This is a genomic window from Lacinutrix chionoecetis (assembly GCF_053604665.1).
Genome location: NZ_JBSHNQ010000086.1, coordinates 1 through 57,671, shown reverse-complemented (window position 1 = coordinate 57,671; position 57,671 = coordinate 1). Strand labels below are relative to the sequence as shown.

Sequence of the window (57,671 nt, the reverse complement as noted above, 5' to 3'; positions counted from 1 at the left end):
CATTTCTGGTAAGGCGCACGATCAAGCAACACGAGAAAAAGCAATTTTAGTGGTTGGAAACAGCAATGGTATTGCTACTGTGGATGACCAAATGACGGTTGAAAACAAAGAACCAGAAGCACAGTTCCATACGGTTGTTAGTGGCGATACTTTAGGCAAAATAGCTAAGAAATTTTATGGTAACGCCATGAAGTATCCTGTAATTTTTGAAGCTAACAAACCAATGCTAGAGCATCCAGATAAAATTTATCCAGGACAAGTGTTACGTATTCCTGCGTTAGACTAAGAAAATAAAGTTTATTGAATAAAAAAGCCAACTCAATTGAGTTGGCTTTTTTCGCTATTAATCAAAACTAACAAATAATACCTACAATCATTTGCTAGAGGGCACTTTAGGTAAATCTACTTTAGTTAAGTGATTTACAAAGTATATTGTAGAACCTATAAAAGGCATTAATAAAATAATAAAAGTCCAAATTCTCTTAGAATTATTGTTGTGCTCATTAATAAAAACAACCCACAGACTTAAGTATACATAGCCAACTAATGTGACTAAAATTAGTAATAATGATAAGGGATTCACTAATTGCATTTGTTTTTCTTTTCACCAAAATTATACTAAACAGAACATGCCCACAAAACTATTTTTATTGATTTTGTGCATTTCGTCGAAAAAGTGATGTTTTAATGATTTTGCTGTACGGTAAAAACCGTACTTTTTTGCGTTTGTAAGAAATTATAACAAAATTAGGGCTGTTTTAAACCTAAAATAAGGAACAATTAATATGAATTTTATCTATAAAAATTCATCTCATCTAAATAATTCCAGACATGTTCTGGTAATAAAGGCTTAACATTTTTGCCTTCTTTAATTCCATTTCTAATTAATGTTGAGGAAATTTCAATTATAGGCGCCTCTACTCTATGTATTTTTTTATGCTCAGTAAATTGCGATGCTACTTGACCTTCAGAAATTCTTGGGTAAACATATATATTATGGTTTTCTAAAATGAGCTCATAATTCTTCCACTTGTGAAAACTTTTTAAATTATCTTCTCCCATAATAAGAGAGAACTGGTATGCTGGATATTTTTCTTGTAAATAGGTAAGTGTATTAATAGTATAGTTTGGTTGTGGTAAATTAAACTCTATATTACTTTCTTTTAATTTAGAGTAATCTTTAGTAGCCAAGTGCACCATTTCTAAGCGCTGATAATTATCAAGAAGGGAACTCTTTTTCTTAAAAGGATTGTGTGGTGTAACTACAAACCAAACTTGGTCCAAGTCGCTGTTTTCTACTAATTGATTGGCAATAATTAAATGCCCAACATGTATAGGGTTAAAAGAACCAAAATAGAGACCAATATTCATAATTATATTATATCACTTCTAAAATGCTTAATATCGTGCTTATTTTCAATAAAGTGTTTTATTCTTTAGTTTCGGTAATTAAAAAGTGCCCGACTACTCCTTCTGCTTCTTGCAGCGCCTTTTCTAAATTATCATTTTCTATAACAATATCAAAAAGTGGTGCGGTTGCTAACTCTGCACTGGCTTTTGCCACACGCATATTTATTTTGTCGTCACTTTCGGTTTTTCTGTTTTTTAATCTAATTTTAAGCTCATCTATACTTGGCGGCTTTACAAAAACAGCTAATGTTTGATCTGGAAATTTTCGTTTAATACGCAATCCGCCAGACACATCAATATCGAAAATAACGTTTTTACCCAAAGCCCAAAGTCGCTCGACTTCACTTTTTAAAGTGCCATAAAAATTATCTCTGTATACTTCTTCCCACTCTAAAAAATCGTCGTCTTTAATGTGTTGTTTAAATTCGCTTGCAGACATAAAGTAGTAATCTTCTGCATGCATTTCAGTGCCTCGTTTTTCGCGAGAAGTTGCCGAAATCGAGAATGCTAAGTTTAATGCTTCCTGCTTTAATAAATGCCTTACAATAGTTGTTTTACCAGAACCAGATGGTGCCGAGAATACTATTAGTTTACCTTGTTTGTTGGTTTGATTAATCAATGATTGTAATTTAAAACGCTTTGAAATTATAAGCGTGCCTATTTTTAATTTATTTTATTCTTTTAAAGTACGTTTAATAATTGCTCTTTTATTTTTTCTAATTCATCTTTCATTTGTACTACCAGCTGCTGCATTGGGGCGTAATTACTTTTAGAACCAATGGTGTTTATTTCTCGTCCCATTTCTTGGCCTATAAAGCCCAATTTTTTTCCGTTGGAATCTTTAGAGTTTAATGTTTCGATAAAATAGTCCAAGTGGTTTTTTAAGCGGACTTTCTCCTCTGTAATATCAAATTTTTCAATGTAATAAACCAATTCCTGCTCAAAACGATTTTCGTCGTGTTTTTCTCGAAGTTCCTCTACACCTTTCTTTAATCGTTCGCGAACGGCATCTACACGTTCGGGATCTATTGCAATAACTTGTTCTAATAACGTTTCAATAGTGGCAACCCGGTTTTTAAAATCTTCTTCTAATACCTTTCCTTCATTTAAACGGTAATCGTTAATAGCTGCAATTGCCTTTTTAATTTCTGCTTCTATCTGCTTCCACTCTGTTTCATCTATTTCTTCGCGCTCAGTATTTAATGCATCTGGAAACCGTACTGCCATTTTTAGCAAATCGATCTCATTACCATCAACAACATTTTTTAGTTGCTGAATGTATTGCTTAACCACAGGTGTATTGATTTTGGTGGAAGTATCTTCTGCTGTAGCTTCTACATAAATAGAAAAATCTATTTTTCCGCGATCTAATTGTTTTGCCATTAATTTTCTAAGATAGAGCTCTTTCTCTCTATAAATTGAAGGCATTCTTGCATTTAAATCTAGGTTTTTGCTATTAAGCGATTTCAGCTCTATTGTTATTTTCTTAGTTGGCAGTTGTAATACAGATTTACCGTAACCTGTCATAGAATGTATCATAAACTAATGTGTAAAGTTGAGCAAAGGTAATGAAAACAGAATCCTTAAAAAATAGTATTTTTGCATTTCAAAATATACAAAAATGTACAAAAAACAATTCGAAATACGTTGGAGTGATGTTGATGCTAATAGACATTTAGCCAATTCTGCCTACACTAATTTTATGAGTCATACCAGAATGGCCTTTTTAATAGAACATGGATTTACAATGAAAGAATTAGCATTGCATAATATTGGGCCTGTTGTATTTTACGAGCACATGCACTATTTTAAAGAAGCTTTCATGGGCCAGCCTATTACAGTGTCTTTAGAGGTTTCTGGTTTGAGTGAAGATGGTACGTTTTTTAAATTCGATCATAACTTTTACAATCATAAAGGAGAAAATATAGCTTTTTGCGAAATGCTTGGCGCCTGGATTGATCTAAAAGCCAGAAAAATGACAGGCTTACCAGATGTCCTCATGAATTTAGCAGAGAGTTTTCCAAAATCGAGCAATTATAAACTACTTACCAAAGAAGACACAAGAGCTAACGGTCGCACGCCTAAAAACTTAGACAGTTAAATTATTTTGGTTTTTTAGTTACCAGATAGACACCAGTAAATATTAAAGCAGAAGCCACTAATTTAACTGTAGTTATACTATCGCTACCCATAATTATAGCAAAAATACCTGCAATTACAGGTTGTATATATATAAATGTAGTAACTGTTGAGGCCCTTAAATGCTTAAGAGCTAATGGATTTAACAAATAGGTGCCAAAAGTAGCGCCAACAACAACAAATAACACCGAAAAGGTAATGTATGGAGTAAATGCCGAAAACTGAGTTGTCATTAAATCGTTATACCCAAAAGGTATTACCATAATTAAACCAAACAAAAACAACCAGCGTATAAAAGTAAACGGATGGTATTTATAAGTTAATTTCTTAACTATTATAATATAAATACTGTAAGAAACTGCATTTATAAAAACAAATAAATTACCAAGTAGCACGTTGTCGCCTTCTAAGTTCGATTTTCCATAAAGACTTAAAACCAAAGCACCAGAAAATCCTAAAATAACACCCAACACTTTTAAATTGGTAATACGTTCTTTTAGATAAATTGCAGATAATACCAATACAATAATTGGTGTGGTTATCATTATTACAGAGGCATGAATGGGTGTTGTATATTCTAAACCTTTAAAAAAGGTGAGCATGTTTGTAGCGACACCAAAAACGGCCGCCAAGAAAAAAGTAAAATAATCTTTACCATTAATTTTTTCCTTGGGTCCCATAAAACTAAAAACCCAAAACAAAAGAGTTGCGCCTGCAATACGGAGTAAAATAAAACCAAAAGGTTTCATATAACCACCTGCCATAACATCCTTTGCAAAAGTAAAATTTAAGCCATATAATAGCTGAACCATAAAGGCAGCTATAAGTGCCCAATATCTAATTTTCATTTAACGCATGTTTTACGGCTTCGACGTTGGCTTTAGAATTACCAATAAAAATGGCATTATTCAAAATAAAAACAGGTCGGCTTAAAAAAGTATAATGCTCTAAGATTAGATTTTTGTAATCGTCTTCGGTTAGGTTTTTGTTTTTTAAATCGCGTTGCTTGTAAAGCGTCGCTCTTTTGCTGAAAAGCGCCTCGTAACTACCTGCTAATCGTTTCATTTCATCAATTTGAGATGCTGTTATTGCCTCAGTTTTTATGTTTTGAAGCACAACATTCTCAGGTAGATTCAGTTCCTTTAAAATACGAATACAGGTACTACAAGATTTTAAATAATATACTTTATTGGCCATTGAATAATTTAAACGCGTTTCATATATGTCTATAGATATTAGAATTATATGAAACCTAATTTTAGGTTACAAAGTAAATTTATTTGAGATAGATTCTGCTTATATTTATAAAAAAAATTAAATTATGAATTTCACTTTCGACGTTTTTGCCAAGACAAGAGGTTTTTTTAAAGCCTATTTAGAAGAGCTGTCTTTAGCACAGCTAAATGCAATACCTAAAGGTTTCAACAATAATATTATATGGAATATTGGCCATAGTATAGTAACAGAACAAATATTAGTTTACAAACTTTCTGGTTTAAAGCCAAATGTAAGTGATGATTTAATTGCTAAATATAAAAAAGGAACAAAGCCAGATGGCAAAGCCACACAAAAAGATGTAGATGAATTAAAAATTTTAGCATTTACTACTATAGAACATACCAAGGCAGATTTTGGTTCTAAGGTATTTAATACGTTTCATGAATATACGCTATCCACAACAGGAAATACATTAACCAACGTTAACCAAGCCATACAGTTTGCCCTTATTCACGAAGGCATGCATGCTGGTTATATATTAGCGCTACTAAGAGCTTTAAAAGTTTAAATAATTATTTGCAGCAGTATAAGGTATTGTAAACTCTATAATATTATTTAATGCAGAATTAAAAGTGTCGTAAAAAACAATTACACCATCTTCGCTAAAGCCAAGATGCTCAGGTAGCTTAAACGTATTAGTTTCAAAAGCTTTAATACGGTTATCTTCTGCAGATAATAATTCTTTATCGAAATATTTTTTAGCAAGCGTTGTAAATGCAGGTATATCGTTTATTAAGTCGTTAGTTTGTAATTCGCGACCTGTTTTAGTATCGAAATTATAAAATCTGAAAATTAAATTACTGTGTGCTCCTCCAGTATTAATGCTGGAACTCATAGCAACACATGCAAGCGATTGGTTTTTGTAAATTATTTCACCATCTATAACAACCTCCCAAGGTGGTAGCTCTGTGTAAAGGGTTTTTCCGATTTGTGTTTTAAAATCATTATACGATGTTTTAAAATCGGCAATACTCTCTTCAGTACTCGACTTAGGCTCTTTATAACCTTCAATATTTAAGGCTGTATTTACAAAATGATTCAACGTAGTATTAATTTGCTTTGCAGCTTCGCTTGAGCCTTTAGCTTTTGGGATGTTTATTTCTATTATTGTTTCTCCCTCATCTACAATGTTTGTTTCTGCAAAATCGAGAATAACCTCATCTTTACAAGAAAAAAAGCAGCCTAAAAATAAAGTTAGGCAACATAATGTAATGAATTTTAAAATCGCACTGTTAAACATGGGCTAAAGGTTTTAATTCAATTTGAATACAACGAATTAAAGGCTATTTTTGTTGTAATCAAAAAAAACTGAAAAGTTATTTTTAGTTAATAATTGATATAACCTCTATGAAATTTAACACCAAAACCATCCACGGCAAACAGCATCCCGACCCAGCTTATGGCGCTGTAATGCCTCCAATTTATCAAACCTCAACCTATGCACAGTCCACTCCTGGAGGACATAAAGGTTTCGAATATTCAAGAACACATAACCCAACACGACAAGCCTTAGAAAACGCATTTGCGAGTATAGAAAACGGAGAGTTTGGGTTAGCCTTTGGCTCTGGTTTGGCAGCAATAGATGCTGTTTTAAAGCTTTTAAAACCTGGTGATGAAGTGATTTCCACTAACGACTTATATGGAGGAACCTACCGTTTATTTACCTCCATTTTTGAAAAATTTGGCATCAAGTTTCATTTTGTTGGCATGCAAAACGCTTCAAAAATTGAAAATTATATAAATAAAAATACGAAACTAATTTGGGTGGAAACACCAACTAATCCCATGCTAAATATTATCGATATTAAAGCAACTGCAGCTATTGCCAAAAGGTATAGTATTTTACTTGCTGTCGATAATACCTTTGCAACACCTTATTTACAACAACCGTTAGATTTAGGAGCAGATATTGTTATGCATTCGGCTACAAAATACATTGGTGGTCATAGTGATTTGGTTATGGGCGCACTTATTGTAAAAGACAAGGAGCTGGCAGATAAACTATATTTTATTCAAAATGCAAGTGGAGCAGTTTGTGGACCACAAGATGCGTTTTTGGCACTTCGTGGCATTAAAACATTACATGTTAGAATGCAACGCCATTGCGAAAATGGTAAAGCAATTGCGCATTATCTGGCATCCCACTCTAAAGTGGAGCGTGTGTATTGGCCTGGCTTTGAAAACCACCCAAGCCACACTATTGCTAAATCTCAAATGAAAGATTTTGGTGGCATGGTTTCGTTTACCACTAAAGGTAACAATTACGAAGAAGCTATTAAATTAGTTGAAAATTTCAAGTTATTTACATTAGCCGAATCTCTTGGTGGTGTAGAGTCTTTGGCTGGACATCCTGCGAGTATGACGCATGCCAGTATACCAAAGAAGGAACGTGAAAAGACTGGTGTTGTAGACTCTTTAATTAGGTTAAGTGTTGGTATTGAAGATGAAGAAGATTTGATTAACGATTTAAAGCAAGCTTTAGGATAGGCTATATTTATTTAAGAAACAAAAAAGCTCAAGTTTAAAACTTGAGCTTTTTTGTTATGTTTTATGATGCGATTAATCTAAATAATAGATATAGCCAAAATTTAACCAAACCAACCAATCGTTATATTTGTTATATTCTAAATCATGATTTAAACCATCTACCCAATCACTAAAGTAATATTGCCCTCGTAAATCTAACATTAAATCTGCAAGTGGCGATATTTTATAACGTACTCCAATACTTGAAACCACAGACCAGGTTCCTCCACCACTAACATCTATAGGTTGTGCATTTACAGGATCTGGAACATTAGTATACCAAGGCTGATAAAAATTATTGGAATTTCTAATATCTCCACTACCAAACGATGTACTTACTTTAGGATTAAAGGATACGTAATGTGCACCAAGACTAACAAAGGGTGCTAACTTGTATGCAAAAGCCTGAAACGACCGAATGCTTAAAGGAAAGTATTCTATTTGCATGCCAATATCTATATTATTAGCCTCTCCCTTATGACCTCTTAATCTTTGCGATTCAATACTTGTTCTTGAAGGATCGACAAATTCTCCAAAATGTTCAAGCTCAGTTTTATTGTATGATAGTTCGGTTCTTAATTTAAAGTGGTCATTAAAATAATTATCTGTTGTATAACAGTTACAATCTGCTCTGTAGGCAAAATTGATATAATGTACTAAACCAATACCAAAACCGGTATTTCCTGCATTGGTTTCAAATTCATTTCTTAAACCATAATCCGATTTAAAAGCCACAGGTCCCGTGATAACACCTATTTCATGAGAAAATCCTAACTGTGCAAAAGACGATTGGGCAGCGAATAATATAATAAGTAGCTTAGCTAATAGTTTGGCATTGCGCATATTTATGTTCAAATTTAGAGGCATTAAACGCAACAAATATATAAAATACCGATAAACCAACAAATTTTATAGACAAAATGCAATAAAATATTTTTTATACGGTAAAGATTATTAAAATATGCGTTTGCGAAATTCAAAAAAAACAATCGTTTTTTTTAAAGATAATGTATATTTGTACTTCGATTGAAGTCACTATTTTACAAAAACATAATTAACCAATTAGATGGAAAAGAAAATACAAGCCTTTTTAGATTCAGTTAAAGAAAAAAATAGTCATGAACCAGAATTTTTACAAGCAGTTCATGAGGTTGCAGAAACGGTAATACCATTTATTGAAGACAATCCTAAATATCAAAATAAAATGTTATTAGAGCGTATGGTGGAACCAGAGCGTACTATTATATTTAGAGTCCCTTGGATAGATGACAAAGGAGAAACACAGGTTAACAGAGCGTTTAGAGTGGAATTTAATTCTGCAATAGGCCCTTATAAAGGTGGTTTGCGTTTTCATCCTTCAGTAAATTTAAGTATTCTTAAATTTTTAGGTTTTGAGCAAATGTTTAAAAACTCATTAACCACGTTACCTATGGGTGGCGGTAAAGGAGGAAGTGATTTTAACCCTAAAGGAAAAAGCGATAACGAAGTTATGCGCTTTTGTCAATCTTTCATGTCTGAATTATTTCGCCATATTGGTGCCAATACAGATGTTCCTGCTGGAGATATAGGCGTTGGTGGTCGTGAAATTGGTTATATGTTTGGGCAATATAAAAGACTGCGTAACGAGTTTACTGGTGTTTTAACTGGAAAAGGTATAAGTTATGGAGGATCTTTAATTAGACCAGAAGCTACTGGATATGGTTGTGTTTATTTTGCAAAAAATATGTTGGCAACTAAAAACGATTCGTTTGAAGGAAAAACTGTTGTTATATCGGGCTCAGGAAACGTAGCACAGTATGCATGCGAAAAAGCGACACAATTAGGTGGCAAAGTGGTTACTATGTCGGACTCTTCGGGTTACATACATGATAAAGATGGTATTGATGCTGAGAAATTAGCTCATATCATGCAAATTAAAAATGTTAAACGCGGACGTATTAGTGAGTATATTGATAAATACACGACTGCAACATATCATGAAGGCGAAAGGCCTTGGAGTGTTAATTGTGATTTAGCGATGCCATGTGCTACTCAAAATGAATTAAATAAAGAGGAAGCTGAAGCGTTAGTTAAAAATAACGTTATTGCAGTTGCCGAAGGTGCTAATATGCCTACAACTCCTGAAGCCATTGAGGTTTTACAGAAGGCAAAAGTGCTATTCTCTCCTGGAAAAGCTTCAAATGCTGGTGGTGTAGCAACTTCAGGCTTAGAAATGAGCCAAAATTCTTTGCGCTATAATTGGACAAGAGAAGAGGTGGATGCTAAACTTCACCAGATTATGGACGATATACACGACTCTTGTGTTATTTATGGAAAACAAAAAGATGGAAGCATTGATTATGTTAAGGGAGCTAACGTAGCCGGTTTTGTTAAAATTGCAGATGCTATGCTTGCGCAAGGTGTTGTATAATATAAAATAAGCGTATAAAAAAAAGCTTCCTTTTTCAGGAAGCTTTTTTAGTTTTTATATATATCTGCTTTGCCAAACATGTCTATATTTCGCTCTATAACTTCGAATATGACAAGATCTGGATTAAAAGTGTCTATTTCATTTTTATCGACAATGTATTTTTTGTGGTAGATAATTTCAGCAAAACTCTCGTTAAAAAAAGGAATCCACGCATTACTGTAAGAATCCCGATACATAATAGCCTTGACATTTTGAGTGCCGTTTTTAAAATGTAATGACATTGGAGAGCTGGAAACTAATGCTACATTACTTAGTGTTTTCTTTTTTATACTTATACCTGGTTCTTTTACTATTACATTAATCATTTTAGTTAAGTCCCCTTTCTCAAAGTCGTAGTTAGTAAGTTCAAAATCACTTAATGGCACTTTTTTTAAGTTAAAACCGTCTTTATTAATTGCCTCTACAGTATGGCTATAGCCAAAATATGCTCCATAATAATTCCAGTGCGTATCTGTCTTCAAATATAGTGGGTATTCGTTTTTATTAGCTTTAAGTGTTGGTGTTAAATCTATAATTTCAATACCTGCATTTTGTTTAAGCAATGTTTTTAAAGCATCTAATTTGGTCGCGTTCTGTTTTAACTTATAAGGTAAATATTCTTGATAGACATTATTTTTATCTGGTGGTATTACTACATAAAAAGCAATGTTCTTGGCATTAAAATATTGCTTTAATCCTTTTAAGTAGGTTATGGTGTTTAATAATTCTTTTTCAGTAAAGGAATCATTACCAAAACTATTATTTAAAACGTTGTTATTATTATTTCCTAAAAAAAACCACTCCTCTTTCCCTTTTACTACACGGTTTGGAATTGGGTTTTCGTTTAGGATGTTCGCTTTTAAATTTATATAGTTATTTACCAGAGCAGTTTTTAACCCGAAATTTTCTAAATAATAATTTTTATACTCACCAATAGAAGCTATTGGTTTTTTAAAATTAAATTTTGGTACTGCTGTGTATTCTCTGTTTTCATTATTAGTTAAACCTTTTTCTAAATTAAGAATTTGAACAGCATTAGGCAGCACTATTGCTATTAAAAATAGTATAACAACAAACTTATATTTTATGTTTTTAGTTGTGCGCATTAAAATCTAAAATAAATAAACGGGTTATATGAGTCTGTTGCTATGTACATGTAACTAATAAACAGTAAAGAGAATAACGACACAATTTTTAAACTCTGTACCGTTTTAAATTTAATCGATTCTGGATTTATCTTTTCCATATATGCTTTAAAAGTTCTGTGCACTGGTGTAGAGAAAATAAGTGCAAATAAAAGTACTATTAGAGTTTCTTTTGATAGATAAAAATTTAAATATTCAAAATTAGTACTTGCCTTAAAATTAAACATCATTTTTATATAATTAATGGCCTCAGTTATGGTGTCGCTTCTAAAAATAGGCCAAGTCACATTTACTGTGAATAAAGCATAAAAAACAGAAATGGCATTTCCTCCTTTTTTAAGTAATTTATTTAAACCTAGTTTTTCTATAATTATAAAAAGCCCATGACTTATTCCCCAAATTACAAAAGTCCAACTTGCTCCATGCCATAGACCTGTTACAAAGAACACAATGAAAAGATTAATATATGTTCTCATATTTCCTTTTCGATTACCTCCTAAAGAAATATATAAATAATCTTTAAACCAACTCGATAACGTCATGTGCCATCTTCGCCAGAATTCTTGAATGGATTTAGAAATGTATGGATAATTGAAGTTTTCTGGAAAGTTAAAGCCAAACATTTTCCCAAGTCCTATTGCCATGTCTGAATAACCTGAAAAATCGAAATAAATTTGAAAACTATAAGCAATGACACCTAACCAAGCTATTAGCGCCGAGGATTCATTTGGTGGCAGATTAAAAATACCATCTACCAGAAAGGCACAATTATTTGCAATGATCATTTTTTTTGCCAAACCAATAATAAAACGTTCGACACCTTCGGCAAATAACGGATAGCTTGTTTTCCTGCTTTTTATCTCTTTTTCGATGTGAGAATATCTAACTATTGGACCTGCAATTAACTGAGGAAACAAAGTTACATAAGTAGCAAAGTCTATAAAATTTGTATTTGCCTTTACATGCCCTCTGTAAACATCTATGGTATAAGACATTGTTTGAAAAGTATAAAAGCTAATTCCTAAAGGTAATATTACATTTGCAAAGCTATTTGCATGATAAGACGCAATGTTAAAGTATTGAAGCGTTTCTACTAAATTAGAAAAAATAAAGTCGGAATATTTAAAGTAAAATAGAATAGACAGGTTAAATAAAATCGATAAAACCAAGCCTAACTTGCGTTTTCCATACATAATTATAAGTCCTGCTGAATAATCAATTAGAGCAGAGGCAATAATTAACAACACTAATTCTTTTTCGCCCCAAGTATAAAAACCAAGGCTTAGTACTAATAAAATTAGATTTTTAAATTTCTTAGGAGCTAAATAATAGACAAGTAGCGTAAATGGTAAAAAGAGAAATAAAAAAATAGGGCTACTAAAAAGCATAAACTTCTTTAAAATTAACAATCGCCAAAATACAATAAAATATAGTATTTTTGGTTTTAATTATTTACACCAATAATGTCCAGCTAAATGCGGTATTTTAAAACAATTACTACACTAATTTTTATCACCTTCTTTCAACTTGGGTTTACTCAAGATTTTTCTGAATCTTGGAAAGGTTTTTTTTCGTATTTGGATATTAAAGATGTTTCTCAGGGAACAGATAAGATTTATGCAGCCTCGCAAAACGCGATTTTTACTTACGATAAAAATACAAATACAACCGAGACTATTTCCACTATAAACGGACTCTCTGGAGAGTTTATTTCAAGTATTAAATACATAGAAGATAGAAGCCTACTTTTAATTGGTTTTGAAAACGGTTTAATGCAAGTTTATGACGAGGCAAGTAAAGCTTTTAAAACAGAAATTTCTATTTTAGAAAAACCTACAATACCACCAAACAATAAAAAAATAAATCATTTTTTAATTTATAATGATTTAGCTTACATAGCTACAGACTATGGAATAACTGTTTACGATATTGTAAATTTAGAGTTTGGAGACACCTATTTTATTGGTATGGGAGGTTCTCAAATTAAAGTCAATCAAACAACTATTTTTAACGAATTTATTTATGTAGCTTCAGATGTAGGTATTTATAAAGCACTATTAAGTAATCCCAATCTAATAGACTTCAACCAGTGGCAAAGTATTGTTGGTGTGAGTTGGGTAGGAATTCAAGCAGTTAATGGTTATCTATTTGCTTCAAGAAATAACAGAAGGCTCTATAGTGTTGTAAATGATGTCGTTACACAAGTAAAATTATATAATGATCTAATAACAGATACCAGAGACAATAACAATCAATTAATAATCACAACAGAAAAAGAAGTCTACATTTATAATCCTGAAAACCTTGTCGAAGTAGCTACAACAACAATAAATCAAGAGTTCGATACTAAGTTTTCTGCAACGGTTGTCACCAATCAAAACGAAATTTATATAGGCACTCAAGAACAAGTGGCCATTGGAATACCTGGTTATGGATTATTAAAAACATCGATTTTAAATTTGAACGTTTACGACGAAATCCATCCAGAAAGTCCTTTGTCTAACAAGTTTTTTCAAATTAGTTATCAATCGAATGAATTGTGGGCTACACATGGAGGTCATTCGCTAACCTATAATTTTAATGGAGGCACAGCTAGAACAGGAGTGAGCCATTTAGTTGAAAATGAGTGGAGAAATATTACCTACGATTCGCTTCTAACTGTTTCCAATAGACCATGGTACATATCTTACGTTTCAATTAATCCTCTTAATTCTAATGAAGTTTATTTTAGTTCCTATTATTCTGGACTTATTGAAAGAACCCAAGAAGCGTTATCAATTTATGATCAAAGCAACAGTACAATAGTTCCATTTGCTGGAAGCTTACACCTCACATTAGCAAGTAATTTTGATGCTAATGGAGATTTATGGGTAATGAATGGCCGAACAAACTTCTCCTTAAACAAGTTTTCTAATGGGAATTGGAGCTCATATAGTTTAGAAGATATTATTCAACCTGCAACCAGTAACTTAGGGTTTTCTTCTATAGAATTCGATTCCAATAATAGTTTATTTATTGGTAGTCATAATTATGGATTGATAGGTTTTAAAGAAAATAATGGAAATCCTATTATTAAAAATATTTTTAGAGAAGAAGAAAATGTTCCTTCTACAGGAATATCGTCTGTTAAGTTAGATAATCAAAATCAGCTTTGGTTTGGTACCTACAAAGGTATTCGTGTAATTTATAACATCGACGAATTTTTTGAAGATCCGGATTATGAGCCTTCTGAAATAATTATTCTGGATGACGGCACACCTAGAGAATTGTTTTTTCAGCAATTTGTAACTGACATTGAAGTAGATGGAGCTAATAATAAATGGATTGGTACCTTAGATACAGGCGCTTACTATTTATCTAGCGACGGCCAGCAAACAATTTATCATTTTACAAAGGACAATTCGCCTTTACCAACAAACGATATTTTAGATATTGAATTAGATAATATTAACGGTTTAGTTTACCTCGCAACAGACCAAGGAATGGTGGCATTTAATGTGGAAACCTCTGTTCCAGAAAACGATCTTCAGGAAGCATACGTCTACCCAAATCCAGTAAGACCTAATTTTAATATTAATAACGATAAAATTAAGATTAAAGGCGTTACTGGAAATGTAAATATAAAAATTACAGATATAGAAGGTAATTTAGTTAGTGAAGCAGAGTCCAGAACAAATACAAAATTTCGTGGTTATAATCTTGAAATTGATGGTGGAACTGCATTATGGAATGGTAAAAATATGTCTGGAAGAACCGTTGCTACTGGAGTTTATATGGTTATGATTTCAGATTTAGATTCCTTTGAAACCAAAGTCTTAAAACTAATGGTGGTGCGCTAATGCTTTTAACTACAAATGCAATTGTTCTTTCTAAACTAAAATATCGAGATAACGATTTAATTATAAAATGTTACACCCAAAAAGAAGGTGTGGTATCCTACCTTTTAAAAGGCGTCTTAAAATCTAAAAAAGGATCTAAAATAGCATACTACCAACTCCTAACACAACTTGAATTAGTTACAGACTTCAAGGCGTCGAGGTCACTGCAATATATAAAGGAAGTAAAAATCAATCACCTTTATAATAGTCTACATACCAATGTGTTAAAAAGTGCTATCGTTATGTTTTTAGCCGAAGTATTATCTACCACGCTCAATGAAGCCGAACAAAACGACACCCTGTTTAATTATCTTGAAGCTACCCTACAATGGCTAGACACACACGACAAATTTGCAAATTTTCATTTGCTTTTTTTACTAAACCTTTCTAAACATTTAGGATTTTATCCAGACACTTCTAATATGGATGCTGCGTACTTTAATCTGGAAGACGGGAAATTTGAACAAGAAAAACACAGTAAATACTCAATATCCGCAGAAAATTTAACACTCTTAAAACAACTATTAGGCACAACATTTGATGCTTTAGATACAGTTAAGATAAATGCCAAACAAAGACAATCTTTTTTAAACCTCATTTTAGTTTATTTTCAACTACATTTGGGAAGTTTTAAAAAACCAAAATCACTGCAAATATTTAATGACGTTTTTAATTAAAAATAAAAAACAACTACTTCCTGCTATAACAGCCTTTTTTCTTTGTTTTTATATACAAGCGCAAAACATAACGATACTAAGTAAAAACACGCAAGAACCTGTTGCTGGTGTAGCCATATATAATAAATTGAAATCTAAAAGTGTCTATAGTGATTTCAACGGAAACGCTAATTTAGATGTTTTTGAAACGTCAGAAATAATCTATTTTAAGCATTTATCTTTCAACCTATTTTCTATACGAAAATCGCTTATTAGAAGTAGAAAAATTGAGCTAAAAGCAAAATCTGAAGGCTTAGATGAAATCGTTATTTCTGCTTCAAAATTTAAAGAAAACAAAAGAGATATCCCTAAGAAAATTTCGAGCGTAAGTGCTGCTGAAATCACTTTCGAAAATCCACAAACCAGTGCCGATTTATTAGAATCTACAGGGCAAGTATATGTTCAAAAAAGTCAATTAGGAGGCGGAAGCCCTATGATACGTGGTTTTTCTACCAACAGACTTCTTATAACTGTTGATGGTGTAAGAATGAATAATGCCATTTTTAGAGGCGGAAACATACAAAACGTTATTTCAATCGATCCATTCTCGATAGAAAACACAGAGGTATCTTTAGGTGCTGGCAATGTAATTTATGGCAGTGACGCTATAGGAGGCGTTATGAGTTTTTACACTAAAACACCTAAATTATCTTACACAGATTCTACATTGGTAAAAGCCAATACAGTATTAAGATATGCAACTGCCAGCGAAGAAAAAACAGCACACATCGATATTAATTATGGTTTTAAAAAATGGGCATTACTTACTAATGCCAGCTACACGTCGTTTAACGATTTAAGAATGGGAAGCCATGGACCACAAGATTATTTACGTCCGGAATTTGTAGTAACAAATAATAACGAAGACATTATTGTTGATAACAGCAATCCTAAAATTCAAAAAAATTCAGGATACAATCAGTTTAATATTATGCAAAAAGCCAGATATGAAGCTGAAAATAAATTGAGCTTCGATTTAGGTTTGTTTTATACTGCTACCTCAAATACACCACGCTACGATAGATTAATTCGTTACAGAGGAGATAATTTACGTTCTGCGGAGTGGTATTACGGACCGCAAAAGTGGTTTATGGCAAATACTAATGTTACTAAGTTAAGCAGTAACTCTAATCTTTACGATAAAATTAAAGCCACTATAGCCTATCAAAATTTTAAAGAAAGCCGCGTGGACCGCGATTTCCAATCAGACATTAGAAACAGAAGAGAAGAAAACGTTGACGCTATCTCATTTAACTTAGATTTAGAAAAAACGCTAACAGATAAAACAGAGTTGTTTTATGGTTTAGAATTTGTTCACAACAAAATAGGCTCGGTAGGTTTAGAAGAAAATTTAACCTCTAATACAACAGAACCAACTGTTACCAGATATCCAAATGGTTCTACCTGGCAATCTGCTGCTGCCTATATGAGTTTAAAATATAAACCCACAACAAATTTTGTGTTTCAAACTGGATTACGCTATAATAATGTAATTTCTAAAGCCAATTTTACAGCGAATAATGTTTATCTTAATTTACCTTTTACCGAGGCTAATAATAACTCAAGCGCTTTAACAGGAACAGCAGGTATAAGCTGGGCGCCGAACGAAACATTACAATGGAAATTTAATATTTCTTCAGCATTTAGAGCTCCAAACATAGATGATATTGGCAAAGTTTTCGACTCAGAGCCAGGTGCTGTGGTCGTACCTAATAATGATTTAAGCTCAGAATATGCCTATGGAGGTGAATTAGGCTTAATTATGAATTTTAGTGATGTTTTTATTCTTGACACTTCAACTTATTATACCTATTTAGATAATGCTTTGGTTCGAAGAGACACCAATTTAAATGGACAAACACAAATTATTTATGATGGCGAATTAAGCACTGTGCAATCCATTCAAAATGCATCGAAATCATGGATTTATGGTTTCGAAATTGGTGCCAAAGTTAACTTTAGTAAAGCGCTTAAATTAACCTCTCAATATAACATTATTGGAGGCACAGAAGAGACGGATGGTATAGAAGTGCCTGTTAGGCATGTGTCTCCTAATTTTGGCAATACTCATTTGGTTTGGCAAAATAAAAATTTAAAAGCCGATGCTTTTATTAATTATAATAATACATTATCGTTTAACCAGTTAGCGCCTTCCGAACAAGAAAAAGACTACATATATGCGTTAGATAGTAATGGAAATCCATATGCACCATCTTGGTACACTCTAAATTTTAGAACACAATATCAACTCAATAAATCGGCAATACTCATTGCCAGTTTAGAAAATATTACAGACCAACGTTACAGAACCTATTCCTCTGGGATTTCGGCAGCAGGAAGAAATTTAATTGTTGCCTTAAAATACAGTTTATAAAAAAAGCTCCCTTTCGGGCGCTTTTTTAATTATAAGTTTAATTTATATATTTATTTCTTAATCGCTTTCTTAGTAATAATACTACCATTAGATAATTCAATATTTGCAATGTAAACCGTTGTACTCAACTTAGAAAGATTATAAATTTCTGTGTTATCGCTTCCGCGGAATTGGTAAATCTCACGACCTAACATATCCATTATTCTAACAGATTTAATAGTCTTTTCGTTTGACTTAATTGAGAATTTCACATTGTCATCTTCAAGTTCAACTATGGTTAAGTTTTCTGAAAGTACATCAAATGCTTCAGTAGAAAGTGTGTTAGGATTGAATACAACTTTAAAACGATTGTTAAACTCACCTGTACTAGAAGTAAAGGTGTAATCGCTATTGGTTAAATCATGTACTGTATTCATTAATGCATCTTCTAAATACACTGTGTTGTTTGTAAAGAAAGCACCTTCAAATTGAGGAATTGAAATAGTGTATGTAGTTGCCTCATTAATTGTCGTATATAACCCTAAAGGAATTTCTTCATTAACGTCTAAACTGGAAACTTCTTTTCCTTGAATTCCATATTTAAGATTACTTCCATCGATTATAGAATACATAAGAGCAGAATATCCTGAAGATATATTTTTAGTAGCATCGTAAGACATTCCATCGTCGCCGTCTGTAGCGTTTGGAACATAGCCTATTAAAAGTTGACTAAAAGCACCGTTATCACTTTCAAAATTAATCCAAAGCTTATTATCCACATTATTTAAAGGTTGATTATTAGAAGACCTGAAAAACTGATCGTTATTTCCAGTAACCCTCATATCATTTCTAAAAATTGCCTCGGCAGATTCAACAGTTTCACCATCTACATTTGTTGAAGAGATGCTAGAGGTATAATCATCAGACATTGCGGTAAAGAAACCTTGACCGCTTGGAATATATCTATTTGGGATATTACCATCTCCACCTGAAGCAGCAGTAGCTCCAGTATAATTAATAACCGCATAATCTGAATTTGTGAAATTTAATGCAGAGTTACCATTTGTTGTGTCTGATGGAGGTGTGTTGTGAGACCATAAATAAATTACACCTTCAGTAGCACCAGAAGGATTTACTGTAGCATCGTAAACGTTAGCGGTAAAAAAGGCATCAACATCTATAGCAGAGGCGTAAGGGTTTCCAATAAAATTCCAATTTGTATCTAAATCCGTAGTCCTGTTTCTATGTATTGCAGTAGTTATAACACCATTATTTAACGGTCCTACGAAGGAATGAGCAAACTCTCCTGATGTCGCCATAGGAGGCAGAGTATTAAAATAAGCTGGCGATAGTGTACAAGCATAGCCAACACCAGGTTGCATTACATCACCAGACAATGCGTATTCCCAATCGTTCGCATTATCATCTATATCATCTTGCCCAACTGCTGTTGTATTATCATTATTGTTCTCTGCTGTGGCGTCACTAAAATTAGCTGCGTTATATGTAAAACGTCTATCTACATTTGTTTGCGCAAATGTGTTTCCAACTGTTTCTCCTTGGACTGGTGAGCTCCAGTATGTGTATTCATACCAGGCAGCTATGTCAGCAGTAAATTTATTAACCTGAGTTATTCCTGCACCAACGTTTAAATATCTAGCAGAATTATTTTCTTGTACAAACGAACCGTGATCGCTTATAATAACAGTTCCATCATTAGTGACATTATTCTTTATTTGAACAAAGGTATTGTCTGCAACATTTAAAGTTACACCTGCATTTATTATAAGACTACATGCCGTGAAATCTGTTGTAGCTGTGTCATAATTTGCAATTAATACGGCAGTTGTAGTACTATCTGGTGCGCCTGCACTCCATGTAGCTCCATCCCAAATTGTTGTATTTGTACACTCGCAATCACTTATGTGCGACCCTAACATGCCTGTATTGTTAGCCGCAATAGAAGTCCATTCAGTAGCATCATAAGAAATATTCGGAACTTGTACGTTTGCATTTCGAACAAGTGTAACATTTTGAGCAAAATTGTTATTTACACCAATAACGCCAACAACATCAATATTAATCCCTGTGCTTGTTTGTAACGCTATTACATCGTTTCCTGTAAAAACAATTACTCCGTTATTAAAGCAAAAATCTGCAATACCTGTGCCACATAGTGCTGAGCCATTTCTTCCAATTAGGTACGTCTCAAATGGTGCTAAAGTTCCCGAAAGCGATCTAGTTACTACATCGTTAGCATCTCCATCTCTAAATCGAGCCAATTGATAGTTGTCTAAAGTAATAACAACATTCGTTGGGTTAAAAAGTTCTATATATTGCTCATTGGGAGTACCAGCAGCAGCTTCATGGTATTGAGATATAATTAATTCTGAACAAGGTGCAGGAACAGTATAAGCAAAAACTTCTCCTGTTACGGTAACATCAACTGGTGTTGCTCCAATACTCGTAACATTAATAATACCGCTATATATATTTGCTGCTAAACCAACGCTAAGTTGCACATAAATTGTTGTTAGAGGCACAGTCACAACAGTAGGTGCTAACGTTAGAGTATTAGAAAATGGACCGTTAGGAGATAAAGAAATCACAAAATTAGCTGGTGCCATAATTTCAATATTATTTGTTAAAGACGACCCTTGTACGGTGAAAGTTTCCTGAGAAGAAACATTTCCTTCAATATAATTTAACTCATTAACTAAATGATTACCTGGATTAACCGTAATAGTAGGTGTCACAGGAGCTATACCTTCAACTAAAATATTATCAAACCTAAACCTGTCTGTACCTGCATTATTCACAATAGTAATTCTTAATTGCAATGTAGTTCCAGATATGTTTGCAGCTGTTACCATAGTCGCTGCAAAACTACCACTAAGGGTAGGGTTAATATCCGCTGGGTTCCAGCTTAAACCTCCATCTAAACTATAATCTGTCATAAAAGTATCAACAGCTGTTAAAGAGGCATTATTATTATTGAAGGCATCTATTGAAAAATTTACATTAGTGAAGCCATTAATATCCAATTCTGGAGAATACCAAATTGCAGGACCGTCTGTATCTCTAGCTTCTAAGTATCTTGCTGCATTTACAACTTGGAATCTATCACCATTATTAAAAGTAGTTCCAGAAACATCAACGGTCCAGTTTACTCCAGACACATCAATTTCGGTCATTCCAGTTGTGTTATTATAAAAGGCGCCTTTATTAAGCTGTCCGCTAAAGTCTTCGTTGTAGATAGTTGTTTGGCTAAAGCCGAAGCTAAAGACAAACAGTAGGATAAATGTTAATGTAAAATTTTTCATAATTGAGGGCTTTTAGGATTATTAATTAATAGTTTACTTTTGTTATATGTATCATCAAATCAAAACGTTTACGGTAGAAGAAGCTAAGAAAAAGTTAGAACACTACTGCGCTTATCAAGAACGGTGTCACCAAGAGGTTAAACAGAAACTAAAAAGTATGAATATGATACCTGAAGCATCAGATGTTATCATTGTTCATCTCTTAGAACACAATTTTCTTAATGAAGAACGTTTTGCCAAAACTTTTGTTCGAGGTAAGTTTAACATCAAAAAATGGGGACGTTATCGTTTAACTCTCGAATTAAAGAAAAAGGACATCTCCAAAATTAACCTAAAAGCCGCGCTTAACGAAATTTCCGACGATGAGTATATCGAAGTTTTCAATGATTTAGCCGAAAAAAAGGCCAATATGATGTTAGAAACCAATAAATTGAAGAAAAAAAAGAAGCTGATAGACTATTTATTATATAGAGGTTGGGAGTCTCATTTAGTATATAATAAGGTAAACGAATTAATTAAATAAATGCAAAAAGCCTTTCAAAAAAAAATAAATTCTGAAAGGCTTTTTTAGTATATTTTTTAATTATCTTAAATTAAAAATAGCTCCAACATTGGCTGAGAATTGATTGTGGATTAATGCTCCTGCAGAGCTTGCATCAGAATCATATTTTGCAAGTGGACCACCTACTTCACCAAACACTCCAAAACCACTTGAAAAGAAATAACGCATACCTAAATGCCCTCCAAAATTCTTTAAGCTTAAGCTTAAACCTGGATACACATCAAAATTATCGCTTACATTCAATACGTTGCCTAAGTTGGCATTAAAGCGTCCTTTTAAATCAAAACGGTCTCCAAAGTCTGCATCAATTCCGTTAGTTAAATTTAAAGCGTACGATGAACTTATTCCCACCGAAATGTTTTCGCCTAAACCATAATCTAAACCTATAGTAATGCCTGTAGCATATTCTTGTATGTTTGCTCCTATAGATAATTTTTTATCATCTTTTCCAGAAAAAGCCTGAGCTTGTATTAAATAAGAAGATAAGAGTAATGTAATAAGTAATAGTTTTTTCATAATATTATTTTAAGTTATTATTAGTTTTTAAAATTGCCTGTTCGTTTTTCCAATCTATCCATTTTTGACCTTTTATTCTTCGCATTAAATTATCGATATTTCTCATAATAAAAACGTTATATACCGCTTTCCCTAATGTTTTTGGGTGTCTGGCAATTGCTCTTAAGCTCATCGAGAAACCTGGAGTGATATATTGCATGTAGTGCCAATAGCCTTCTGGCATATATAAAACTTCTCCATGATTAAGCTCACATTCCCAACCTTTAGCATTTTTTAATGCGGGCCATTTTTCTAAGTCTGGATTAGAGAAATCGATATCTTCCCTAACAATTAAAGAATGTGGTATCTTGTATAAATATTTATTTTGCTTCTGGTCAAATAAGATGATTTGTTTTTTACCTTCAAAATGAAAATGAAAAATATTAGCTAAATCAATGTCATAATGCATAAAGGTGTACGAATTAGTCCCACCAAAAAATAACATGGGTAACTTTTTCATTAAACGCAAACCAAAATCTGGAAATTTAAAATCCTTTTGAAGCTCGGGCACTTCTTTTAAAACATTCCAAAGAAAAATTCGAAATTTAGTGGGTTCCCGCTTTAACAAATCTATATAATCACGCATTTTCATTTTAGCGTGAGGCTCGTTAAAACCATCTTTATAATCTACAGGTCTATCGTCGTAAAGCGGTACTGTTTTGTCTCCGGCAATCTCTTTTATATACTCTAAGTTCCATTTTGAATACGCCGGCCAATCTTCAATAAAGCGCTCTATAACCACAGGCTTCTGCGGCCTGAAGTAATCACGCATAAACGCTTCTTTTGAAATGGTTTCTACGCGAGGGATGTTTTGAAGATTAAGTTTCAAATGTTTGAATTTTGCTCGTCAAAGTTAAAAAAACGTTACGAAATTAGTTATGTTATGTGAAGACTTTAACTATTTTAAGGTTTTTGCTTTTTGTTTAGCATCTTCATTTCGCTCAATTGTATGCTCTGGCCTGGACCATCTTGGTTTTTCGCCTAAAGCTTCAAATTTAGAATTGGAAGCCTCAACGGTTTCCGGCTGCATTTTTTTAATGAATGGTTTTTGCGGATTTAAGCCTAACATTTCGAACATTTTCATGTCCTCATTTACATCTGGATTTGGTGTTGTTAAGAGTTTATCTCCTGCAAATATAGAGTTGGCTCCTGCAAAGAAACACATGGCCTGTCCTTCGCGACTCATCTCTGTTCTTCCTGCGCTTAAACGTACTTGTGTTTCCGGCATTACTATTCTTGTTGTAGCCACCATTCTAATCATGTCCCAAATAGATACTGGTTCTTCTTCTGCCAAAGGTGTTCCTTCTACTGCTACTAATGCATTAATTGGTACCGATTCTGGTTGCGGATTTAATGTTGCTAAAGCAACTAACATTCCGGCACGATCTTCAATAGCTTCTCCCATACCAATAATACCACCAGAACACACGGTTACATTGGTTTTACGTACATTATCAATGGTTTCTAAACGATCTTGAAAACCACGAGTGGAAATAACTTCTTTATAATAATCTTCAGAAGAGTCTAAATTGTGATTATAAGCATACAAACCAGCTTCTGCAAGACGTTGTGCCTGATTTTCTGTAATCATGCCTAACGTACAACACACTTCCATATCCAGTTTATTAATGGTACGCACCATCTCCAGAACTTGGTCAAACTCTTCACCATCTTTTACATTTCGCCAAGCTGCTCCCATACAAACACGAGAGCTTCCTGATGATTTTGCACGTAAAGCTTGCGCTTTCACTTGGCTTACAGACATTAAATCGTTGCCCTCAATATCTGTGTGATATCTTGCCGCTTGCGGGCAATACCCACAATCTTCGGGACAACCACCAGTTTTTATAGAAAGCAATGTACTAACTTGAACAGTGTTTGGGTCGTGATGTAAACGATGTACAGTAGCAGCTTCGTAAAGCAACTCCATTAAAGGTTTATTGTAAATTTCCAGTATTTGTTTTGTAGTCCAGTTGTGTTTAATCTCGCTCATAAAATCGTATCTGTTTCTATTTTCAAAAATAGTTTATTTCTATTTTATAAAAGCATCAAAAATGCGGTAAAATTTTTCTGGTTCTTCTAAATAAGGGTTGTGACCACTGTTCTCAAACATTTCAAATTGTGCTTGTGGCATAAATGTTTTGTATTGCACTGCAAATTCCGGAGTAGAAACACCATCATAACGACCTGCAATAACTAAAGTTTTTGCCTTTATATCTTTTAAATCTTTTCTGTAATCTTGATTTATCATACTCCCAGAAACATCAAAATCGCCATCTTTACCTATAATTGAAACGTACACATCGTTTGCCCAGCCTCTATAATTTTCCTTTGGAGCATTTTGCTTTAGTTTAGTATCATGATAATAAATGTACTTTGTTGGGAAACTGCCGTAAACATCGGCTAATGCTTTATCGCTTGAAACGTAACCTAACGCACGTAGCGAATCTACCTTTTTCCACTTCTCTGGGAAATGCGTTTTAGCATAATGGTTGTAACTGTCGCAATTAGCTTGCCACATAGCACCACTATGGAAACCATTAATTAACACCATTTTATCGACGTTATCTTTGTATTTTATGGCATACGCTTGCGCAGGAACTGTTCCGTAAGAATGACCTACCAAAGCGATTTTTTCAAATTTTAAAAGGATGCGCAGTTTTTCTATGAGCGCCACATCATTCTCAACAGTGTACTCTTTTGGATCTCTAGCATCATCACTTTTACCTCGACCCAGCCAATCGAAAAACACAACCGTATTTGTTTTGTAATAGTGCCCAAAATTACCCTGCATATAATCGTGAGAATTTCCAGGTCCTCCAGGCAAAAAGAAAATAGGATCTCCTGTGCCTTTTATCTCTACATTAATTTTGTAACCATCAATCTCGTAGAATTTAGATTCGAATTGCTCAAAAATATCAGGATCTTGTTGTGCGTTATTACAGGCCGTTATGAAGAAAAATGTAAGACAAAGGAATTTAAAAACTGGTTTCATAAATACAGAGTTAGACTGTAAATATAACTATTTTGAAAGTAAAATACTCACGGCATTGCCTCCAAAACCAACAGCATTAACCAGTATGTTCTTAATTTGTTTTGGAGTGTTGGTTGCTATATAGGGTGTCGAAATAAATTGCTGTTTTTGAAGCATTAAAACGGCCATCTCCACGCTTAGCATCCCAGAGGTTCCTAAAGTGTGTCCTATCTTCCACTTATTTGTTGTTAACGCTGGTGTTTTAATAGTAAACACTTTATTTATGGCGTTAATTTCGGCAATATCGCCTTTAATGGTTCCTGGCGTATGTGTAACAATTATATCTATTTCGTCTGGTTTTGAAGCACCTAAAGCCATTTGCATAGAATCCTGAAAACAAGTTGCATTTGTTGATAGCGATGCATTATGTTCTAAAATTTCGGTTGCATAGCCAATACCTTTTATTATTACTAATGCATTTGGTTTTTCTCCAATCTCCAAACATGCCATTGCAGCACCTTCTCCTAAAACCATGGTGTTTTTGGTTTTTTCTAAGTCTAAAGCACGACAAGGAAATGTGTTTTTATTTTTAGCGTAAATTTTTAAAGCCTGCATTTGCGCAATAGTAAAAGGCGTTAATGGCGCCTCGCTACCACCAACCAAAAATTTATTACATAATCCAGATTGCAACCAGGCGACACCATTAAGCATGGCGTGTAAGGCTGTCGAACAGGTAATAGAATGTGAAATTTCTGGTCCTTTGGTTTGTAAATCGTGAGCAATCCATGATGAAATATTTCCTAAGGTTGTGGTTGGCGAACTTAGAGTTTTGGTTTTATTTCTTGCTAAAAAATCTTTATAAAATGTTTCGAATAATTGTGTCGCACCTCGAGACGAACCTATATTTATTCCAAAATTATTGTTAGCCTTCCAGCCCGCTTGCTCAATGGCTTTTCTCGCAGCATAAACACCAAATAAAACAGAATCATCCAATGTCTTGTACTTTGAATCTGAAGCTCTTAGATTTAGAATTTCAGTTTCTAAGCTTTCACTCAAAGCTGAAACTAAATGTCCTCCTCGTTCAGAAATAAAATGAGCATCCGTTTTATAATTTTCCCATACTTCTTCCATTGTTTTTCCCAAAGGAGAAAAAGAAGAAATGGCTGTTATAGAGATTGGTTTTAGCACAAAAACTTGATTTTACGGCAAAAATAAGCCTTATCATTTTTAACTCCTATTTGTTTAATAATTATAAATAAAATTAATCTGTATGTAACAATTTTTAAAAGTTGAATACTTATATTTAAAGTGAAATAATTAAAAAATAGCCGCTTTCGCGGAAATACTATGGATGAAATAAGACAAAAAAGTTGGGCGAGTAGAAATTGGGGATGGCTGCTTGGAGGTGGTTGTTTAACTCTAATTATTATTGGAGTTATTGGTGTAATTACGTTGGTTTATAAAGTGTCTGATACTATAACCGAATCTGAAACATACATTTATGCATACACCAATGCCGCTAAAAATGAAAAAGTAATTGACTTTTTGGGAGAACCAATTGAGACCGATGGGATAGGAAGTTCAAGCTATAAATATGTAAATGGATCGAGCACTGCAAAATTAACCATACCAATAAAAGGCCCAAAAGATGAGGGTGAAATTGTTGTTGATGCCGAAAAAATTAATAACGAATGGACCTACCACCAGCTATATGTAAAAATTGATGGCGAAACGGAAACTATTAATTTACTTGAAACTGAAGAGGAAGATAGTAACGATGATTTAGACAATTTCTAAAGCCTCTTCAATTACTTGATAAATTTTATATAATTGTTCATCTGTAATGGTGTAAGGTGCCTGTATGTAAATAGTTTCGCCGAGTGGTCTTAAAAACACACCGTTTTCCATAAAAAAGTTGAAAAGTTTGTAGCGCAAATCGCCATAGCGTTCCATCTCTACGTTTAAATCTAAAGCAAAAATGACTCCTAATTGGCGTATTGCCTTTACTTTTTCATGGGCTATTATATGTTCGCCAAAACGATTATGATTGGCAATAATACGTTTTATATTATTTTGAATTTCTTCAGAATTTAATAGTTCTAATCCAGCCAATGCCGCTGCACATGCTATGGGATTAGCAGAATAGGTGTGGCAATGGAATAGGCCTTTTCCAATATCATTACTATAAAAAGCATCATAAATTTCTTGAGTACAAGAAGTTACAGACATTGGCATTAATCCAGCCGTTAAAGCTTTACTCATACACATAATGTCTGGTTTATTTTCTATAAAATCTGAAGCGAAAAAGCTTCCAGTTTTACCGAAACCAGTCATAACCTCATCGGCAACGGTTATAATGTTATGTTGTTTACAGAATTTTAAAATTTTATTTAAACCTTCGGCGTTATGCATTTTCATTGCTGCTGCACCTTGTACTAAGGGTTCATAAATAAAACCGGCAACTTTATTGTTTGCTGTTATATCTTTCAGTTGAGCTAAAATGGCTTCGTGGTTAGTTCCATCAGGCGTTGGAATACGTTTTACATCTAAAAAGAAATCTTGAAAAGGACCGTTATAGACTGATAGTCCCGATACGCTCATGGCGCCAAAAGTATCGCCATGGAAACCGTTTTCGAAAGCAATTAAAGTATTACGTTTTTCGCCACTATTGAAATGAAATTGCATCGCCATTTTAATGCCTATTTCCACACTTGTAGAACCATTATCTCCAAAGAAAATTTTCTCTTGGTTGTCTGGTAATATTTTAATGAGTTCTTCAGAAAGTTTTACAGCCGGTTCATGCGTAAAGCCCGCAAATACAACATGGTCTAATTCCTGCATTTGTTTGTGAACACGATTGATAACAAAAGGATTGCAATGTCCGTACATGCTTGAATACCACGACGCAATAGCATCTATATATTCGTTATCATTTTCATCGTACAAAATACAATCTTTAGCTTTTACAATTGCCATAGATTCGGGATGTAGTTTGTGCTGGGTTAATGGATGCCAGATGTGTTTTTTATCGCGTTGTTTTATGCTCATAGTTCTCATTCCTGCCAAGACAGGAATCTATAAATTAATTAATATAGAAACTTGTGAATTCCTGTCTTTGCAGGAATGACAATTAAAATTGTAATAGTTTATCTTTAAATTGTTCTGCATATTCGAGTACAACATTCTTATCAAAATAAGGTTCTTCGTCAATGCGACCAATTACAGGAACGTTAGTCATTTTTTTAATAATCTCTTCGGTTGAATTATTTTCATTTCCACTAAAAATAATGGCAACTTGTAAGCCTTTTTCTATTAGTAAGTTAACCGTAAGAAGTGTGTGATTAATGCTTCCTAAATAATGTCTTGAAACGACAATCACCTTATCATCTGGTTTAATAATATCTAAAATAGTCTGCTTATTATTTAATGGTACTAATAAGCCACCAGCACCTTCAATAACCAAATTGTTTCTTGTTTTGGGAGGTTTTATTTTCTTTACATCAATAGTGATTCTGTCGATTTCTGCGGCAGCATGCGGGCTCATTGGCGTATTTAATGCATAGCTATTATCGTAAAATTGCGATTTATTATTAGATATTAATTGTTTTACTTTTTTGGTGTCGCAATGGTCTAATTCACCGGCTTGAATGGGCTTCCAATAATCGGCTTCCAAGGCTTCTGTTATTATTGCCGAGGCGATTGTTTTTCCAACTTCGGTAGAGATTCCTGTTACAAAGTAGTGTTTCATTTAATTTCAAATTCTGTATTACAATTTTCGCACTTATATTTATGTTTGGCACTTATTGGCAAGGTTCCAAAAAGGACTCCAAAAACAAATCCGAAAAAGGATTTAAAATCTTTTATAGTAGAAAAAAGTTCTATTTTTTCACTATTACATTTTGGGCAATGGATGGCGTTGCCATCGTCGTCTATAGAATATTTGCTAATGGATTCTAAAATATGCTGTGCCTCCATAGCATCTTGGCTTAACACTTTCATTTTAATGCCACCAATAGCATTACTAACTAAAGGATCTGTTTCTATGGTAAAATTATCGCTTAAAAAAACTTGTATGCCTTCGGCTTCCAAACGGCCTTTAATAATTTGGGCTTCGGTAGAATATTGAAATCTTGCTATGGTTTTAAACTTATTGCTCATTTTATTCTCACGAAAGCGAGGCACTTTTTAAAAGTTAGTTAATAATTGAAAAGATACTGAATTAAGTTAAGCATAACTACTCTACAAAGTTAGCTAACAATTGTAAAACTTCTGTTATTTGCGCTTTAGTATTGTAAGAATGAATACAAAAACGAAGTCTTTCTTCTCCTTTTTTTACTGTTGGAGATAAAATAGGTTTCACATTAAAATTATTTGCTTGAAGATGATTTGCAATACGTTTCACTTTTTCATTGCCTGAAACAATATAGCAATGAATTGCCGAATTGCTTGGTATGAATTTATTTTCAAGCTGAAGTCTTATCTTTTCAGATTTAAAAAACAAGATGTTTTGCTGAAGTTTTTTAATTTCTGAAGCATCTTGAAGTGCCTCATAAGCGTATTTAATAGTCGCTAAATTATGTGGTGGTAATGCTGTAGTGTAAATAAACGGTCGTGAAAAATTAATTAGATATTGTTTTAATTCGTTGCTACATAAAATGGCTGCACCATGAGAACCCAGAGCTTTACCAAAGGTTATTATTTTAGCGAATGTGTTTATATGTTGAGTTAATCCAGAGCCTTTTTCGCCCAAAACACCAACAGCATGTGCCTCGTCTATAATTAAATGAGCCTTGTACTTTTTACTTATTCGAGATAGCGTCTCTAAGCCTGGAGTATCACCATCCATGGAAAACACAGATTCTGTGACGATGTATATATCATGATGAGATTGTGAAACGAGTACAGCATGACGTGCTATCATCTCTTCTAAATTTTTTAAATTGTTGTGTTTAAACTTATACGCTTTTGCATTACTCGTAGCGATACCATCACGAATGGAAGCGTGACTAAATTCATCGAAAAAAATGAGATCTCCTTTTTGTGGAACACAAGAAAAGAAACCCAAATTAGCATTATAACCAGAATTAAAAATAAGTGCTGCATCGCTATTATAAGACCTACAGAGTTCTTGTTCTACTAAACTGTATAAATCGTGGTTTCCAGACAACAAGCGAGAACCTGTGGCGCCATTATGGTTTATATTATTATCAAGTAAATATTGATGTGAGGCTTTAAAAATGGCTTCGTTTTTAGAAAAGCCTAAATAATCGTTAGATGAAAAATCGACAAGATTATTTTGTGAGCCTAATTGGCGCAGCGCGTTTTCGGTTTTACGCTTGTTTAGTTTGTTTTGAAGGTTTTTTGGTATCACAAACCAAAGGTACAAAGACCTCACAGGTTTTAAAAACCTGTGAGGTCAAAAACTGCTAATTCATTTAAATGGTAAGGTTTTTTAGAAAGAATAATTCAAAACATTTTTGTTTAAAATAATATAACATCTGTTTTGTATTTTGTTGTACATTTACACATATGTTTGCATTAGTAGATTGTAATAATTTCTATGCTTCCTGCGAACGTGTTTTTAATCCTAATTTACAGGGAAAACCAATTGCTATTTTAAGCAATAATGATGGTTGTGTAATTTCACGAAGCGACGAAGCAAAAACCCTACGCTTACCAATGGGAGCGCCTATTTTTAAATGGGATTCCTTTTGCAAGGCTAATGGAATATGCGTGCTATCGTCAAACTATCCTCTATACGGAGACATGAGCAGTCGTGTAATGTCTATACTAAAACAGTTTTCTCCAGATATTGAAGTCTATAGCATAGACGAGTCTTTTTTACAGTTTAAAGATTTTAAAGCAGACTTTAATTTTAATACTTATGGAAATCAAATTAAAACACGCATTTTAAATTGGACAGGTATTCCAACCTGTGTTGGTATTGCACCTACAAAAGCATTATCTAAAGTAGCGAATAAGGTGGCAAGAAAATTCCCAAAAGAAACCAATGGTGTATATGTTATAGATTCTGAAGAGAAACGTATTAAAGCTTTAAAATGGATTAAAATTGAAGCTGTTTGGGGAATAGGAAGACGCTTAAGCGAGCGATTAAAAATTAAAGGTTGTAAAACAGCCTACGACTTTACACAATTACCAAACGATTGGGTGAAAAATAATTTCTCGGTTGTAGAATCTAGATTGAAACGAGACTTAGAAGGCATTGCAACTTTACAACTAGACGACGATGATACTATAAAAAAAGCCATTGCAACCACACGAAGTTTTGAATATACTTATTCTGATATTGACAATATTAAAGAACGTGTCTCTACTTTTGCCACAAGTTGTGCCGAAAAACTACGCAGACAAGGTTCCAGTTGCCACGTTATTATTGTGAGCTTAAGTAGTGATAAACACAAAAAAGAGTTAGAACAGCATCGAGAAAGTAAAATTATAAACCTGTCTTGCCCAACAAATTCATCTTTAATTATAAGTCATAACGCAGTTAACGCAGTAATGTCTATCTTTAAAGAAGGTATAAAATATAAACGTGCAGGCGTTGTTGTTACTGGTTTGGTAGCAACAGATAATTTTCAGCTTAATTTATTTGATACCGAAAATCCAAAACACCAACCCTTAATGCAATCTATAGATAAGCTAAATGGTAAATACGGCGGATTTAAAATTAAGTTAGCAAATCAAGATTTAAAACGTACTTGGAAAATGCGTCAAGAGCGGTTATCGCCAAGATATACCACTAATATTAATGATATTATAATTGTAAAATGATAGCACACAATCAAGGAAGTTTAGACTTCTACACACCAGAAACTATAGAAGGTATTTCAGGACAGTTTTTCGACACAGGAATTTCGGCAGGTTTTCCTTCTCCAGCAGAAGATTTTAAAGAACATCGTTTGTCTTTAGACAAAGAGTTAGTAAAAAACAAAGAAGCAACGTTTTATGCAAGAGTTAGCGGGCAATCTATGATTGGTGCAGGATTAGACGATAACGATTTGTTGGTAATAGACAGAAGTATAGAACCGGAGAACAACAAAATAGCTGTATGCTTTCTTGATGGCGAATTTACCGTTAAGCGTTTAAGAGTAACTAAAGATGAAATCTGGTTACAACCAGAAAACCCCAACTATCCTATAATACATATTACAAAAGATAATAATTTTTTAATTTGGGGTATTGTTACTAATGTGATTAAGAAGGTGTAGTATTCACAACATATCAAAAAACAAAAAAACGCTTTAGTAATGTACTAAAGCGTTTTTATATTCTGTTATAGAAGCTATCTAATCGGCTAATATAATTGCTTTGTTATCTTTCATCTCTAATGTTCCTGAATTTATTTTTACAGTTAATACTTTATTATCGTCTGCAAGAGGAACTACATTAGCATGCAAATTATTTAAAACAATGTTTTTTTGTGAATGCATGTTTATTTTTACAATGCCTTCTGTTAAAACAGAAACAATAGCTGCGTGGTTATTTAGCATCTGAAACTCTCCATCTATTCCTGGTACAGTTACAGCATCTACTTCACTACTAAATAACGTTGCTTCTGGTGATACAATTTCTAAGTACATCTTTTAAATTTTATTTAAAAGCTTCCGAGTCATCGGAAGTCTCATTTTGGCTTGCAGTTTGCAGTTTTTAGTCCACTGTGGACTGTATACTGGTTACTACTAACTTATTTACGCTTCAGCTAACATTTTCTCTCCAGATTCAATAGCTTCTTCAATAGAACCTTTAAGGTTGAATGCCGCTTCTGGTAAGTGATCTAATTCACCATCCATAATCATATTAAAACCTTTAATAGTTTCCTTGATATCTACTAAAACACCTGGTATACCTGTAAATTGCTCAGCTACGTGGAACGGTTGCGATAAGAAACGTTGTACACGTCTTGCTCTATTTACAGCCAATTTATCTTCTTCAGATAATTCTTCCATACCTAAGATGGCGATAATATCTTGTAATTCTTTATAACGTTGTAATAACTCTTTTACTCGAGTAGCACAATCATAATGCTCATCTCCTAATATATCTGCAGATAAAATTCTTGAAGTAGAATCTAAAGGATCTACTGCAGGATAAATACCTAACTCTGCAATTTTACGAGATAATACTGTTGTTGCATCTAAGTGAGCAAACGTTGTTGCTGGTGCTGGATCTGTTAAATCATCTGCAGGTACATATACCGCTTGTACAGATGTAATAGATCCTCTTTTTGTTGAAGTAATACGCTCTTGCATTGCACCCATTTCTGTTGCTAAAGTAGGTTGATAACCTACGGCAGATGGCATACGACCTAATAAGGCAGACACCTCTGAACCTGCTTGTGTAAAACGGAAGATATTATCTACGAAGAAAAGTACATCTTTTCCTTGTCCTTCACCAGCTCCATCTCTAAAGTATTCAGCAATTGTTAAACCAGATAAGGCAACACGTGCACGTGCTCCAGGTGGCTCATTCATTTGCCCGAATACGAAAGTCGCTTTAGACTCTTTCATTATTTCCTTGTCCACTTTTTGAAGATCCCAACCACCTTCTTCCATAGAATGCATAAAGTCCTCACCATACTTGATAATTCCAGACTCTAACATTTCACGCAATAAATCGTTTCCTTCACGTGTTCTTTCTCCTACTCCTGCGAATACAGAAAGTCCACCATGTCCTTTTGCAATATTGTTAATCAACTCTTGGATTAATACAGTTTTACCTACACCAGCACCACCAAATAAACCAATTTTACCACCTTTTGCATAAGGCTCAATTAAATCGATTACTTTAATACCAGTAAATAATACTTCTGTAGAAGTTGATAAATCTTCAAATTTAGGTGCGCTTCTGTGAATTGGCAAACCCGCATCACCAGCTTTAGGTAAATCTCCTAAACCATCAATAGCATCACCAATTACGTTAAATAAACGTCCGTAAACATCGTTACCAATTGGCATTTGTATTGGAGCACCAGTTGCAATAACTTCTGTTCCTCTACTTAAACCATCAGACGAGTCCATAGCAATAGTACGCACAGTATCTTCACCAATGTGAGATTGTACTTCTAATACTAATTTTGAACCATCAGCTTTATTAATTTCTAATGAATCGTAAATTTTTGGAAGTTCAGCACCAGCTCCGAATTCTACATCGATTACTGGACCTACTATCTGTGCAACTTTACCTGTAACTTTTGACATTACTTATCTATTTAATATTATGCTATTTAATTGATTGAAAACACCTTCGGTTTTCGCGTGCAAAGATAGGTGTTTTTATTTAAAATAAAAGTTGTTTTTTAAGCTTTTTTAAGCATAAAAAAACGCCCTCTTCAAGAAGGCGTTTTTCTATTTTTTATTTTAATTAATTCTATGGTAATACTGGAGAATAGGTTACTCCGTAATCATCTGCCTTCGCAACGCTTCCAGAGGCTCTAAAGTTAGAACCATACGTAGTGTCTATGGCATCTAAGAACGCATTTGCCATTAACGCATACCCTCTAGCTGTAAGATGTACACCATCTAAACTTACTAAACCACCAAATACTAAACTTGTATTTAAATCGTAATTATCGAACTGGATTCCAGCTGATGTTGCTTGAACTAAAATACTATTTAAATCTACTAAGGCTAACCCATTGGCAGAAGCCGTAGCAGAAATAGAAGCATTATAAGCATCTGTAGCATCCGCTATTTCTTGTTGCTCTTGAGGAGTTAACACGAAAGTATCTCCCATTGGCGTTGAAACTCCAAGACCAGTTGGTATTAGAGAAGCAGCTGGTAAAGTAATTAAATCTGCACTCGTAGCTTGTCTTAAATTAACTAATGCAGGGTTGATAGCTGTTAAGTCTCTTAAGTTTTCATCTAAAATTACTAGTGCATTATCATCAGCTGCAGAGAAAACTAATGTTCTTTGCTCAATTTCAGCATCCGCTTCTGCCTGTGTTAAAGGCGTATTTGCTACTAAAAAAGCATAGGCCTGAACAATTCCTGCATTGTATGCAGCATAAGGACTAGAGGTGTTTAAAAATGTAGCAGTTGCTGCATCTAAAGGTACTGGGTTGTAAGCAACAGTTGTAAAAAATGATAAACTTGTAATGTTTGGTAAATTACCAATAGCACCTTTAGCACCATTTGCTGTTAAACCAATAACTAAAGCATTAAGTGCAAAATCGAAATTTGCTGTTGGAGTAATTGGGTTTGAACCATCACCACCAGTAGTAGCATAACCTAAAACATCGTTTCCACCAACTTCACTTAATGTAAAGAAGGTTGGATTTTGTGCTACAGCGAGTTCTAACATAGAAGCGTTAGGTGTTGCACCAGTTAAACGGGTAGCATATGGATTAGCTGCCGCTGGAAAATTAGCTAAGTTACCATAACCAGGTGCAATCATATGAAAACTTTTCGCTCCAGGAACTCCTAAATTATTAAATGGTCCACTTGGCGGAGTCAATAAATCTGTGGTAACTGTAACAGGTCCAATAACCGATTCTAAAGGCACTGGTCCTGCACCTCCAAATACTAATCTTGGCTCTGTAATTCTAGTTCCTCCAACTGCTAAACCGCCAAAATTGTCATTCATTAAAGGTTGAGAAAAGCTTCCTCCTCCAACTTTAGCAAATTCTTTAGACATAATATTTGGGAAAGAATTTTCCTGACTTGCAATAAAAAGTGCATTGTCGGTAAATCCTGCGGTAAATGAAGCACCTACAGCCACATAGTTAGAAAAGTCTGCAGAGCCTGCAGTAAGTGCTGGTAATACAACTGCATCCTGAGGAGGCATATCTAATTGATCTTCGAAATCTGATTCATCGTTACATGATGTAAAACCAATTGCTAACGCAATCAATCCTATATATTTTATATTTTTCATAATTTTTCTTTTTTATAAGTTATTAATCGTCAACCCTACGTAATACATAGAACCTATAAATCCTGTACCAAATGCTGTAAAGTACTCGCTACCTCCTAAATTAGTACCTCCAGCTTTAATAGTGGTTTTTAGACTTGGAATTTTATAGTTTATTTGCGCATCTACAGTATGAAATTCTGGCACAATACCATTTCCAAAAGTTGCCTCCCAGAAATAATCATCACTAAATCTGTAAGCTACGTTAAAACCAAAGTTTGTAAACAAATCTGTATTACCAAAAGAGGCTTTAAATTTATGTTCTGGTGTATTAAAGTTCGTTTGGAAATCTGGATTAGCTTCTTGGTCAAAATCTTGTTTTGTAAAAGTATAACTTCCACCTAAATCGAAATCACCAAAAATCTTAGTAGATAAACCAATTGAAGCTCCGTAAGAGTTTACATCTGCATCAGAATTTGTGTATGTACTGTAGGTTTGGAAATCTCCGTTAGCTAAAGCTGCTAAAGACAGACCGTTGTCTCCTACAGTTCCATAAAATGGAGATATTACCACTTCCTGAGAAATGAAATCCTGGTATTTGTTATAATATGTACTAAAATCTACAATTATTTTATCGAATTTACCGCGATAACCAACTTCTATAGAGGTTACTTGTTCTGGCTTAATAATATCTGGATTAGCAATATTTAATGCAGCAGGATTTCCTGTTGCTGAAAAATCAATTACTGAGTTTGCTGAGTACGAATTGTTATATGCCACTGCACCAGTTTGTGTTACAGTTGAAGGTTGTCCAAAAGTAGTTTGACCTTCCTGACTAACACCAAAAGTTCTTACATATCTATTTAAGTTATCTGGAGCAGAACCAACTAATATGGCTCTACCTGCATCTAAACCTATAAATAAATCCTGAGTTGTTGGATTTCTAAAACCAGTTTGAACAGATGCTCTAATATTATGATCTCTGTTTACGGTTAAACCTGCAGATAATCTTGGCGATACAAAACCATCAAATAATTCTGATTTATCATAACGCGCAGAACCCGTTAATTTTAATTCCATGTCTTCTCCAACTTCGAATGCTTTTTGAATTTGCGTGTAAACACCATATTCTGAATATTCGATCGGTCCATCATTATCTGTATAAATAGTTCCTCCTGAATTTAATTTGTATTTTCTGTACGATCCTCCAACTTGGATATCGGCAAAATCTGTTAAGTGACTAAAATTATAGTTAGCATCACTATGAAAGTATTTTGAAGCATCCTGGAATTTAGAACCTGTGCTTAAATCCGGATCATTTATACTTCTGTTGAAAGCTGCTTGATACTCGGCTGATCCAGGAAGAAAACGTCCTGTATCTGCTGCTGCTCTTGACGCATCGTGTTTTTGCTGTGTTGTTAAACCTTGAGGGTTTCCTGTTAATTCTATTCCTGCATAGGTTGCTATATAGTCTTGAAACCATTGTGTATCACTTTTCCAGGCTCTGTTAATATTAATACCTGTAAAAACCATATCGTAAGAATCACCAGCTTTATCCGAAACCTCATAAGCTCTTACAAAGAAATTATCGTGTTTTACTTCCAACTTATGCTGTTGCTGGAAAAAACCATCAATATTATACCTGTTCGTACCTTGATAGATTGTAGAACCTGTTCCCACTTTACCCACGTAAGATAGCTCTAAGCTATTATCTGTAATAGGTCTAAAATATAGTCCCCAATCTGCTTTAATACTTTCAGCATTATAATCTGTTAAATCTCTTTCGTTATAACCTGTTCTGCTTACCACAACGTCTGGAATAAACCCAAAACCTGAAGCAGCCCTAATATTTGTTGACACCTCATCACCATAAACATTTATACCATCGTAATTTGTATTGGCACGTGTTCTTGAAGGATCAATTTTATCTACTTCGCTCGTAGCTGCCCAATCTGTACCTTTTAAGTATCCAAAATTTACTTTAGCAGCAAATTTATCTGAAAATTTATGAGCCATCCTCATACTTACATCTGTATACGGATTGTCTCCTGCAGACTCTTGAGAGGTAATCCCTCTTTTTAAAGAAGCACTTATACCTTGATGATCGAATGGATTTTTACTTCTCATAAATAAAATACCATTAAAAGCATTTGCACCATATAATGCAGAAGATGCGCCTGGAAGTAATTCAACACTTAAAACATCAGTTTCTGTCATACCAACTAAATTTCCAATTGGGAAGTTTAATGCTGGAGTAGAGTTATCCATACCATCTACTAACTGCATAAAACGTGTGTTTGCAAATGTTGCAAAACCACGTGTGTTAACAGATTTAAACGTTAAACTGTTAGTGTTAACATCTACACCTTTTAAATTTTCTAATCCGCCATAAAAATCTGCCGATGCTGTATTTTTAATCTCTTTTAAACCCAATCGTTCAACGGTTACAGGAGATTCGAAAATACGTTCTGGAGTTCTTGAAGCTGAAATAACTACTTCATCAAGAATACTACCTTCTTCTAACACGAAATTTAATTTCTGGTTTTTTGAGGTAACTTCCATTATTTCAGTTGAAAAACCAACACTACTGGCTTGTACCGAAAATGGTGGATTACTATCTGTTGTTAAAGTAAAATTACCGTCGAAATCACTTACATTTCCCGATGATGTTCCTGTTACAATAATATTTGCACCTGGAATAGGAGAGCCGTTATTGTCCATAACGGAACCCGTTATTGTTGTTTGCGCAAAAATAATACCGCAAAAAAACAACAATACAATTGATAAGATTGTTTTCATTTTTTAGATTTAGTTAATTTAATTGTCGCCAATATACGTTTTTTAAGGATATCTTAAAAAAAAGTTAACAAAAATTATGCATGCATAATAAAAATATCGAAAAAAAAAGGCTCTTTATTGATTATCTATCAAGAAAGAGCCTGTATAATTAAGAATTTACAATAGTTATTCCACAGTGACGGATTTTGCCAAATTTCTAGGTTGGTCAACATTTTTATCTAACATCACAGCAATATGATACGATAATAGTTGTAAAGGAATAGTCGTTAGTAATGGTGTTAAAGATTCTAAAGTTTCTGGTACTTCAATAACGTGGTCGGCCAATTGTTTAACATCTTTATCGCCTTCAGTAACAATACCAATAATTTTTCCTTTTCTCGATTTTATTTCCTGAATATTACTTACCACTTTTTCGTAGTGGCCTTTCTTAGTTGCTATAACAAAGACAGGCATGTACTCGTCTATTAATGCAATTGGGCCGTGTTTCATTTCGGCAGCAGGATAGCCCTCTGCGTGAATGTAAGAGATCTCTTTTAGTTTTAACGCTCCTTCAAGAGCTACTGGGAAGTTGTACCCTCTACCTAAATACAAGCAATTTTTAGCATCTTTGTAAATTTCTGCTACATTTTTAATATGCTCATCTTGTAATAACGCTTTTGCAACTTTGTCAGGAATTAATTCTAATTCGTGCAAATGGTGTTGAAACTGAGATTTAGAAATCGTTCCTTTTTCTTTTGCTAATTTAAGAGCAATTAAAGTTAATACTGTAATTTGAGTGGTAAACGCTTTGGTAGAGGCTACACCAATTTCCGGCCCTGCATGTGTGTACGCTCCTGCATGAGTTTCTCTGGCGATAGAAGAGCCCACAACATTACAAACTCCAAAAACAAATGCGCCTTTAGATTTTGCAAGTTTTATAGCAGCTAAAGTATCTGCAGTTTCACCAGATTGTGAAATGGCTATAACTACATCTTTTTCTGTAATTACCGGATTTCTGTACCTAAATTCTGAAGCGTATTCTACTTCCACAGGAATTCTTGCTAAATCTTCGAATATGTATTCTGAAACTAAACCAGCATGCCATGATGTACCACAGGCGATAACAATAATTCTATTAGCGTTAAGAAACTTCTCCAGATTATCATCAATTCCGGCCATTTTTATAATGCCTTCCTTTACGCGTAATCGTCCTCTGTAAGTATCTTTTATTGCTTCTGGCTGTTCATGGATTTCTTTTAGCATAAAATGGTCATAACCACCTTTTACTATTTGTTCTAAGTTAAGTTGTAATTCTTGAATGTATGGATCTACTAAAGAATCGTCTTTAATTTTTCTAATTTTTACACCTTTTTTTAATCTTACAATTGCCATTTCCTCATCTTCCAAATAAATAGCTTTTTTAGTATGTTCCAAAAAAGGAGTAGCATCACTGGCTATAAAAAATTCGTTGTCTCCAACACCAATTGCTAATGGGCTACCTAGTTTCGCAACAACAATTTCATCTGGTTTGTTTTTATCGAAAACCGCAATCGCATATGCACCAACCACTTGATTTAAGGCAATTTGTACTGCTTTACCAAGCTTAACTTTTTCATTTTTTTTAACGTCTTCTATTAAATTAATTAAAACCTCGGTATCCGTGTCTGAAGTAAACGTATATCCTCTTTTTATTAATTCTTTTTTAATAGATGCATAATTCTCTATAATGCCATTATGAATAATCACTAACTCTCCAGAATTAGAATAATGAGGGTGAGAGTTTACATCGTTAGGAACGCCATGTGTTGCCCATCGTGTATGGCCAATACCAACATGACCGTTGGTACTAATTTCTTGGCTGACGCGGTTTTCTAAATCTGAAACTTTTCCTTTTGTTTTAGAAAGTTTTAAATTTTCTCCATCATAAAGCGCAATACCTGCGCTGTCGTAGCCCCTGTACTCCAGCCTCTTTAAACCTTCAAGAATAATTGGGTAAGCTTCTTTTTTTCCAATATAACCAACGATACCACACATATAAATCTAGTTTTCTATTTCTGTATAAAATATTTCGAATTCGGCTCTAAATTCTGAATTTGGGTCGTCTTCGTAACCATGTAAAACGGTTCCTTTAGGGCTCAACACGCTCGTACTTGGAACGATATCTAAAGTATCATCGTCTTCGTCGTTGTTTACACCTTGTATTTTAGACTCGTTTAAAACATTAATGTTATTTGCCATGAATAATCCCAATTTAACATTAGTAGAATCTCTTTTTAAAATATTATCAATATGGCCTGTAAGTCTAATTTTGTAACGCACTCCATTATTTTGGTCGTCGCGCTTAAGTGCTTCGGAAAAGCCTGTTTTTGATATGCTTGGTTGAACTAAATTTGTAGATCCATCTAAGAAAAAATCTATAATTGGCTGGTTATTTTCGAGATTGTACAGAGTTACACGATCTGGTTCGTCTCCTTGGGTAATACTATTATTAACATAAAAAACAAGATTAACTTCGTTAATTATCCACTGGTCTTTTTTACTGTAAAAATAATCGAAGGCTGGTACTAATTCACCATCTTCGTTTTCAATTTCTCCTGCAAATAATTCTAATTGCGCCATTGAACCATCCGTACCATGCAGATATAAATTATCTTCATCACCATCATGGTCTTCTGCATTGAATGTTTTAAAAGTATTTACTCTGTTTTCATTAAATTCTAATCTATAGACTGTGGCATCTCTATCTGGGAAAGGCTCCTCAGAATTCATCTCCTCTTGGTTCGTGTAGTCGAAAAGGATGCTGGCAGAACCGAAGTTTAAATATGTTAAACTTGCCTGTTCATCTACTTGTTCCACTTTAAAGATAAGACCTCTAAAAAAATCTTTAAAATTACTTTTGGTACTCAATACACCAGTATCCTGATTATTAAAAAATACATTTTCCCAATAGGCAACGCTATTTGGATCATCTAAATCGACGAGGTTTATTCTTATTCCTGGAGGAAAGCGTTCTTCAATTTGAGTTACGCCATCAACAACAACTTCCATTCCATTATCGTCTAATTCTGGCACTCTGTGTTCTTCGCTACTTATAGTAAATTCATCGTCTACAAATAACAAATCTGCTGGAGTTGTTGTAGCTTCAAATAAATCGCCTTGATTTGAAAAATAACATTGCGGATCTTGAAAATCTGAATTTGGGTCTAAATCTCTTAATACGTAGTTACTTCTGTATATAGACAATTTGAACTTTCCGTTTTGGTCGCCAACAATAGAGTCTAATGCATAAGTATTATTACCATTTTCGTCTGTACTTGATAAAGTAGCGTAGTATGGAATGTTTAACCAGATAGACTCAATAGTTCTATCTGCTTCACCAAAATCTGGATTGTAACTTATAGGTGCTATTTGTGTGGTTACACTTGCAACTGTAGTACCAAAAGCAGGTGTGGCATTTTTATATACTCCAAAAAGACTGCCGTTTAATCCACTAGTTTGTACACCAACAGCATCTGCCGTTCCACTTGCCGTAAAAGGTGTAAATGTTTTTGTTTTGGCAATAAAAGGGAATTTTTTACTGGTAGCCTCAAAGTTTTTTATCCCTTGAATATCACTCTCGATATTGGTAAAATCTCTATCGCAGGATAATGAGATTGCTAAAATTAAGCCAAGTACTACAATAGGTTTAAGGCTTTTAACTATGTTTTTCATAAAAAATAATTCTTCTTCAAGGTGTTTATAAAACACTTTCATTATAAAATTGAGTATATGCTTCTGCAAACTCATCTTTTTCTTTATAATCTAATACAGGTTTATCTATGGCTTTTAAATATTCTTCCAATTCTTTAGGTAATTCTGAGGACCCAACTATTAAAGCATCAGAATTATCTACTGCAACCTTCATTAGGTTATTATAAGTGGGCTGTTCTAACGTTTTTATAGCTTCTTTATCTATATTATCGAAAGCTATTTTATTGATAAGGTCTTTATTTAACGTCCCTTCATAACTTTGATTGTATACAGAAGTAACTATTTTGCTTTCGTTAAATAATGGTTCGTCTTTATAAAACTGTTTTAAGTACAAAGGTAGTAATGCAGCCAGCCAGCCATGAACGTGAATAATATCTGGCGACCAGTTTAATTTTTTTACCGTTTCAATAACGCCTTTAGCAAAAAATATGGCACGTTCGTCGTTATCTGGAAATAATTTTCCATCCTCATCTGTTAATGTTGCCTTTCTTTTAAAATACTCATCGTTATCAATAAAATAAACCTGAATACGTTCTTTAGGTATTGAGGCCACTTTAATAATTAAAGGCATGTCTAAATCGTTAATCACCAAGTTAATTCCAGAAAGTCTAATTACTTCGTGTAGCTGATGTCTTCTTTCGTTAATATTCCCATATCTAGGCATGAATATTCTAATTTGTCCACCTTGTTGGTTCACCATTCTTGGAGTTTCAAACGACATTGAAGAAATCTCTGTTTCTGGCAAATATGGCACCACTTCAGACGACACATATAATATTCTCTTATCTTTCATACGTTAATTTTAATCGATTTATATTAATAGACATTTTGTTTAACTCCCTGTTTTCTCTTTTTAAGTTTATACTTATGAAACGTGAAATGAGCGCTTCAACAATAAAAAATATAAATAAAAAACACGCAAAAGTACAAAATTTTATGCAGATTGATACTAAAATCTTAAGTTTGCAACCGTTAATTTTATATTAAAAATGACTGTTTTTACTAATAAATCTGAAATTCGAGACCATATCTCTGGCTTAAAAACAAAAGGTACAACCTTTGGTTTTGTGCCAACAATGGGAGCATTACATCATGGGCATTTGTCCTTAGTAAAAAGAGCATTAACTGAAAATAATATTTGCGTAGTGAGTGTTTTTGTCAATCCTACACAATTTGATAATATAGATGATCTCGAAAAGTATCCAAGAACTTTAGAGAGAGATCTTAAACTTTTAGAAAGTGTCTCCAACAAAATCTTAGTATATGCACCAACGGTTAAAGATATTTACAACGGCGTAACAAAAGCAGAATCCTTTAGTTTTGATGGATTAGAATATGAAATGGAAGGTAAATTTCGAGAAGGCCATTTTAATGGTGTAGGTACAATTGTAAAGCGATTATTAGAAATCGTTATGCCAGATATAGCTTATTTTGGTGAAAAGGATTTTCAGCAATTAACAATCATTAAAAAACTGGTAGAAAAACACAATATTCCTGTTGTAGTAAAGGGTTGCGAAATCTACAGAGAAGACAATGGTTTAGCCTACAGTTCCAGAAACGAAAGGTTAAAAACTGAATATAAAAAAGCCGCTCCTTTTATTTTTAAAACCTTAAAAGCTGCCAAGAGAAAGTTTGGCACAAAAAGTGCTAAAGAAGTAACGGAATGGGTTGAAAAACAGTTTGATAAACATAAATTGTTAAAATTAGAATATTTTACAATTGCAGACATCGATACCTTAAAGCCAGTAAAACGAAAATCTAAAACAAAAACCTATCGTGCCTTTATTGCTGTTTATGCAGACGACATAAGATTAATAGACAATATCGCACTAAATTAATTACCTTTGCACCATGCAAATACAAGTAGTAAAATCTAAAATTCACAGAGTAAAAGTAACAGGAGCAGACCTTAATTACATTGGTAGTATTACTATTGATGAAGATTTAATGGATGCTGCCAATATTATACAAGGTGAGAAAGTTCAAATTGTAAACAATAATAATGGTGCTCGTTTAGACACTTATGCTATTCCAGGCCCAAGAAACAGTGGCGAAATAACTTTAAATGGTGCAGCAGCAAGATTAGTTGCTCCTGGAGATGTGCTAATATTAATTACTTACGCTTTTATGGATATAGAGGAAGCAAAAACATTTAAACCATCGTTGGTTTTCCCTGATGAGGCAACAAATTTATTACAATAAATATTGAATAAATCAATAATTAAAATACTAAAAATTTCGCTCCCAATTTTATTGGGAGTTTTTTTAGTGTGGTATTCGTTGCAAGATGTGCCACTCTCTATAGTATTAGAATATTGGGAAGACTCGAAGAAAGGCTGGATTATCTTAGGTATTATTCTAGGTCTTTTAAGTCATTTATCACGCGCATACAGATGGCTGTTTCAGTTAGAACCATTAGGCTATAAAGTAAAATTAGGAAACAGCATTATGGCTGTTTTTGCAACCTATTTAATTAATTACACTATTCCAAGAGCAGGAGAAGTAGCTCGCGCCTCTATACTTACTAATTACGAAGGTGTACCTTTTGATAAAGGCTTTGGAACCATAGTAGCCGAACGTATTGCAGATTTGTTAGTTATGCTCTTAATTATAATGATAACATTATTTTTAGAATTCGATTTCATTTATTCATTCTTAACTCAAAATTTCAATCCCACAAAAATAATAATAGGCTTTATACTGCTTATTGCTATTGGTTTGTTTTTTATATTTTACATAAGGAGAAGCACTTCTAAAATTGCTTTAAAAATTAAAGCATTTATATATGGCTTGATTGAAGGTGCTTTTAGCATTTTTAAGATGAAGAAAAAATGGGCCTTTATATTTCACACGTTTTTTATCTGGTCTATGTATGTTTTAATGTTTTACGTAACCACTTTAGCTATTCCTGGTTTAGAAAACATTCCTTTTGGAGCTGTTTTAATTGGGTTTATTTTAGCAAGCTTTAGTATTGCAGCTACAAATGGAGGTATAGGCTCTTATCCCGTAGCGGTTTTTACAGCCTTTTCAATATTTAGTATAACAAAGGATCCAAGCTATGCTTTTGGCTGGATTATGTGGGCCTCTCAAACAGTATTAATAATTGTTTTTGGAGGCTTATCTTTACTATTTCTTCCTATTTACAACAGAAAGAAATAATTTGTACCTTGCATTTCTAATTTAAAAATTCCTACTATGAAACATATAATTTACCTTTTTGCTATATGCTTTTCAGCACAATTTGTAGCCGCTCAAGTAACCTATAAAAACTTTAATTCCGAAAAATTAGGAGAAGCCCGAGAAATAAAAATTCAACTACCCAGAAGCTACGATTCTAGTGACAAAAGCTACCCAATTATTGTGGTATTAGATGGTGACTATATGTTTGAGATTGTTGCTGGAAATGTTGAATATGCAGCCTATTGGGAAGACATACCAGAAGCGATAGTTGTGGGTATTAACCAATATAACAAACGAGATGACGACATGGCTTATTCTGAACAGAATTCGCTACCCATTGAAACAGGAGCATCTTTTTTCGAGTTTATAGGCATGGAACTTATTCCCTATATCGAGAAAACCTACAGAACCGAAAAATTTAAAGTAGCTGTAGGTCATGGTACTACCGCAAATTTTATAAATTATTATTTATTAAAAGAAACTCCATTATTTAATGCTTATGTTAGTTTAAGCCCCGAATTAGCTCCAGATATGCAATCTTTTTTAACCGAAAGACTGCCTAATATCACGACAAAAACATTTTATTATTTAGCAACGTCTAATAATGATGATAAAGCTATTAATACAAAAACCCAAGCATTAAATACTGCCATTAAAAACATAGATAATAAAAATGTATTAAGCACTTTCGATAATTTCGAAGGCCCTACCCACTACTCACTTCCGGCACACGCCATACCAAAAGCTTTAGAAAGTATTTTCTTTGTGTTTAGACCCATTTCAATGAAAGAGTATAAAGAAACTATTTTAAAATTAGAAGATTCTCCTGTCGATTATTTAAACGAAAAATATGAAACAATAAAAGATCTTTTTGGTATAGATAAACCAATTTTAATAAACGATTTTAGAGCGATTGCTGCTGCAATACAAAAAAATAAAAAATTCGAGTATTTCGAACCCTTAGGAAAATTAGCAAGAAAACAATACCCTAATACCTTGTTAGGTAATTATTATTTAGGACGCTTTTATGAAGAAACGGGAGAGCCTAAAAAAGCCATGAAAACGTATCAATCTGCTTATATTTTAGAAGAAATTGGAGGGGTAACAAAAGATCAGGTTTTAGAGCTGTCCGAACAAATAAAAGCCGATTTTGGGTATTAAATAAATCTAAGTCTCCGCTTTCACGGAAAATAAATATGGCTAAAGTTAAAACTACTTTTTTTTGCCAAAGCTGTGGCACACAATATTCTAAATGGCAAGGGCAATGCACTGCTTGCAAAGAATGGAATACGATTGTTGAAGAAGTTATACAAAAACCAGAGAAGAATGATTGGAAAACGCCTTCAAACACCCAAAAACGCGTATCTAAGCCGTTAACTATAAAACAAATAGATACCTCTAAGGAAGCAAGGTTAGATACACTTGATCAAGAATTTAACCGTGTTCTGGGAGGCGGCATTGTACCAGGATCTTTAACACTATTAGGCGGTGAGCCAGGCATTGGAAAAAGCACGTTATTACTTCAAGTTTCATTAAAACTTCCTTATAAAACGCTCTACGTTTCGGGAGAAGAAAGCCAGAAACAAATTAAAATGCGTGCCGAGCGTATTAACCCTAATAATGATAGTTGTTATATTCTTACCGAAACGAAGACACAGAATATCTTTAAGCAAATCGCTAAGCTTGAACCTGACATTGTAATTATTGACTCTATACAAACTCTGCATAGTGATTATATAGAATCTTCAAGTGGTAGTATTTCGCAAATTAAAGAATGCACCACAGAGCTTATTAAATTTGCAAAAGAAACCAATACTCCAGTAGTTTTAATTGGACATATTACTAAAGATGGAAATATTGCAGGTCCAAAAATTCTGGAACATATGGTCGATACCGTTTTGCAGTTTGAAGGCGATCGTAATCATGTTTTTAGAATTTTGCGTGCTCAAAAAAACCGTTTTGGTTCTACTCATGAATTAGGTATTTATGAAATGCACAGCTCGGGCCTGCGGGAAGTAAGTAATCCAAGTGAGATTTTAATCTCGAAAAAGGACGAAGCGCTTTCCGGTAACGCCATTGCTGCTACTTTAGAAGGTGTAAGACCTTTAATGATAGAAGTGCAAGCGTTGGTAAGTACTGCTGTATATGGCACACCACAACGTAGTGCCACTGGTTTTAATGCCAAGCGTTTAAACATGTTATTGGCTGTTTTAGAAAAAAGGGCTGGTTTTCGTTTAGGAGCAAAAGATGTATTTCTAAACATTACAGGAGGCATAACAGTAGATGATCCTGCAATAGATTTGGCAGTGGTAGCGGCTATTTTATCATCGAACGAAGATGAGGCCTTGCCTGCTAATTATTGTTTTGCTGCAGAGGTAGGCCTATCAGGCGAAATTAGGCCAGTACAGCGTGTAGAGCAACGTATTCTTGAAGCTGAAAAACTTGGTTTTTCTACAATTTTTGTTTCTAAATATAATAAGATTTCACTAAAGGATACTGTGATAAAAATTCAGTTAATTTCTAAAATTGAAGACTTAATCGGTATTATCGTTTAGTAATACTACGGCGATAATGCTATACCCTATTCAAACTTCTAAATAGTTTTTCATGACACTGAAAAAGAGATTGTAATACACTAAGATCAAATGTTTTAACCATTCAATTCGACTCATTAAACTAATCTATCTAATAAGTTTATAAAACTTAAGTACCCATGAGTATAATACTAAAGAAATACCATATTTTTTGCAATAGCAGTGATTTGTAAGAGCGAAAAAAGCGATGTAAATCAAGTAATTAAGCGTTTGCACTACAAATTTGCCAGATGCCTACTTTAAGCAAAAACATAAATCAACACATAAACGTAATTATTAGAGTATTAACTATAATATTAAACGATTAGATATAATTTAACTGCATTTAATCGTTTATTTTTGCATTTTATCGATTTTATAAAGTGTTTTTTCATAATTTCTGAAATAAATAACTATAATGCTTTAGGTTTGTGCGCTATAAGAAAAAAATAATCTTATAACCCTATTGATCAATATAGTCCCAAACTATGAATTATACGACCTACTTTTCGCAAAATTGCGTTAATAATAACGTGCTAAAATCTCTTTTTTTAGTTCTCATTTTCTCGATTACATGTTTAAATACAACATCTGCTCAGTGTCCGTCAGGACAAATTGAAGTAGTAGAGGTTAAGCATGTTCACGCCAGTTCAATAATTGTTGACAATAGTGTAGGAAGTCAAAATAATATATTAGGCAACGATGATAGTACAACAGCAAATTTGAATAATAATTCAGATCAATTAGTTGTAAGAATGGCTCAATCTGTTAGCAGTGGCGACTCAGTAATAGTAAATGGACAAAATGGGGATGATGTAGATGTTTGGGTTGCATTAACTTGGGGAGGATCTATAGGCACAACAGTTTGGACCCAGGTTGGAAACAATGCGCAATTAGACTTTACATTTAGTTCTCCTATAGATTGGGAATATATGCGTATTGAAAGAGGAGACAATTCTGGTACTGAAAACATAAGTTATATAGATGCTTCAGTTACATTAACTTCTTGCCTCTCAGATTTTGATAATGATGGTCTTGCAGATGTCTTTGATTTAGATAATGATAATGATGGTATTTTAAATACAGATGAAGGTTGTGGTAGTACTACAAATATTCCATCAACCATTGGTTATAATAACAATGTGGTCAACAACACATATGCATTAACAGGTACAAATATTAGTTATGCGCTTAGTAATCCAGACGGTGCTGCAATTATAGGCTATAATGCTGGTTTAAGTGGTCCTGCAATAAGAATCACTGGTAATCCTGGCGATAGCGGAACAATAACTTCAACCTTTACTAATCCTATTTCTGCCATTTATTTTAAACTTACAGATTTTGATGAACGAGAAAGCTATACTGTAAATGTTTATGATGAAAATAATACGCTATACAATTTAACAACAGAAGGTGTTGTAAGTGTTGGTTCAGATATTACCCAAACTGGAAATAATTTTGCCGAAACAGGGAATGGAGATGTAAATGGCAACGATCCTGCAGATGATCCAATTGGTTCTGTGATTTTTTATTTTCCAGAAAAAGTAAGCCGTATCGTTATTAACTTTAGCCATGTACAAAGTTCATCAATACGTTATATTCAACCCTCTTTTTGCATAATTGACACAGATAATGATGGTGTTTTAGATTACTTAGATACAGATAGTGATGGTGATGCTTGTAGTGATGCTTTCGAAGCTGGAGCTACAACAAATACAGATCCGAACTATCAATTCACAAATCTTACAGGCGATGCTGACGGATTGTCGCCTACAGTAGATCCAGATGGTAACGGTACGCCTAATTATACTGCAACTTTAAGCAATGTTACAGATAGTGTTAGTAGCTGCCCAGTGGATCCATGTACAGACCCTTCAGGTTTAGATACAGATAAAGACGGACTAAATGATATATGCGACCTTGATGATGATAACGATGGGATTTTAGATGAAGATGAATGTGGTGCAATATTTAAATTTCGTAATGGTCAAGCCTTAATTGCAAGTGACACCAATAATTTACAGGTAGGAGATGTTATTCTTTTTGAAAGTTCAATAACACAATGTAATACAAAATATGATGTTTTGGTTACAATAGATTTTATTACTGCTGGAACCATCTTAAAACTCAAAAGTACTTACTTCAATTTTGAAAACGTTGTAGCCAGTCAAGACGATTATGTCACTTATACTTTTAGCGTTGTAAAATCAGGATCTGCAACAGTTGCCAATCCTGCAGGAATTCCTGCGACAGTATCTAATTTCACAATTTTTATGAGTGATATAGATTCAGACCTTGGTCAAGATTATACTGAAGTTACAGGTTATAGTAATACACCAGCTCCAGATAACGCAACGTTAGCGCCTAATACTTATTTAGAGCAAGCTGGGTTTTTAAGTGGAGGACCTTCAGGATATACAAGTTATAGATTGGATCGTGCTGCTTTTGGTAATGTTAACAATTGGAATGATGAAGGAAATACAACCCAATCAACTTCAGGAGTAAGCAAATTACAATTTATTTCAGAAGCTACCGTATATCTACAATATAGTAATTTTAGTTCTACATCTTTTGTGTATGGTGTTACAGGAAATTTAAATAGTGCTAAAAATAGAGGAGTGACGTATTCTGGGAAACAGTATTGCGATACAGATAATGATGGTTTAGAAAACGCAGTCGATTTAGATAGTGATAATGATGGTATTCCAGATAATATTGAAGCGCAACCAACTATTGGATATATTGCTCCAAGTGGTGTTATTAGCGCAAGTAAAGGAACCGATTCAAATTATTCCTCAGGACTTGATTTAGAAGACACAGATGGCGATGAAATTTGCGATTGTTTAGATTTAAACTCCGATAACGATGCACTTTTAGATATAGAAGAAAATGGCATGGCAGATGCATTGAGTACTAACGATGCAGATGCTGATGGTCTTGATAATATATTTGAAACTTCTGGTATAAATGATGCGACTTGGGATGCTAATGAATCTATTAATGATCCAACAGATTTATCCATTTTACCAGACAATGATAATGATAGACTTACAGGTGGAGATTTAGATTATCGTGATTTATTTGATGTCAATCCACCATCTTCAGCAACTATCGATTTTGACGGTATTGACGATTATCTTAGTTCTGGAGAAGTTTTAGACTTTTCAACCTCAGACTTCACCATGTCAGCCTGGATTAAATTAGATACCAATGTCGGCAACTTTGCCATTATGAGCAGATTGAAAAGTGACCAAATTCCTAATGCCGCTTCTAAAGGAATATCTCTTGAAGCACAATTTGGAAATAGCTCAAGTCCATCAAAATTATATTTTATAGTTTTAAATGGAGGAGTGACTAAAATTGTTAGTACCTCAAGTAGAATAATAAGAAAAGACCAATGGTATCACGTTACAGCAACCTATAACGGATCTAATGTAAGATTATTTATTAATGGAGAGCCTGTGGCAACAAACAACAACTCTCTTTCCAGAGCTGTTTTACCAGATTTATCAGATATTGATTTTACTATTGGAGCTAATTTTAATGCCAACCAAACGGGTACCAGAAATCACTTCAATGGCGCAATAGATGAAGTAAGAGTATTCAACACTGTTTTAACCGACGACCAAATACAACGTGTTGTATATCAAGAAATTAATAACAATTCAGGAAATGTTCACGGTTCAGTAATTCCTAAAGACATCGTAGATATTAATACAAACACCACTGTACCTTGGGCTAATTTAGCAGCCTATTATCCTATGACAGATATTAGAAACGGTACAACTTCGGATTATTCTTCTCACAACAATACGGCTAAATTAAATAACATAACTACTGTTCAAGAGCAAACCGCACCATTACCATATGAGACTGTAAACAACGGTAGCTGGACAACAAAAAATACTTGGCTACATGGTAATGTATGGGACATCACAGATGTTGCATCTAACAAACCGTGGAGCATAGTACATATAAAAGATAATATTACAAGCTCTAATTCTCACAACCAAATAGGGATGTTTATTGATAGCAATAAAAGCCTTACTGTAAACGGCGACAATCAGATAAACAACACCTGGTATTTAGAACTAAACGGAACCTTAGATTTACAAGACGATTCGCAATTAGTACAAGGCATACACAGCGATTTGGTTACTTCCGCTAATGGTAGAGTATTAAGACGTCAAGAAGGCACAAGCAATGTTTACAGATATAACTACTGGTCATCGCCTGTGGGTGCAACAACCGCAACCGCATTAACAGATAACAACACCACTGCTAACAATGCCAACAACACCGCATACACTTTAAATATGCTTAAAGACGGCACCGGAAGCCCTATTGAGTTTACCAACAGCTATAACGAAACAGGAAAAGTGAGTACCGCATGGTTATATGCCTTTAATAACGGTGTGACCTATTACGATTGGAACCACCTCTCTTTAAACGAAGCAATAGCTCCAGGCTTAGGTTACTCGCAAAAAGGAACTGGAGTCGGTACAAACCAACAATATATTTTTGAAGGCAAACCTAACAACGGAACCATTTTAATAAACGCCACAGATACTGGTGGTCCTGGAAGTGTGGATGGTGTCTCGGCTACCTCTACCCTGTTAGGAAACCCTTATCCTTCTGCCTTAGATGCCAGACAGTTTATTACAGATAATACCGCTACTGGTGTTATCGATGGTACTATTCTACTCTGGGAACAATGGGCAGGAAACTCTCATAATACCATTGAGTACGAAGGTGGCTACGCTTATATTAATAACTTAACTACAGTAAAAGCAGCACAATATCCTTATAGTTTTGATAGTAACACCATGCCTGGTGGTACTAAAAAACCATCGTTTTACATCCCTCCCGGACAAGGCTTCTTTGTAGAGGTTGTTGATAATGGAAATATTGAGTTTAATAATAATCAACGTGCATTTATTAAAGAGAGTGATGCCTCTGCTACTAATCCTAATGTAGGCTCTACCTTCTTTAAAAATAGTAATCCGCCAACACCAACTGGTACAGACCCTAATAACTATCAATTGTTAAGGTTAGAACTGTCTATGTCAGACACCTCAAGTCGTACTATGGTATTAGGCTTTGATGATGCTTTTACAGACAATGGCAGAGAATACGGTTTCGATGGTGGTTATATTACCACGCCATTAAGTAATGACTTAGGGAGTTTATTAAATGGAGATCAATATGTTATTCAAGCCTTAGCCCCTATTACAGCTGATAAAGTGGTAGATTTAACCTTTACAGCAACTGGTACAGAAACCTATACTATTAAAAGTATTGAAATAGCAAATATAGACCCGAATCAGGATCTCTATTTAAGAGATAACCTACTTAATTTGTATTTCGATTTAAGGAATGAGCAGGGTTATAGCTTTACATCGGCTGCTGGGACGTTTAATGATCGTTTTGATGTAGTGTTTAGCCCTAATCAGGCCTTAAGCACTGAGGAGTTTAACAACGCAGATAACACTGTTATTTTTTACAATAACAGTCAGGAAACATTAGTGGTAAAGGGTTTAAAAAGCGATGCCAAGCAAATAACACTCTATAATACTTTAGGACAATCTATTTTCACCAAACAGAATATAAAATCTGAAGTTTTAGAAAATGGACTCTCAATTTCTAACTTAAGTACTGGGTTGTATATTGTGAGTGTGAAAACCCAGAATAACCAATCTATTGATAAAAAAATAATAATTGAATAACACTTGAGCAGATAAAAAGCTCATTTAATCTATTTTTTAAAAAACAATATGACTTAAGTCTAATTTAAACATGAAATTAATACATTTAATCGATTATTTTATCTAAATCATTAAAAATTAATTACTTTCGTAAGTGCTATTTAACAATTGACCCCAATCAATTACCTACTTATGAAAATAAAACTACTATTGGTGCTAACCATTGCACTTTCGTGTCTAACATCTTTTGCTCAAAACACAGATGGAGATAGTTATGCTAATTACAACGATTTAGACGACGACAACGATGGCATTCTTGATACCGATGAGGCTAATGCAGCGACCGCTGGTAGTTTCTCTTGGAATCACAATGCAACCGGTTCTAATATTAATTTAGATTACATAAATCCAAATTTAGCAGGATGGTTTCTAAATGGTTCTTCTAACGAATCCCATAATGGTATTACTGTAAATACCACTTCAAGTATAGATCAGGTTTCTAACATTGCTTCTAACACTTTCACACAAGCTGTTACAAATGGCGAATATATTCAATATTCCTTTACAGTTAGTTCGGCAGCAATTCAAACAAAACTTAAGCGTTTAAGATGTTATTGGCCGAGTGAATCAATTGGAGATTCATACCAAGTAGGTCTTAAAATTTCTGATGATAATTTTGTAAGTTCTACACTTCTTAATCAGGATATTGACCTTGCAAGAGTACCCACAGCAAATACCTATTTTACACTATTTACAGGTAATTATACTTTAAAACAGAACACAACCTATACCGTAAGAATTTACATGTACAATGTTAATTCCGGATCGTCTTCCAATAATTATTCTATATGGGACGATTTCTCTGTTCACGTCGATAGTTCTCAAGCAAAAGATACAGATAATGACGGTATATTTGACCATTTAGATACAGACTCAGATAACGACGGTTGCCCAGATGCATTAGAAGGGGACGCTACAAATACTCAAATTGGATACTCTAATTTAGATATTAACAATAGAATAATAGGAGGAGTAGATAGTAATGGAATCCCAACCATTGCATCTGGTGGACAAGACATTGGAACGAGCACAGACGCATACGAAAGAGCCACAGAATGTAACCCATGCCATTCAGACAATCCAGAATACGTGGATACCGATGGAGATACCATTGGGAATTTTTGTGATATAGATGATGATAACGATGGAATTTTGGACACGACAGAATGTCCAAGTTTTAGTTTAAATAATTTAAATGCATTAGTGGGTAATGAAAGCAACTTACAAGTAGGTGCTTTTTTATTAAACCCTAACGCTATTAATGTTAACGGAGTTAGCTATGACGTTGTAGTTGAAATAACAGAAATGTATAAGCCTACTGGCACATTAGAGGTTTACACAAGTGGAAGCGGAACTAAAAACTTACGGTTTAAAGGAATAAAATCCATAGAAGACCCATATGTTTTATATAAAATTTCAGTTGTGTCATCTGGATCTGCTACTGTAGGAACACCACAAGGTACCTTAGTAACATTAAACGATTTTACCTTAAATCTTCCAGATTTAGATTCAGGATCAAGCCAGTTTTCAGATTTATCTGGATATGAAACTTCTAACATACCAAATCAAGTGTTACTTGGTACTGAAGTTTATCCTGCACAATTTGTAAATGGTGGTGGACCATCAAGTACGTTTCAAATTTATGGCACTGATTTCGATAACGGATCAGAATTTTCTTCAAACATTAATTATCAAATGTCATTGTTTTATAATTCATTTTCTTCACAAACATTCTTATTTGGTGTTACAGGATCTAATACAAATAATTCAAATCGAATATTCTTTAACATATTAAGAGTTGCTTGCGATCCAGATAATGATAATGTATCGAATGAATATGACATTGATAGCGATAACGATGGTATTCCAGATCATGTTGAAGCTCAACCAACTATTGGTTACATTTCTCCAAGCGGCACTGGTGCTTCTATGACCGATACTAATTTTGATGGTCTGGATGATGCTTTTGGAGCAAGCTTTATTTCACCACAAGACACAGACCAAGATGGCATACCAGATTATTTAGATTTAGATACTGATGCAGATGGAGTTCCCGACATTGAAGAAAACGGAATGGCTAATACCATAACTTTATTTTCTGATGCTGATAATGATGGGCTGGATATTATTTTTGAGGGCACAAATAGTAATGATCCATTCGATGTAAATGACGATATAGATAATCCTACAGATTTATCTGTCCTGCCAGACACAGATGGAGATTTATCGCTTGGTGGAGATTTAGACTATAGAGATAATCTTGATGTGTTTTACCCAAGCGCATCAATAGATTTTGATGGAGTTGATGATTATTTAGATACCGATCCTTTTATTACCAATTGGACTCGTGGAACCATTATGGCATGGGTAAAAATAGAAAATAGCTCTACCGGTAATCTTCCTACTTTACACAGCATAGCGGGTCAAGAAAGTATGCGTTTATATATTACCAAAGGAAGAGTTCCCGCTTTTGTGGTACTTACACAAGCTCAAATAACTGCAGCCAGTAATTACCCAGCTGATAATATACAGGTACAACCAAACCCACTAGATAATATTATCTTAGATAATAACAGATGGTATCATGTTGCTGGCGTATTTGATGCTGCAAGCCAAACAGTAAAGTTATATTTAAATGGTAAATTATTAAATACCGTAACACACCCTCATTTAAATTCTGAATTGTTAACTACAAACTTTAACGGCTCACAACATATTTATTCTACAAGAAATTTTACTATAGGTAGATACCCTACCAATACAAGCGAAGCTGGCTTTGGTCACTTTGGTGGTCATATTGATGAAGTAAGAATATTCAATCAGGCATTAAGTGATATGCAAATTCAACAAATGGTGCACCAAGAAATTGAAAACAATGGAGGAAACATTAAAGGTAAAATAATACCAAAGGATATTAAAGACTTAGAGTCAAGTGCTAAAGTTGCATGGAATGATTTAGAAGCTTATTATCCCATGACAGACATTATAGATGCCGGAAAAACACTCGATTACTCTAACAATAATCATATTGGAATACTCCACAATATTACCACAGTACAACCACAAACGGCACCCATGCCTTATGTAACCAGTGATCATGGTGACTGGACTAATCAAAGTACCTGGCTACATGGTGATGTTTGGGATATAGTTAATCCACTCGAATTAACCGATTGGAGCATTATCGATGTTAAACACAATATTTTTACCAATTATTCTAATACAAGTTTAGGCCTAATAATAGACAACAACAAAACCCTAACAATAAACGGCGACAACCAGATAAATAACAGCTGGTATTTAGAATTAAACGGAACCTTAGATTTACAAGATGATTCTCAATTAGTACAAGGCATACACAGCGATTTGCTTACTTCCGCTAATGGTAGAGTATTAAGACGTCAAGAAGGCACAAGCAATGTTTACAGATATAACTACTGGTCATCGC

At 33.8% G+C, this 57,671-nt stretch carries 46 protein-coding genes (1 of these 46 running past the window's edge); 19 read left to right on the top strand and 27 right to left on the bottom strand.

Features of this window, described 5'->3' with window-relative positions; translation table 11 throughout:
* On the top strand, nt 1-286 hold the 3' portion of the coding sequence (gene lysM, locus ACVC43_RS12445) for a peptidoglycan-binding protein LysM (protein WP_452224858.1). It extends 200 nt beyond the left edge of the window; only the last 286 of its 486 coding nucleotides appear in the window; its start codon lies off the left edge, out of view; its stop codon occupies nt 284-286.
* Nucleotides 287-373: 87 nt separating this feature from the next.
* Here the strand turns inward: lysM and ACVC43_RS12440 are convergent, their stop codons facing one another.
* The 4 genes from ACVC43_RS12440 to ACVC43_RS12425 form a co-directional block, all read right to left on the bottom strand.
* Nucleotides 374-592: a PLDc N-terminal domain-containing protein gene (locus ACVC43_RS12440; RefSeq protein ID WP_452224857.1), complete on the bottom strand. Its 219-nt coding sequence runs from the start codon at nt 590-592 to the stop codon at nt 374-376.
* A gap of 200 nt (nt 593-792) precedes the next feature.
* Entirely contained in the window at nt 793-1,371 is a 579-nt protein-coding gene (nadD, locus tag ACVC43_RS12435) for a nicotinate (nicotinamide) nucleotide adenylyltransferase (RefSeq protein WP_452224856.1), read from the bottom strand.
* A 58-nt stretch (nt 1,372-1,429) separates the two neighbouring features.
* Complete coding sequence (gene gmk / locus ACVC43_RS12430) at nt 1,430-2,029, bottom strand: guanylate kinase (protein ID WP_452224855.1); 600 nt, start codon at nt 2,027-2,029, stop codon at nt 1,430-1,432.
* A 62-nt stretch (nt 2,030-2,091) separates the two neighbouring features.
* The gene (locus tag ACVC43_RS12425) at nt 2,092-2,949 is read right to left on the bottom strand and encodes a YicC/YloC family endoribonuclease (protein WP_452224854.1); all 858 of its coding nucleotides are present in this window, start codon (nt 2,947-2,949) and stop codon (nt 2,092-2,094) included.
* An 82-nt stretch (nt 2,950-3,031) separates the two neighbouring features.
* Here ACVC43_RS12425 and ACVC43_RS12420 point away from each other — a divergent pair, with 82 nt between their 5' ends.
* Entirely contained in the window at nt 3,032-3,511 is a 480-nt protein-coding gene (locus tag ACVC43_RS12420) for an acyl-CoA thioesterase (RefSeq protein WP_452224853.1), read from the top strand.
* Nucleotide 3,512: 1 nt separating this feature from the next.
* Here the strand turns inward: ACVC43_RS12420 and ACVC43_RS12415 are convergent, their stop codons facing one another.
* Entirely contained in the window at nt 3,513-4,397 is an 885-nt protein-coding gene (locus ACVC43_RS12415; protein WP_452224852.1) for a DMT family transporter, read from the bottom strand.
* Nucleotides 4,387-4,746, bottom strand: a complete 360-nt coding sequence (locus tag ACVC43_RS12410) for an arsenate reductase family protein (RefSeq protein ID WP_452224851.1) — start codon at nt 4,744-4,746, stop codon at nt 4,387-4,389. The genes ACVC43_RS12415 and ACVC43_RS12410 overlap by 11 nt, the downstream gene beginning before the upstream one ends.
* Nucleotides 4,747-4,870: 124 nt before the next feature.
* On the opposite strand from ACVC43_RS12410, the gene ACVC43_RS12405 reads away from it, so the two are divergent.
* Nucleotides 4,871-5,335 (top strand): DinB family protein, encoded by a 465-nt coding sequence (locus ACVC43_RS12405; protein ID WP_452224850.1) that lies wholly within the window; start codon nt 4,871-4,873, stop codon nt 5,333-5,335.
* Here ACVC43_RS12405 and ACVC43_RS12400 read toward each other — a convergent pair.
* Nucleotides 5,324-6,067 carry a PdaC/SigV domain-containing protein gene (locus ACVC43_RS12400; protein ID WP_452224849.1) on the bottom strand — a complete coding sequence of 248 codons (744 nt, stop codon included), beginning with the start codon at nt 6,065-6,067 and terminating at the stop codon, nt 5,324-5,326. The genes ACVC43_RS12405 and ACVC43_RS12400 overlap by 12 nt on opposite strands.
* Before the next feature lie 107 nt (nt 6,068-6,174).
* Here ACVC43_RS12400 and ACVC43_RS12395 point away from each other — a divergent pair, with 107 nt between their 5' ends.
* The gene (locus ACVC43_RS12395) at nt 6,175-7,314 is read left to right on the top strand and encodes a cystathionine gamma-synthase (protein ID WP_452224848.1); all 1,140 of its coding nucleotides are present in this window, start codon (nt 6,175-6,177) and stop codon (nt 7,312-7,314) included.
* Between the two features lie 72 nt (nt 7,315-7,386).
* Here the strand turns inward: ACVC43_RS12395 and ACVC43_RS12390 are convergent, their stop codons facing one another.
* Nucleotides 7,387-8,196 (bottom strand): THC0290_0291 family protein, encoded by an 810-nt coding sequence (locus ACVC43_RS12390; protein WP_452224847.1) that lies wholly within the window; start codon nt 8,194-8,196, stop codon nt 7,387-7,389.
* Between the two features lie 223 nt (nt 8,197-8,419).
* On the opposite strand from ACVC43_RS12390, the gene gdhA reads away from it, so the two are divergent.
* On the top strand, nt 8,420-9,763 hold the full coding sequence (gene gdhA, locus ACVC43_RS12385) for an NADP-specific glutamate dehydrogenase (protein WP_452224846.1): 1,344 nt from the start codon (nt 8,420-8,422) through the stop codon (nt 9,761-9,763).
* A gap of 47 nt (nt 9,764-9,810) precedes the next feature.
* Here the strand turns inward: gdhA and ACVC43_RS12380 are convergent, their stop codons facing one another.
* Together ACVC43_RS12380 and ACVC43_RS12375 are read right to left on the bottom strand one after the other, a co-directional pair.
* Nucleotides 9,811-10,908 carry an alginate O-acetyltransferase AlgX-related protein gene (locus tag ACVC43_RS12380; protein WP_452224845.1) on the bottom strand — a complete coding sequence of 366 codons (1,098 nt, stop codon included), beginning with the start codon at nt 10,906-10,908 and terminating at the stop codon, nt 9,811-9,813.
* Nucleotides 10,908-12,335, bottom strand: coding sequence for an MBOAT family O-acyltransferase (locus ACVC43_RS12375; protein ID WP_452224844.1), 1,428 nt, complete (start codon nt 12,333-12,335; stop codon nt 10,908-10,910). Before ACVC43_RS12375 ends, ACVC43_RS12380 begins: the two co-directional genes overlap by 1 nt.
* Nucleotides 12,336-12,422: 87 nt before the next feature.
* On the opposite strand from ACVC43_RS12375, the gene porZ reads away from it, so the two are divergent.
* Genes porZ through ACVC43_RS12360 form a run of 3 tightly spaced genes read left to right on the top strand, consistent with a single transcriptional unit; the run spans nt 12,423 to nt 17,915 of the window.
* On the top strand, nt 12,423-14,786 hold the full coding sequence (gene porZ / locus ACVC43_RS12370) for a type IX secretion system anionic LPS delivery protein PorZ (protein ID WP_452224843.1): 2,364 nt from the start codon (nt 12,423-12,425) through the stop codon (nt 14,784-14,786).
* Nucleotides 14,786-15,502, top strand: coding sequence for a DNA repair protein RecO (gene recO / locus ACVC43_RS12365; RefSeq protein WP_452224842.1), 717 nt, complete (start codon nt 14,786-14,788; stop codon nt 15,500-15,502). Before porZ ends, recO begins: the two co-directional genes overlap by 1 nt.
* Complete coding sequence (locus ACVC43_RS12360; protein WP_452224841.1) at nt 15,486-17,915, top strand: TonB-dependent receptor; 2,430 nt, start codon at nt 15,486-15,488, stop codon at nt 17,913-17,915. The genes recO and ACVC43_RS12360 overlap by 17 nt, the downstream gene beginning before the upstream one ends.
* Before the next feature lie 50 nt (nt 17,916-17,965).
* Here the strand turns inward: ACVC43_RS12360 and ACVC43_RS12355 are convergent, their stop codons facing one another.
* Nucleotides 17,966-21,217 (bottom strand): lamin tail domain-containing protein, encoded by a 3,252-nt coding sequence (locus ACVC43_RS12355; protein ID WP_452224840.1) that lies wholly within the window; start codon nt 21,215-21,217, stop codon nt 17,966-17,968.
* A 46-nt stretch (nt 21,218-21,263) separates the two neighbouring features.
* On the opposite strand from ACVC43_RS12355, the gene ACVC43_RS12350 reads away from it, so the two are divergent.
* Entirely contained in the window at nt 21,264-21,740 is a 477-nt protein-coding gene (locus ACVC43_RS12350; protein ID WP_452224839.1) for a regulatory protein RecX, read from the top strand.
* Nucleotides 21,741-21,800: 60 nt separating this feature from the next.
* Here the strand turns inward: ACVC43_RS12350 and ACVC43_RS12345 are convergent, their stop codons facing one another.
* The 5 genes from ACVC43_RS12345 to ACVC43_RS12325 form a co-directional block, all read right to left on the bottom strand.
* Nucleotides 21,801-22,295 carry a DUF6646 family protein gene (locus ACVC43_RS12345; RefSeq protein ID WP_452224838.1) on the bottom strand — a complete coding sequence of 165 codons (495 nt, stop codon included), beginning with the start codon at nt 22,293-22,295 and terminating at the stop codon, nt 21,801-21,803.
* A gap of 4 nt (nt 22,296-22,299) precedes the next feature.
* Entirely contained in the window at nt 22,300-23,163 is an 864-nt protein-coding gene (locus tag ACVC43_RS12340; RefSeq protein ID WP_452224837.1) for a cupin-like domain-containing protein, read from the bottom strand.
* A gap of 69 nt (nt 23,164-23,232) precedes the next feature.
* The gene (gene bioB, locus ACVC43_RS12335; protein ID WP_452224836.1) at nt 23,233-24,327 is read right to left on the bottom strand and encodes a biotin synthase BioB; all 1,095 of its coding nucleotides are present in this window, start codon (nt 24,325-24,327) and stop codon (nt 23,233-23,235) included.
* A gap of 39 nt (nt 24,328-24,366) precedes the next feature.
* Nucleotides 24,367-25,329 carry an alpha/beta fold hydrolase gene (locus ACVC43_RS12330; RefSeq protein ID WP_452224835.1) on the bottom strand — a complete coding sequence of 321 codons (963 nt, stop codon included), beginning with the start codon at nt 25,327-25,329 and terminating at the stop codon, nt 24,367-24,369.
* Nucleotides 25,330-25,356: 27 nt separating this feature from the next.
* Nucleotides 25,357-26,496 (bottom strand): beta-ketoacyl synthase N-terminal-like domain-containing protein, encoded by a 1,140-nt coding sequence (locus ACVC43_RS12325; protein ID WP_452224834.1) that lies wholly within the window; start codon nt 26,494-26,496, stop codon nt 25,357-25,359.
* A gap of 159 nt (nt 26,497-26,655) precedes the next feature.
* Between ACVC43_RS12325 and ACVC43_RS12320 the strand changes: the two genes are divergently transcribed.
* Entirely contained in the window at nt 26,656-27,105 is a 450-nt protein-coding gene (locus ACVC43_RS12320) for a cytochrome c oxidase assembly factor Coa1 family protein (protein WP_452224833.1), read from the top strand.
* Here ACVC43_RS12320 and bioA read toward each other — a convergent pair.
* The 4 genes from bioA to ACVC43_RS12300 all read right to left on the bottom strand — a co-directional run bounded on the left by bioA (nt 27,091) and on the right by ACVC43_RS12300 (nt 30,679).
* Nucleotides 27,091-28,356, bottom strand: a complete 1,266-nt coding sequence (gene bioA / locus ACVC43_RS12315) for an adenosylmethionine--8-amino-7-oxononanoate transaminase (protein ID WP_452224832.1) — start codon at nt 28,354-28,356, stop codon at nt 27,091-27,093. The two genes, ACVC43_RS12320 and bioA, sit on opposite strands and share 15 nt — an antisense overlap.
* Before the next feature lie 82 nt (nt 28,357-28,438).
* Nucleotides 28,439-29,056 carry a dethiobiotin synthase gene (bioD, locus tag ACVC43_RS12310; RefSeq protein ID WP_452224831.1) on the bottom strand — a complete coding sequence of 206 codons (618 nt, stop codon included), beginning with the start codon at nt 29,054-29,056 and terminating at the stop codon, nt 28,439-28,441.
* A complete protein-coding gene (locus ACVC43_RS12305; RefSeq protein ID WP_452224830.1) occupies nt 29,053-29,466 on the bottom strand; it encodes a putative signal transducing protein in 414 nt (137 codons plus the stop codon). The genes bioD and ACVC43_RS12305 overlap by 4 nt, the downstream gene beginning before the upstream one ends.
* A gap of 76 nt (nt 29,467-29,542) precedes the next feature.
* On the bottom strand, nt 29,543-30,679 hold the full coding sequence (locus ACVC43_RS12300) for an aminotransferase class I/II-fold pyridoxal phosphate-dependent enzyme (protein ID WP_452224829.1): 1,137 nt from the start codon (nt 30,677-30,679) through the stop codon (nt 29,543-29,545).
* Nucleotides 30,680-30,837: 158 nt separating this feature from the next.
* Between ACVC43_RS12300 and ACVC43_RS12295 the strand changes: the two genes are divergently transcribed.
* Nucleotides 30,838-32,100, top strand: a complete 1,263-nt coding sequence (locus ACVC43_RS12295) for a Y-family DNA polymerase (protein WP_452224828.1) — start codon at nt 30,838-30,840, stop codon at nt 32,098-32,100.
* Nucleotides 32,097-32,537, top strand: a complete 441-nt coding sequence (locus ACVC43_RS12290) for a LexA family protein (RefSeq protein ID WP_452224827.1) — start codon at nt 32,097-32,099, stop codon at nt 32,535-32,537. The genes ACVC43_RS12295 and ACVC43_RS12290 overlap by 4 nt, the downstream gene beginning before the upstream one ends.
* A 78-nt stretch (nt 32,538-32,615) precedes the next feature.
* Here the strand turns inward: ACVC43_RS12290 and ACVC43_RS12285 are convergent, their stop codons facing one another.
* From ACVC43_RS12285 to ACVC43_RS12255, 7 genes are all read right to left on the bottom strand, one after another.
* On the bottom strand, nt 32,616-32,909 hold the full coding sequence (locus tag ACVC43_RS12285; protein ID WP_452224826.1) for a F0F1 ATP synthase subunit epsilon: 294 nt from the start codon (nt 32,907-32,909) through the stop codon (nt 32,616-32,618).
* 108 nt (nt 32,910-33,017) lie between these two features.
* Nucleotides 33,018-34,526, bottom strand: a complete 1,509-nt coding sequence (atpD, locus tag ACVC43_RS12280; protein ID WP_452224825.1) for a F0F1 ATP synthase subunit beta — start codon at nt 34,524-34,526, stop codon at nt 33,018-33,020.
* A gap of 169 nt (nt 34,527-34,695) precedes the next feature.
* Entirely contained in the window at nt 34,696-36,201 is a 1,506-nt protein-coding gene (locus ACVC43_RS12275) for an SGNH/GDSL hydrolase family protein (RefSeq protein ID WP_452224824.1), read from the bottom strand.
* Between the two features lie 12 nt (nt 36,202-36,213).
* Nucleotides 36,214-38,976 carry a TonB-dependent receptor gene (locus ACVC43_RS12270; RefSeq protein ID WP_452224823.1) on the bottom strand — a complete coding sequence of 921 codons (2,763 nt, stop codon included), beginning with the start codon at nt 38,974-38,976 and terminating at the stop codon, nt 36,214-36,216.
* 165 nt (nt 38,977-39,141) lie between these two features.
* On the bottom strand, nt 39,142-40,989 hold the full coding sequence (gene glmS / locus ACVC43_RS12265) for a glutamine--fructose-6-phosphate transaminase (isomerizing) (RefSeq protein ID WP_452224822.1): 1,848 nt from the start codon (nt 40,987-40,989) through the stop codon (nt 39,142-39,144).
* A gap of 6 nt (nt 40,990-40,995) precedes the next feature.
* On the bottom strand, nt 40,996-42,666 hold the full coding sequence (locus ACVC43_RS12260) for a DUF4270 domain-containing protein (protein WP_452224821.1): 1,671 nt from the start codon (nt 42,664-42,666) through the stop codon (nt 40,996-40,998).
* A gap of 25 nt (nt 42,667-42,691) precedes the next feature.
* On the bottom strand, nt 42,692-43,498 hold the full coding sequence (locus ACVC43_RS12255; protein ID WP_452224820.1) for a glycogen/starch synthase: 807 nt from the start codon (nt 43,496-43,498) through the stop codon (nt 42,692-42,694).
* A 196-nt stretch (nt 43,499-43,694) separates the two neighbouring features.
* Between ACVC43_RS12255 and panC the strand changes: the two genes are divergently transcribed.
* The 7 genes from panC to ACVC43_RS12220 form a co-directional block, all read left to right on the top strand.
* The gene (gene panC, locus ACVC43_RS12250; RefSeq protein WP_452224819.1) at nt 43,695-44,543 is read left to right on the top strand and encodes a pantoate--beta-alanine ligase; all 849 of its coding nucleotides are present in this window, start codon (nt 43,695-43,697) and stop codon (nt 44,541-44,543) included.
* A 13-nt stretch (nt 44,544-44,556) separates the two neighbouring features.
* Nucleotides 44,557-44,907, top strand: a complete 351-nt coding sequence (gene panD / locus ACVC43_RS12245) for an aspartate 1-decarboxylase (RefSeq protein WP_452224818.1) — start codon at nt 44,557-44,559, stop codon at nt 44,905-44,907.
* A gap of 51 nt (nt 44,908-44,958) precedes the next feature.
* Nucleotides 44,959-45,864 (top strand): lysylphosphatidylglycerol synthase transmembrane domain-containing protein, encoded by a 906-nt coding sequence (locus ACVC43_RS12240; RefSeq protein ID WP_452224817.1) that lies wholly within the window; start codon nt 44,959-44,961, stop codon nt 45,862-45,864.
* A 36-nt stretch (nt 45,865-45,900) separates the two neighbouring features.
* Nucleotides 45,901-47,046, top strand: coding sequence for an alpha/beta hydrolase (locus tag ACVC43_RS12235; protein WP_452224816.1), 1,146 nt, complete (start codon nt 45,901-45,903; stop codon nt 47,044-47,046).
* A 35-nt stretch (nt 47,047-47,081) separates the two neighbouring features.
* Nucleotides 47,082-48,440 (top strand): DNA repair protein RadA, encoded by a 1,359-nt coding sequence (gene radA / locus ACVC43_RS12230; RefSeq protein ID WP_452224815.1) that lies wholly within the window; start codon nt 47,082-47,084, stop codon nt 48,438-48,440.
* A 506-nt stretch (nt 48,441-48,946) separates the two neighbouring features.
* A complete protein-coding gene (locus tag ACVC43_RS12225; RefSeq protein ID WP_452224814.1) occupies nt 48,947-54,184 on the top strand; it encodes a LamG-like jellyroll fold domain-containing protein in 5,238 nt (1,745 codons plus the stop codon).
* Between the two features lie 171 nt (nt 54,185-54,355).
* The coding region (locus ACVC43_RS12220; protein WP_452224813.1) for a LamG domain-containing protein at nt 54,356-57,671 on the top strand (3,316 nt) is incomplete at its 3' end.

Bases quoted from the DNA above. Each gene is read 5' to 3' on its own strand.
- gdhA (WP_452224846.1), top strand. From the start codon at position 8,420: ATGGAAAAGAAAATACAAGCCTTTTTAGATTCAGTTAAAGAAAAAAAT.
- ACVC43_RS12350 (WP_452224839.1), top strand. From the start codon at position 21,264: ATGTATCATCAAATCAAAACGTTTACGGTAGAAGAAGCTAAGAAAAAG.
- ACVC43_RS12410 (WP_452224851.1), bottom strand. From the start codon at position 4,746: ATGGCCAATAAAGTATATTATTTAAAATCTTGTAGTACCTGTATTCGT.
- ACVC43_RS12390 (WP_452224847.1), bottom strand. From the start codon at position 8,196: ATGCGCAATGCCAAACTATTAGCTAAGCTACTTATTATATTATTCGCT.
- ACVC43_RS12295 (WP_452224828.1), top strand. From the start codon at position 30,838: ATGTTTGCATTAGTAGATTGTAATAATTTCTATGCTTCCTGCGAACGT.
- ACVC43_RS12275 (WP_452224824.1), bottom strand. From the start codon at position 36,201: ATGAAAAATATAAAATATATAGGATTGATTGCGTTAGCAATTGGTTTT.
- recO (WP_452224842.1), top strand. From the start codon at position 14,786: ATGCTTTTAACTACAAATGCAATTGTTCTTTCTAAACTAAAATATCGA.
- panD (WP_452224818.1), top strand. From the start codon at position 44,557: ATGCAAATACAAGTAGTAAAATCTAAAATTCACAGAGTAAAAGTAACA.
- bioB (WP_452224836.1), bottom strand. From the start codon at position 24,327: ATGAGCGAGATTAAACACAACTGGACTACAAAACAAATACTGGAAATT.
- ACVC43_RS12360 (WP_452224841.1), top strand. From the start codon at position 15,486: ATGACGTTTTTAATTAAAAATAAAAAACAACTACTTCCTGCTATAACA.
- ACVC43_RS12290 (WP_452224827.1), top strand. From the start codon at position 32,097: ATGATAGCACACAATCAAGGAAGTTTAGACTTCTACACACCAGAAACT.
- porZ (WP_452224843.1), top strand. From the start codon at position 12,423: ATGCGGTATTTTAAAACAATTACTACACTAATTTTTATCACCTTCTTT.
- ACVC43_RS12345 (WP_452224838.1), bottom strand. From the start codon at position 22,295: ATGAAAAAACTATTACTTATTACATTACTCTTATCTTCTTATTTAATA.
- ACVC43_RS12235 (WP_452224816.1), top strand. From the start codon at position 45,901: ATGAAACATATAATTTACCTTTTTGCTATATGCTTTTCAGCACAATTT.
- panC (WP_452224819.1), top strand. From the start codon at position 43,695: ATGACTGTTTTTACTAATAAATCTGAAATTCGAGACCATATCTCTGGC.
- ACVC43_RS12260 (WP_452224821.1), bottom strand. From the start codon at position 42,666: ATGAAAAACATAGTTAAAAGCCTTAAACCTATTGTAGTACTTGGCTTA.
- ACVC43_RS12270 (WP_452224823.1), bottom strand. From the start codon at position 38,976: ATGAAAACAATCTTATCAATTGTATTGTTGTTTTTTTGCGGTATTATT.
- ACVC43_RS12440 (WP_452224857.1), bottom strand. From the start codon at position 592: ATGCAATTAGTGAATCCCTTATCATTATTACTAATTTTAGTCACATTA.
- ACVC43_RS12255 (WP_452224820.1), bottom strand. From the start codon at position 43,498: ATGAAAGATAAGAGAATATTATATGTGTCGTCTGAAGTGGTGCCATAT.
- ACVC43_RS12420 (WP_452224853.1), top strand. From the start codon at position 3,032: ATGTACAAAAAACAATTCGAAATACGTTGGAGTGATGTTGATGCTAAT.
- ACVC43_RS12355 (WP_452224840.1), bottom strand. From the start codon at position 21,217: ATGAAAAATTTTACATTAACATTTATCCTACTGTTTGTCTTTAGCTTC.
- glmS (WP_452224822.1), bottom strand. From the start codon at position 40,989: ATGTGTGGTATCGTTGGTTATATTGGAAAAAAAGAAGCTTACCCAATT.
- ACVC43_RS12285 (WP_452224826.1), bottom strand. From the start codon at position 32,909: ATGTACTTAGAAATTGTATCACCAGAAGCAACGTTATTTAGTAGTGAA.
- ACVC43_RS12400 (WP_452224849.1), bottom strand. From the start codon at position 6,067: ATGTTTAACAGTGCGATTTTAAAATTCATTACATTATGTTGCCTAACT.
- ACVC43_RS12425 (WP_452224854.1), bottom strand. From the start codon at position 2,949: ATGATACATTCTATGACAGGTTACGGTAAATCTGTATTACAACTGCCA.
- ACVC43_RS12305 (WP_452224830.1), bottom strand. From the start codon at position 29,466: ATGAGCAATAAGTTTAAAACCATAGCAAGATTTCAATATTCTACCGAA.
- ACVC43_RS12320 (WP_452224833.1), top strand. From the start codon at position 26,656: ATGGATGAAATAAGACAAAAAAGTTGGGCGAGTAGAAATTGGGGATGG.
- atpD (WP_452224825.1), bottom strand. From the start codon at position 34,526: ATGTCAAAAGTTACAGGTAAAGTTGCACAGATAGTAGGTCCAGTAATC.
- ACVC43_RS12330 (WP_452224835.1), bottom strand. From the start codon at position 25,329: ATGAAACCAGTTTTTAAATTCCTTTGTCTTACATTTTTCTTCATAACG.
- bioA (WP_452224832.1), bottom strand. From the start codon at position 28,356: ATGAGCATAAAACAACGCGATAAAAAACACATCTGGCATCCATTAACC.
- ACVC43_RS12395 (WP_452224848.1), top strand. From the start codon at position 6,175: ATGAAATTTAACACCAAAACCATCCACGGCAAACAGCATCCCGACCCA.
- ACVC43_RS12375 (WP_452224844.1), bottom strand. From the start codon at position 12,335: ATGCTTTTTAGTAGCCCTATTTTTTTATTTCTCTTTTTACCATTTACG.
- ACVC43_RS12405 (WP_452224850.1), top strand. From the start codon at position 4,871: ATGAATTTCACTTTCGACGTTTTTGCCAAGACAAGAGGTTTTTTTAAA.
- ACVC43_RS12380 (WP_452224845.1), bottom strand. From the start codon at position 10,908: ATGCGCACAACTAAAAACATAAAATATAAGTTTGTTGTTATACTATTT.
- bioD (WP_452224831.1), bottom strand. From the start codon at position 29,056: ATGAAACACTACTTTGTAACAGGAATCTCTACCGAAGTTGGAAAAACA.
- radA (WP_452224815.1), top strand. From the start codon at position 47,082: ATGGCTAAAGTTAAAACTACTTTTTTTTGCCAAAGCTGTGGCACACAA.
- ACVC43_RS12415 (WP_452224852.1), bottom strand. From the start codon at position 4,397: ATGAAAATTAGATATTGGGCACTTATAGCTGCCTTTATGGTTCAGCTA.
- ACVC43_RS12225 (WP_452224814.1), top strand. From the start codon at position 48,947: ATGAATTATACGACCTACTTTTCGCAAAATTGCGTTAATAATAACGTG.
- nadD (WP_452224856.1), bottom strand. From the start codon at position 1,371: ATGAATATTGGTCTCTATTTTGGTTCTTTTAACCCTATACATGTTGGG.